At 66.8% G+C, this 57538-nt stretch carries 49 protein-coding genes (2 of these 49 running past the window's edge); 23 read left to right on the top strand and 26 right to left on the bottom strand.

What is annotated here, in order from left to right; genetic code table 11:
• Window positions 1-587 carry the 5' portion of a LysR family transcriptional regulator gene (locus AC5P9F_RS05035; protein ID WP_005411016.1) on the bottom strand. Its footprint begins 298 nt before the window's first position, so the window shows 587 of its 885 coding nt (coding positions 1-587); it begins with the start codon at window positions 585-587; its stop codon lies off the left edge, out of view.
• Between the two features lie 107 nt (window positions 588-694).
• Here AC5P9F_RS05035 and AC5P9F_RS05030 point away from each other — a divergent pair, with 107 nt between their 5' ends.
• Window positions 695-1753, top strand: a complete 1059-nt coding sequence (locus AC5P9F_RS05030) for an NAD(P)-dependent alcohol dehydrogenase (protein ID WP_062605651.1) — start codon at window positions 695-697, stop codon at window positions 1751-1753.
• Between the two features lie 121 nt (window positions 1754-1874).
• Here the strand turns inward: AC5P9F_RS05030 and AC5P9F_RS05025 are convergent, their stop codons facing one another.
• Window positions 1875-3239: a glutamate--cysteine ligase gene (locus AC5P9F_RS05025; protein WP_049450587.1), complete on the bottom strand. Its 1365-nt coding sequence runs from the start codon at window positions 3237-3239 to the stop codon at window positions 1875-1877.
• A gap of 152 nt (window positions 3240-3391) precedes the next feature.
• Here AC5P9F_RS05025 and AC5P9F_RS05020 point away from each other — a divergent pair, with 152 nt between their 5' ends.
• From AC5P9F_RS05020 to AC5P9F_RS05010, 3 genes are all read left to right on the top strand, one after another.
• A complete protein-coding gene (locus tag AC5P9F_RS05020; protein WP_043034022.1) occupies window positions 3392-4096 on the top strand; it encodes a VIT1/CCC1 transporter family protein in 705 nt (234 codons plus the stop codon).
• Window positions 4093-4917 carry a helix-turn-helix transcriptional regulator gene (locus AC5P9F_RS05015; protein WP_043034020.1) on the top strand — a complete coding sequence of 275 codons (825 nt, stop codon included), beginning with the start codon at window positions 4093-4095 and terminating at the stop codon, window positions 4915-4917. The genes AC5P9F_RS05020 and AC5P9F_RS05015 overlap by 4 nt, the downstream gene beginning before the upstream one ends.
• Window positions 4918-5540: 623 nt before the next feature.
• Entirely contained in the window at window positions 5541-6512 is a 972-nt protein-coding gene (locus tag AC5P9F_RS05010) for an MBL fold metallo-hydrolase (protein WP_076739030.1), read from the top strand.
• Window positions 6513-6584: 72 nt separating this feature from the next.
• On the opposite strand, the gene yihA is transcribed toward AC5P9F_RS05010, so the two are convergent.
• Window positions 6585-7187 (bottom strand): ribosome biogenesis GTP-binding protein YihA/YsxC, encoded by a 603-nt coding sequence (gene yihA, locus AC5P9F_RS05005; RefSeq protein ID WP_005411022.1) that lies wholly within the window; start codon window positions 7185-7187, stop codon window positions 6585-6587.
• Between the two features lie 156 nt (window positions 7188-7343).
• Between yihA and AC5P9F_RS05000 the strand changes: the two genes are divergently transcribed.
• The 4 genes from AC5P9F_RS05000 to AC5P9F_RS04985 all read left to right on the top strand — a co-directional run bounded on the left by AC5P9F_RS05000 (window position 7344) and on the right by AC5P9F_RS04985 (window position 10635).
• Window positions 7344-8144 (top strand): c-type cytochrome, encoded by an 801-nt coding sequence (locus AC5P9F_RS05000; RefSeq protein ID WP_005411023.1) that lies wholly within the window; start codon window positions 7344-7346, stop codon window positions 8142-8144.
• Window positions 8145-8250: 106 nt separating this feature from the next.
• Window positions 8251-8901, top strand: coding sequence for a thiol:disulfide interchange protein DsbA/DsbL (locus AC5P9F_RS04995; RefSeq protein WP_005411024.1), 651 nt, complete (start codon window positions 8251-8253; stop codon window positions 8899-8901).
• 106 nt (window positions 8902-9007) lie between these two features.
• The gene (locus tag AC5P9F_RS04990; RefSeq protein ID WP_049396488.1) at window positions 9008-9844 is read left to right on the top strand and encodes a thiol:disulfide interchange protein DsbA/DsbL; all 837 of its coding nucleotides are present in this window, start codon (window positions 9008-9010) and stop codon (window positions 9842-9844) included.
• A gap of 53 nt (window positions 9845-9897) precedes the next feature.
• Window positions 9898-10635, top strand: a complete 738-nt coding sequence (locus tag AC5P9F_RS04985) for an endonuclease/exonuclease/phosphatase family protein (RefSeq protein WP_005411026.1) — start codon at window positions 9898-9900, stop codon at window positions 10633-10635.
• Between the two features lie 111 nt (window positions 10636-10746).
• Here AC5P9F_RS04985 and AC5P9F_RS04980 read toward each other — a convergent pair whose 3' ends face one another.
• Window positions 10747-11616, bottom strand: a complete 870-nt coding sequence (locus AC5P9F_RS04980) for an EamA family transporter (RefSeq protein ID WP_100438132.1) — start codon at window positions 11614-11616, stop codon at window positions 10747-10749.
• Window positions 11617-11688: 72 nt separating this feature from the next.
• Between AC5P9F_RS04980 and AC5P9F_RS04975 the strand changes: the two genes are divergently transcribed.
• The 4 genes from AC5P9F_RS04975 to AC5P9F_RS04960 all read left to right on the top strand — a co-directional run bounded on the left by AC5P9F_RS04975 (window position 11689) and on the right by AC5P9F_RS04960 (window position 15698).
• Complete coding sequence (locus AC5P9F_RS04975) at window positions 11689-12171, top strand: Lrp/AsnC family transcriptional regulator (RefSeq protein WP_274849927.1); 483 nt, start codon at window positions 11689-11691, stop codon at window positions 12169-12171.
• 9 nt (window positions 12172-12180) lie between these two features.
• A complete protein-coding gene (locus AC5P9F_RS04970) occupies window positions 12181-12732 on the top strand; it encodes a M23 family metallopeptidase (protein WP_043034019.1) in 552 nt (183 codons plus the stop codon).
• Between the two features lie 171 nt (window positions 12733-12903).
• Entirely contained in the window at window positions 12904-15063 is a 2160-nt protein-coding gene (gene fhuE / locus AC5P9F_RS04965; RefSeq protein ID WP_111189029.1) for a ferric-rhodotorulic acid/ferric-coprogen receptor FhuE, read from the top strand.
• A 200-nt stretch (window positions 15064-15263) separates the two neighbouring features.
• A complete protein-coding gene (locus AC5P9F_RS04960; protein WP_223846440.1) occupies window positions 15264-15698 on the top strand; it encodes a hypothetical protein in 435 nt (144 codons plus the stop codon).
• A gap of 44 nt (window positions 15699-15742) precedes the next feature.
• Here AC5P9F_RS04960 and AC5P9F_RS04955 read toward each other — a convergent pair whose 3' ends face one another.
• Entirely contained in the window at window positions 15743-18604 is a 2862-nt protein-coding gene (locus AC5P9F_RS04955; RefSeq protein WP_274849928.1) for a TonB-dependent receptor plug domain-containing protein, read from the bottom strand.
• Window positions 18605-19233: 629 nt separating this feature from the next.
• On the opposite strand from AC5P9F_RS04955, the gene AC5P9F_RS04950 reads away from it, so the two are divergent.
• Window positions 19234-20121, top strand: a complete 888-nt coding sequence (locus AC5P9F_RS04950) for a hypothetical protein (RefSeq protein WP_138970171.1) — start codon at window positions 19234-19236, stop codon at window positions 20119-20121.
• A 56-nt stretch (window positions 20122-20177) separates the two neighbouring features.
• Here the strand turns inward: AC5P9F_RS04950 and AC5P9F_RS04945 are convergent, their stop codons facing one another.
• A complete protein-coding gene (locus AC5P9F_RS04945; RefSeq protein WP_024957020.1) occupies window positions 20178-20585 on the bottom strand; it encodes an ExbD/TolR family protein in 408 nt (135 codons plus the stop codon).
• 150 nt (window positions 20586-20735) lie between these two features.
• Between AC5P9F_RS04945 and AC5P9F_RS04940 the strand changes: the two genes are divergently transcribed.
• Window positions 20736-22721 carry a transglycosylase SLT domain-containing protein gene (locus tag AC5P9F_RS04940; protein WP_043034015.1) on the top strand — a complete coding sequence of 662 codons (1986 nt, stop codon included), beginning with the start codon at window positions 20736-20738 and terminating at the stop codon, window positions 22719-22721.
• Window positions 22722-22927: 206 nt separating this feature from the next.
• Window positions 22928-24148 (top strand): multifunctional CCA addition/repair protein, encoded by a 1221-nt coding sequence (locus AC5P9F_RS04935; protein WP_109337677.1) that lies wholly within the window; start codon window positions 22928-22930, stop codon window positions 24146-24148.
• Between the two features lie 79 nt (window positions 24149-24227).
• Here AC5P9F_RS04935 and AC5P9F_RS04930 read toward each other — a convergent pair whose 3' ends face one another.
• From AC5P9F_RS04930 to AC5P9F_RS04920, 3 genes are read right to left on the bottom strand one after another with little or no spacing between them, the layout of a single operon-like run.
• Entirely contained in the window at window positions 24228-24662 is a 435-nt protein-coding gene (locus AC5P9F_RS04930) for an SseB family protein (protein ID WP_005411035.1), read from the bottom strand.
• Window positions 24663-24711: 49 nt separating this feature from the next.
• Entirely contained in the window at window positions 24712-25047 is a 336-nt protein-coding gene (locus tag AC5P9F_RS04925; protein WP_043034012.1) for a hypothetical protein, read from the bottom strand.
• Complete coding sequence (locus AC5P9F_RS04920) at window positions 25044-26087, bottom strand: S41 family peptidase (RefSeq protein ID WP_049396472.1); 1044 nt, start codon at window positions 26085-26087, stop codon at window positions 25044-25046. Before AC5P9F_RS04920 ends, AC5P9F_RS04925 begins: the two co-directional genes overlap by 4 nt.
• Before the next feature lie 411 nt (window positions 26088-26498).
• Between AC5P9F_RS04920 and AC5P9F_RS04915 the strand changes: the two genes are divergently transcribed.
• Window positions 26499-26933, top strand: coding sequence for a hypothetical protein (locus AC5P9F_RS04915; protein WP_062605636.1), 435 nt, complete (start codon window positions 26499-26501; stop codon window positions 26931-26933).
• A gap of 209 nt (window positions 26934-27142) precedes the next feature.
• On the opposite strand, the gene AC5P9F_RS04910 is transcribed toward AC5P9F_RS04915, so the two are convergent.
• The 6 genes from AC5P9F_RS04910 to AC5P9F_RS04885 form a co-directional block, all read right to left on the bottom strand.
• The gene (locus tag AC5P9F_RS04910) at window positions 27143-30172 is read right to left on the bottom strand and encodes an autotransporter family protein (RefSeq protein ID WP_111189028.1); all 3030 of its coding nucleotides are present in this window, start codon (window positions 30170-30172) and stop codon (window positions 27143-27145) included.
• Window positions 30173-30471: 299 nt separating this feature from the next.
• Window positions 30472-31539, bottom strand: coding sequence for an acyltransferase family protein (locus AC5P9F_RS04905; protein ID WP_043034006.1), 1068 nt, complete (start codon window positions 31537-31539; stop codon window positions 30472-30474).
• Entirely contained in the window at window positions 31539-32687 is a 1149-nt protein-coding gene (gene nagA, locus AC5P9F_RS04900; protein ID WP_062605631.1) for an N-acetylglucosamine-6-phosphate deacetylase, read from the bottom strand. The genes AC5P9F_RS04905 and nagA overlap by 1 nt, the downstream gene beginning before the upstream one ends.
• Window positions 32687-33715 carry an SIS domain-containing protein gene (locus tag AC5P9F_RS04895; protein ID WP_049450606.1) on the bottom strand — a complete coding sequence of 343 codons (1029 nt, stop codon included), beginning with the start codon at window positions 33713-33715 and terminating at the stop codon, window positions 32687-32689. Before AC5P9F_RS04895 ends, nagA begins: the two co-directional genes overlap by 1 nt.
• Before the next feature lie 7 nt (window positions 33716-33722).
• Window positions 33723-34790 carry a LacI family DNA-binding transcriptional regulator gene (locus tag AC5P9F_RS04890; protein WP_006391719.1) on the bottom strand — a complete coding sequence of 356 codons (1068 nt, stop codon included), beginning with the start codon at window positions 34788-34790 and terminating at the stop codon, window positions 33723-33725.
• Between the two features lie 39 nt (window positions 34791-34829).
• Entirely contained in the window at window positions 34830-36119 is a 1290-nt protein-coding gene (locus AC5P9F_RS04885; protein WP_109337681.1) for a sugar MFS transporter, read from the bottom strand.
• A gap of 378 nt (window positions 36120-36497) precedes the next feature.
• On the opposite strand from AC5P9F_RS04885, the gene AC5P9F_RS04880 reads away from it, so the two are divergent.
• The 3 genes from AC5P9F_RS04880 (at window position 36498) to AC5P9F_RS04870 (ending at window position 42838) form a co-directional block, all read left to right on the top strand.
• Entirely contained in the window at window positions 36498-37517 is a 1020-nt protein-coding gene (locus AC5P9F_RS04880; RefSeq protein ID WP_024957032.1) for a glucokinase family protein, read from the top strand.
• 143 nt (window positions 37518-37660) lie between these two features.
• Window positions 37661-40369 carry a TonB-dependent receptor gene (locus AC5P9F_RS04875; protein ID WP_005411048.1) on the top strand — a complete coding sequence of 903 codons (2709 nt, stop codon included), beginning with the start codon at window positions 37661-37663 and terminating at the stop codon, window positions 40367-40369.
• A gap of 111 nt (window positions 40370-40480) precedes the next feature.
• Entirely contained in the window at window positions 40481-42838 is a 2358-nt protein-coding gene (locus AC5P9F_RS04870) for a beta-N-acetylhexosaminidase (RefSeq protein WP_109337683.1), read from the top strand.
• 105 nt (window positions 42839-42943) lie between these two features.
• On the opposite strand, the gene AC5P9F_RS04865 is transcribed toward AC5P9F_RS04870, so the two are convergent.
• Window positions 42944-43336, bottom strand: a complete 393-nt coding sequence (locus AC5P9F_RS04865; protein ID WP_109337684.1) for a VanZ family protein — start codon at window positions 43334-43336, stop codon at window positions 42944-42946.
• On the bottom strand, window positions 43333-44517 hold the full coding sequence (locus AC5P9F_RS04860) for a class I SAM-dependent methyltransferase (RefSeq protein WP_005411051.1): 1185 nt from the start codon (window positions 44515-44517) through the stop codon (window positions 43333-43335). The genes AC5P9F_RS04865 and AC5P9F_RS04860 overlap by 4 nt, the downstream gene beginning before the upstream one ends.
• Before the next feature lie 59 nt (window positions 44518-44576).
• Between AC5P9F_RS04860 and AC5P9F_RS04855 the strand changes: the two genes are divergently transcribed.
• On the top strand, window positions 44577-45314 hold the full coding sequence (locus AC5P9F_RS04855) for a pteridine reductase (RefSeq protein ID WP_005411052.1): 738 nt from the start codon (window positions 44577-44579) through the stop codon (window positions 45312-45314).
• A 31-nt stretch (window positions 45315-45345) separates the two neighbouring features.
• Here AC5P9F_RS04855 and folK read toward each other — a convergent pair whose 3' ends face one another.
• Window positions 45346-45831 carry a 2-amino-4-hydroxy-6-hydroxymethyldihydropteridine diphosphokinase gene (gene folK, locus AC5P9F_RS04850; protein WP_012481279.1) on the bottom strand — a complete coding sequence of 162 codons (486 nt, stop codon included), beginning with the start codon at window positions 45829-45831 and terminating at the stop codon, window positions 45346-45348.
• Window positions 45832-45922: 91 nt separating this feature from the next.
• Between folK and AC5P9F_RS04845 the strand changes: the two genes are divergently transcribed.
• Together AC5P9F_RS04845 and AC5P9F_RS04840 are read left to right on the top strand one after the other, a co-directional pair.
• Entirely contained in the window at window positions 45923-46666 is a 744-nt protein-coding gene (locus tag AC5P9F_RS04845; protein WP_005414496.1) for a proteasome-type protease, read from the top strand.
• A gap of 777 nt (window positions 46667-47443) precedes the next feature.
• Window positions 47444-47581 carry a hypothetical protein gene (locus AC5P9F_RS04840; protein WP_168759586.1) on the top strand — a complete coding sequence of 46 codons (138 nt, stop codon included), beginning with the start codon at window positions 47444-47446 and terminating at the stop codon, window positions 47579-47581.
• Window positions 47582-47838: 257 nt separating this feature from the next.
• Here the strand turns inward: AC5P9F_RS04840 and AC5P9F_RS04835 are convergent, their stop codons facing one another.
• The 4 genes from AC5P9F_RS04835 to AC5P9F_RS04820 all read right to left on the bottom strand — a co-directional run bounded on the left by AC5P9F_RS04835 (window position 47839) and on the right by AC5P9F_RS04820 (window position 52227).
• Window positions 47839-49350, bottom strand: a complete 1512-nt coding sequence (locus tag AC5P9F_RS04835; RefSeq protein ID WP_005414498.1) for an ATP-binding protein — start codon at window positions 49348-49350, stop codon at window positions 47839-47841.
• Between the two features lie 4 nt (window positions 49351-49354).
• Window positions 49355-49795 (bottom strand): response regulator, encoded by a 441-nt coding sequence (locus AC5P9F_RS04830; RefSeq protein WP_005411057.1) that lies wholly within the window; start codon window positions 49793-49795, stop codon window positions 49355-49357.
• On the bottom strand, window positions 49792-51609 hold the full coding sequence (locus AC5P9F_RS04825; protein ID WP_005414500.1) for a sensor histidine kinase: 1818 nt from the start codon (window positions 51607-51609) through the stop codon (window positions 49792-49794). The genes AC5P9F_RS04830 and AC5P9F_RS04825 overlap by 4 nt, the downstream gene beginning before the upstream one ends.
• 234 nt (window positions 51610-51843) lie before the next feature.
• Window positions 51844-52227, bottom strand: a complete 384-nt coding sequence (locus AC5P9F_RS04820) for a BON domain-containing protein (protein ID WP_005411059.1) — start codon at window positions 52225-52227, stop codon at window positions 51844-51846.
• 171 nt (window positions 52228-52398) lie between these two features.
• Here AC5P9F_RS04820 and AC5P9F_RS04815 point away from each other — a divergent pair, with 171 nt between their 5' ends.
• The gene (locus AC5P9F_RS04815) at window positions 52399-53442 is read left to right on the top strand and encodes an oxidoreductase (RefSeq protein WP_100438130.1); all 1044 of its coding nucleotides are present in this window, start codon (window positions 52399-52401) and stop codon (window positions 53440-53442) included.
• Window positions 53443-53731: 289 nt separating this feature from the next.
• On the opposite strand, the gene gnd is transcribed toward AC5P9F_RS04815, so the two are convergent.
• The 4 genes from gnd to AC5P9F_RS04795 all read right to left on the bottom strand — a co-directional run.
• Window positions 53732-54637: a phosphogluconate dehydrogenase (NAD(+)-dependent, decarboxylating) gene (gene gnd, locus AC5P9F_RS04810; RefSeq protein WP_005411061.1), complete on the bottom strand. Its 906-nt coding sequence runs from the start codon at window positions 54635-54637 to the stop codon at window positions 53732-53734.
• A 10-nt stretch (window positions 54638-54647) separates the two neighbouring features.
• Window positions 54648-55883: a hypothetical protein gene (locus AC5P9F_RS04805; RefSeq protein ID WP_060381026.1), complete on the bottom strand. Its 1236-nt coding sequence runs from the start codon at window positions 55881-55883 to the stop codon at window positions 54648-54650.
• Window positions 55884-55900: 17 nt separating this feature from the next.
• Window positions 55901-56491, bottom strand: coding sequence for a DUF2242 domain-containing protein (locus AC5P9F_RS04800; RefSeq protein ID WP_024957044.1), 591 nt, complete (start codon window positions 56489-56491; stop codon window positions 55901-55903).
• A gap of 245 nt (window positions 56492-56736) precedes the next feature.
• Window positions 56737-57538, bottom strand: the final stretch of a protein-coding gene (locus tag AC5P9F_RS04795) for a carboxy terminal-processing peptidase (RefSeq protein ID WP_005411064.1). It continues 1376 nt past the right edge of the window; 802 of the gene's 2178 nt are visible here — the last part of the coding sequence; its start codon lies off the right edge, out of view; its stop codon occupies window positions 56737-56739.

Here is a 57538-nt window from a genome sequence, read left to right as displayed (position 1 = left end):
CGGAAGCGGATGCATTCGTGTGTGGCCAGGTCGCGCGGATGCTGTGGCGCCGGGCGCCGCCGCAGGTAGTCCGGCGAGCCGACAATCAAGCCACGCAGCGGTGGGCCCATCGGCACCGCCACCATGTCCTCGGGTACGAACTCGTGCAGGCGCACGCCGGCGTCGTAGCCTTCGGCAACGATATCGACCAGGCCATCGTTCTCGGTCAGCTCCACCCGCACGTCGGGATGGGCGTGCAGGAAGCGCGCCAGCCGTGGCCCCAACTGGGTCGGCACTGCGGCGCGGGTAGCATTGATACGCAGCAGGCCCGCCGGCGCGGCGCGGAACTGGTTCATCTCCTCCAGCGCGTCATTCACCTGGCCCAGCGCGGGCTGCAGGCGTTCCAGCAGGCGCTGCCCGGCCTCGGTCAGGGCCACGCTGCGGGTGGTGCGATGGAACAGGCCCACGCCCAACCGTTCCTCCAGCGCGCGGATGGCATAGCTCACCGCCGAGGTCGACAGCGCCAGCTCGGCGCCGGCACGGCGGAAGCTGCGGTGACGGGCGACCGCCGCGAACGCGGCCAGGTGGGTGAGATTGTCAGTGGCCATGATTGTGCAGTTTCACTTGATGAATCATGCCAATATCCGTGCTTCTTGCGGCTGGGTACGGGGCGTATTGTAAAACGCCTTTCGACAAACCCTGCCAAGGATTCCCCATGTCCCTCGCCCGTGGTTACGCCGCCCACTCCCATACCGACCCGCTGGTGCCCTTCGAGTTCGAACGCCGCGCGGTCGGCCCGGACGATGTGCGCATCGAGATTCTCTACAGCGGCATCTGCCACTCCGACCTGCACCAGGCCCGCGACGACTGGGGTGGCTCGATCTACCCGATGGTGCCGGGCCACGAGATCATCGGCCGGGTGACCGAAGTCGGCAGCAACGTCACCCGCTTCAAGGTCGGCGACCACGCCGGCGTCGGCTGCATGGTCGACTCCTGCCGCCACTGCGATGCCTGCGAGCACGACCTGGAGCAGTACTGCGCAGAGGGCGCGACCTGGACCTACAACGGCCGTGAACGCGAAAGCGGCGCGCCGACCTACGGCGGCTATTCCGACCACGTGGTGGTCGAACAGCGCTTCGTGGTGAAGGTGTCCGACACCCTCGACCTGAAGGCCGCCGCGCCGCTGCTGTGCGCCGGCATCACCACCTGGTCGCCGCTGCGCCACTGGAAGGTCGGCCCGGGCCAGAAGGTCGGCGTGATCGGCCTCGGTGGCCTCGGCCACATGGGCGTGAAGTTCGCCAAGGCACTCGGCGCGCACGTGGTGATGATCACCACCACGCCGGAAAAGGGTGCCGACGCCAAGCGCCTGGGCGCCGATGAGGTGCTGGTCTCGCGCGATGCCGCGCAGATGAAGGCGCACGCGGGCAGCTTCGACTTCCTGCTCAACACCATCCCTGTTGGCCATGACACCAATCCGTACATGGGCCTGCTCAAGCGTGAAGCCACCATGTGCCTGGTCGGCGTGCTGACCGAACTGGACCCGCCGTTGACCGGTGGCAGCGTGATCTTCGGCCGCAAGCACCTGACCGGATCGGCGATTGGAGGCATGGCTGAAACCCAGGAAATGATGGACTTCTGTGCCGAGCACGGCATCGTCAGCGATGTGGAGATGATCGACATCAAGAACGTCAACGAAGCCTGGGAACGCATGACGAAGAACGATGTGCGCTACCGCTTCGTGATCGACATGGCGACGATGAAGGACGCGGCCTGATCCAGGGCAGATGCGAAAAAGAAAAACCCCGGCAATGCCGGGGTTTTTTTCTGGTAGTGCCGGCCGCTGGCCGGCACCCCCGCCTGGCTGCCGGCCAGCGGCCGGCACTACCGCAATCCACTCAGTACGCGAATTCGCGGAACACCGGATCGACGTCGCCGTGCCAGCGGCCATGGAACAGCGCCAGCTTGCGCTCGGCCGGGGTCAGCCCGGATTCGACGATCTCCTGCAGCACGTCCAGGAACTTGCTCTCGTCCTGGCCGTCGGCATTGCGCGCCGCGCGGCGCTTGAGGCCTTCGACGGAAATCTTCACGGCTTCGCGGGCCAGGTCGCGCACCGTGCCATTGCGGAACGGCAGGTTCATCGCATGCTTCGGCACGCCGTCGCGCAGTGCATGGCGCTCGGCCAGGGTGAAGTCACGCACCAGGTCCCACGCAGCGTCCAGCGCAGCGTCGTCGTACAGCAGCCCGACCCAGAACGCCGGCAGCGCACACAGGCGGCTCCACGGACCACCATCGGCGCCGCGCATTTCCAGGTACTTCTTCAGGCGCACTTCCGGGAACGCGGTGGTCATGTGGTCCGACCAGTCGCGCAGCGTCGGCAGCGCGCCCGGCAGCACCGGCAGCCTGGCCTGCATGAAATCGCGGAAGCTCTGCCCGCTGGCGTCGTGGTAGATGCCATCGCGGTAGGAGAAATACATCGGCACGTCGAGCAGGTAATCGACATAGCGCTCGTAACCGAAGCCATCCTCGAACACGAAGTCGAGCATGCCGGTGCGGTCAGCGTCGGTGTCGGTCCAGATGTGCGAGCGGTAGCTCAGGTAGCCGTTGGGCTTGCCTTCGGTGAACGGCGAATCGGCGAACAGCGCGGTGGCGATCGGCTGCAGCGCCAGCGATACGCGGAACTTCTTCACCATGTCCGCTTCGGTCGCGTAGTCCAGGTTCACCTGTACCGTGCAGGTGCGGGTCATCATGTCCAGGCCGAGCGAACCGACCTTGGGCATGTACGAACGCATGATCTTGTAGCGACCCTTGGGCATCCAGGGCATCTCGTCGCGCTTCCACTTCGGCTGGAAGCCCATGCCGAGGAAACCCAGCTGCAGTTCGCCGGCCACCTGCGCCACTTCGTTGAGGTGGGTGCCGGTCTCCACGCAGGTCTGGTGGATGGTCTCCAGCGCCGCACCGGACAGCTCCAGCTGACCGGCCGGTTCCAGCGTCACCGAGGCGCCATCGCGCAGCAGGGCGATCGTGTTGCCGTTCTCCTGCACCGGCTCCCAGCCGAAGCGGACCAGGCCGTTGAGCAGCGCTTCGATGCCGCGCTCGCCTTCGAAGGTCGGCGGGCGCAGGTCATCCAGGCGGAACCCGAACTTCTCGTGCTCGGTGCCGATGCGCCACTGCGCGCGGGGCTTCTCGCCGGAGGCGATCACCTCCACCAGCTGCGAGCGGTCGGTAATGGGGGTATCGGCGACGTGGCTGGGGCTCGACAAGGGAAAGGCTCGCTGGACGGTGGCGGGGGATGTGGGGCTCGCGGCCTTCCATCGCAAGGGCGCACTATAGCGTGGCACCCCGTTGCGTCATGCGACGGTGACGGGTTTCAGCATCCTACCGACGCCCTCTTGACCCTCGTACACTCAGAGCCATGAGCCGCCATTCACGACACCCCGAACTGCATCGCTCCGAGCGCGTCGGCTGGCTGCGAGCCGCCGTGCTGGGCGCCAACGATGGCATCGTCTCGGTGGCTGGCCTGGTGGTCGGCGTGGCCGCCAGCGGCGCCTCGGCTGCGACCATCCTGGCCACCGGCGTGGCGGGTACCGTGGCCGGCGCGATGTCGATGGCGGCGGGCGAATATGTCTCGGTGCAGACCCAGGCCGACACCGAAGCGGCCGACCTGGCAATGGAAAAGCGCGAGCTGCGCGACGATCCGCACAGCGAACTGGAGGAGCTGGCCGCGATCTACCGCCACCGCGGCCTGGAGCCTGCGCTGGCGCGGCAGGTTGCCGAACAGCTTACCGCCCACGATGCGCTGGGTGCCCACGCCCGCGACGAACTGGGCATCACCGATACCCTGCGCGCCCGTCCGCTGCAGGCAGCGCTGGCCTCGGCCGGTGCGTTCACCTGCGGTGCGGCGCTGCCAGTGATGACCGCCCTGCTGGCGCCGGTCGACAAGGTCGCACTGATGACCACGGCCAGTACCCTGCTCGGCCTGTGTCTGACCGGCGCGGTGGCAGCCCAGGCCGGCGGCGCCCCGCCGGTACGCGGCGCGATCCGGGTGATGTTCTGGGGTGCACTGGCAATGGCCGCCGCTGCAGGCGTCGGTCGCCTGTTCGGCGCCCCGGTGACATGACCGGCATGCTGCCGCCAGTTACCGCACTGCTGGCCGAGATGGCCAGTCTGGCCGGCTGCGCACGCGCCGAAGGTTATGCGTGCATCACCGCGCGGCGCGAACATGGCGCCAGCTCGGTGGAGATTCCGCAACCGCAGTTCGCGATCCTGCTGGAAGGCCGCAAGCAGGTGCGTACCGCGCACCAGTCGCTGGAGTTCATCCCCGGCGACATCCTGCTGCTGACCCAGCGCTGCCGCATCGATGTAGTCAACACCCCCGACCCACGCAGTGGCCGCTACCTCAGCGCCATCGTGCCGCTGTGTGCCGAAGTGCTGGCGGCCGCTCGCACGCTGTGGAGCGAGGAGCTTCCCGCGCCAGGCCAGGTGATGGCGCGACTGCCGTTGATCGATCATGGCGCGGTGCTGCGCCAGTGGCGGCAATCGCTGCAGGACGGTCGTTACAGCGAAGCGCGGCTGGCCCTGGCCTCGCTGGTACTGACCTTGTGCCGGCAGGGCCACGGCAACCTGCTGCTGCCGCAGGCACCGAGCCTGGGCGAACAGATCCGCGACCGCATCGCCGCCGAACCAGCACGCGACTGGCAATCGCGCGATGTGGAAGAACAGTTCGCGTTGAGCGGCGCGACACTGCGCCGCCGTCTTGCCGCCGAGGACACCAGCCTGCGCCAGCTGCTCACCGAGGCACGGCTGGCGCATGGCATGCAGCTGCTCTACACCACGGACCTGCCGTTGAAGACCGTGGCAGCGCGCGCGGGCTACCGGTCTGCGGCGAGTTTCAGCAAGCGCTTCGCCGAGCAGTACGGGCTGGCTCCCACAGACATTTGAGGGGGTTCGGCAGGGCTTGCAGCCCTGCACCTGCAGAGGCAACGGCAACAGCGAAAGCAACAGCAACAGCGGCTATCCGTGGGAGGGCGGGACGGTGTGGGTGGGCAGGACACGCCGTAAACCCATCCATGGGGGCTCGATGGCGCCATCCATGGCGCCAACGGTCCTGCCCACCCACACCGCCCCACCTCTGACAGATCTTCGCGACTGTTGGTAGGTGTCGACCTTGGTCGACACATCTGTCAGATATCGAATGAAACTCTGGGGTCAGATCCGTTTTCCTGCGGAAAACGGATCTGACCCCACGAGCTGACAGATCGCGGAAAACTGTCCAAGGCGGGGTGGGTCCGGTTGCGGGAGTGTCCGCGGCATGGATGCCGCGGCCAAGCCCCCATGGACGGGTTTACGGCGTCTCCCGCAACCGGACCCACCCCGCCATCCCACAGGAAACCAGTTTTTGACGTTGCTTTGGCTGCGGCCGTTGCCTCTGCGGGTGCAGGGCGCAGCCCTGCAGACAACACCCCTTCCCTGAGCATTCCGCGCAGTGGTTTGAGCGCCGTGCACACGCCGGCCACGGCACGCTATGCGGCAACGGAACCGCCCGTCATCCACCGAGAACCACCATGACCCTGCGTCCCCTGCCGCTGCGCGGCGCCCTGCTGCTGGCCCTGTCGTCCCTGCCGCTGGCCGCGCTGGCCGAGGCCACTTCGCCCGCCCCCACCCAGCAGGTGCCCGGCGTCTATCACCAGCGCGTCGGTGCGCTGCAGGTCACCGCCCTGTTCGACGGCGTGGTCGCGCTGGGCCGGCAGGAAGTGGTGGACGTGCCGCCGACGCTGGTCAGCCGCCTGCTGGAAGGCCGTTACGTGCCGGAAGACAAGAAGGGCCTGCAGACCGCGATCAATGCGTTCCTGATCCGCCAGGGCAACCACCTGACCCTGGTCGACACCGGCACCGCGCAGTGCTTTGGCCCCGGCCTGGGCCAGGTGCTGGGCAATCTGCGCGCCTCCGGCGTCGACCCGGCCGAGGTGGATGAGGTGCTGCTGACCCACGCCCATCCGGACCACCTGTGCGGCGTACTCGACGCGCAGGGCAAGCCGGCCTATCCCAATGCCACGGTGTGGCTGTCCAAGGCCGATGCCGATTACTGGCTCAACCCGGCCAGCGAGGGCACCGCGCCAAAGGGCGTGCGCTTCGCCTTCCCGCTGGCACGCAATGCGGTCGCGCCATACCAGGCCAGCGGCCACCTGCGCACCTTCAGCCCCGGCGACGCCCTGCCCGGCGGCGCGGTGGCGATGGACACCCATGGCCATACGCCCGGCCATGTCTCTTACCGGTTCGACAGCCAGGGCCAGTCACTGCTGGTATGGGGTGATGTGCTGCACTTCCATGCGGTGCAGTTCGCGCACCCGGAGGCGGCATTCGAGGCCGATTCGGACCGCACAGCGGCCATCGCCAGCCGTCGCGGGCTGCTGCAGCAGGCCACCGCCAACGGCTGGTGGGTGGCCGGTGCGCACCTGCCCTTCCCAGGCCTGGGCCATGTGCGTGGCGAGGGCAAGGCCTATGCGTGGGTGCCGGCGGAGTATTCGCCGTTGTGAGGGTGTGCCGACCAAGGTCGGCACCCACCGATCGGGTAGCGCCCGGCTGCCAGCCGGGCGACCGGAAATGCCTTATTCCAGCCCCAGCCAGCCGCCGATCACGCCGCGGGCTTCGTCCACGCCGGTACGGTCTTCGCCGGAGAACACCTGCACGCTGACGCTGTCGCCGTAGGCCGATTGCAGTTCCTTGCGCACCTTCTGCAGGGACTGCATCTGCTGGCTGCGGCTGAGCTTGTCGGCCTTGGTCAGGAGGGCGTGCGCCGGCAGGCCGCGCTGCACGGCGTAGGACAGCATCTGCCGGTCGTAGTCCTTCAGCGGATGGCGGATGTCCATCACCACCACCAGCCCCTTCAGGGCTTCGCGGGTGCGGAAATACTTGTCGATGAAGGCCTGCCAGTGCGCCTGCAGGTCCAGCGGCACCTTTGCATAGCCATAACCTGGCAGGTCGACCAGATGCGCTTCCGGGGTGACCTGGAAGAACACCAGCTGCTGGGTACGGCCAGGGGTCTTGGAGACACGGGCCAGGGCGTTCTGGCGGGTCAGCGCGTTCAGCGCACTGGACTTGCCGGCGTTGGAGCGGCCGGCGAAGGCCACTTCGGCCCCTTCGTCGGGCGGCAATTGCCGCACGTTGTGGGCCGAAAGGTGGTAACGGGCGCGTTCGATGAGCAATGACATGTGCCTAGGATCGCATGTTGCGGCGCCGCGCGCCCGTGCCGGCGGCCCCTGCGGGCATTTTGCTGCACTGCTGCGTTGACCGTGCGCGGAAACGGCGTTGATAATCCGGGCGATGCCGGCGGCCACCGCCCGGCCCGGTCCATACGGAGCTTCAGCATGCGCCACGCTCGCGTTCTTGCCGTATCCGCCCTTGCCACTGCTGTAGTCGTTGCCGCTGCTGCGTTCGCGCAGACCACGTTGACCCCGCTGCCCGACAACGGGCCGATCAACACCGCCTCGCTGGAGGTGGATTTCAGCAAGACCCACTGGGGCGATGCCAAGGCCGGCCAGACCAAGGCCTCGGCCTGCGCGGCCTGCCATGGCGCCGACGGCAATTCCACGGTGGAGATGTACCCGTCCATCGCCGGCCAGAGCGAACGCTACGTCGCCCAGCAGATGGCCCTGATCGCCAATGGGCAGCGCAGCTCCGGTGCGGCGGTGGCGATGGTGCCGTTCGTGCAGAATCTCACCCCGCAGGACATGCGCGACATCGGCGCGTTCTTCGCCACGCAGAAGGCCACCGCCGGCATCGCCGATGACACGGCAGTCACCGACGGCCCGTACAAGGGCATGAAGTTCTACGAGATCGGCCAGCAGCTGTACCGTGGCGGCGACGCCAAGCGCGGCCTGCCGGCCTGCATGGCGTGCCACGGCCCCAGCGGTGCCGGTAATCCGGGTCCGGCCTATCCGCACATCGGTGGTCAGCACGCCAGCTATGTCGCGCGCCGCCTGCAGGAATACCAGGCCGGCCAGACCAACGAGACCGACAAGGCCCACTTCCAGATCATGGCGACAGTCGCGCAGAAGCTGAGCGAGCAGGAGGTGCAGGCGCTGTCGAGCTACCTGCAGGGCCTGCACAACAAGGCCGACGATGTGGCCACTGCCCCCCCGTCGGCGCAACCGGCTGCCGCCCCCTGACCACCACTGGTCGGCCCGGGCCGCCACCACGGCCCGCGCCTGCGGTATGTTTCCTTCACGCCGGCGACCGCGCCGGCGTTGCTTTTTTCAACGGAGATGCGTGTCGATGAGGTTGATTTCCCGCCTGCTGTTGTCCGTGCTGGTGCTGCTGCCGCTGGCAGCCTGCGCCGCTACCCCCGCCAATGCCCCGCTGGTCGAGGGCAAAGACTACGAGCGCATCGCCCAGCCGGGCCCGTTCCAGCCGCTGGCCGGCAAGATCGAGGTGGTCGAGGTCTTCGGCTACACCTGCCCGCATTGCGCCCACTTCGAACCGCAGCTGGAAGCCTGGGCGGCCAAGCTGCCGGCCGACGTGCGCTTCACCCCGGTCCCGGCTGCCTTCGGTGGCGCCTGGGATGCCTGGGCACTGGCCTACTACGCCGCCGACGAGGTCGGCGTGGCCAAGCGCAGCCACGCTGCCGTGTTCAAGGCCCTGCACGAGCAGGGATCGCTGCCGATGCAGAACGTCTCGGCCGATGAGCTAGCCACCTTCTACAAGGCGTATGGCGTGACCCCGGACCGTTACCTCCAGGCCCTGCGCGGCGACGCCGTACAGAAGAAGGTCGATGCCGCGCGCGCGTTCGCCCAGCGCACCAGGATCCCGGGGACCCCGGCGCTGATCATCAACGGCCAGTACCTGGTGCGTGGCAACAGCTTCGACGACCAGCTGCGCATCGCCTCGGCGCTGATCGCCCAGGCCCGCGCTGCCCGCGGCCGCTGAACCAACACACACCACCGACACGGCGCTGTCGCCGCCGCATGTCATCATTTCCCTCTGGCCGGCGCCTGGCGCCGGCCCCACCATTCCAGATGCTGGAGACGTTTCCATGAAGATCCGTTACGCCCTCGCCCTCGCAGCGCTGCTGCCGATCCTGGCTGCCTGCAAGGCTGATGACGGCAGCACCAACACCACTGCGGCCCCGGCCGAACCGGCTGCAGCACCGGCAGCCACCACCGAACCGGCTGCTGCGCCGGCGGCGGGCAGCGAAGGCGCCGCGCCGGCTGCCCCTGAAGGCGAGAAGGCCCCGGCCGAAACTGCTCCGGCCACCGCACCGGCCCCGACCACCGCCGCACTGACCGGCCCGGCCCCGGTGGAAGGTGCCGACTACCAGGTGATCCCGAACGGCCAGCCGTTCCAGCCGGCCACCGGCAAGATCGAAGTGACCGAGATCTTCGGCTACGTCTGCCCGGCCTGCGCCGCATTCCAGCCGCTGGTCGGCCCGTGGAAGGCCGGCCTGCCGAGCGACGTGAACTTCGTCTACGTGCCGGCCATGTTCGGCGGCACCTGGGATGACTACGCCCGTGCCTTCTACGCCGCGCAGACCCTGGGCGTGCAGGAGAAGACCCACGAAGCGCTGTACGCCGCCATCCACTCGCAGAAGACCCTGAAGGGCGAGCGCGGCCGTGATTCGGTCGAAGACATCGCCAAGTTCTACGGTGCCTACGGCGTGGATCCGAAGCAGTTCGCCGCCACCATGGGCAGCTTCGCGGTGAATGCCAAGACCAACTCGGCCAAGCAGTTCGCGCAGCGCAGCCAGATCAGCGGCACCCCATCGATCATCGTCAACGGCAAGTACCTGGTGAAGGGCAAGAGCTTCCCGGACATGCTGCGCATCGCCGACCACCTGATCGCCCGCGAACGCGGTGCGGCCCAGGCTCACTGATCCAAGAGAAGCGTTTCCCGGCCGTGAATTCCCCCCGTACACGGACCCTGCGCTTGCTGACGGCCAACATCCAGGCCGGCTCAAGTACCCGCCGCTACAGCGACTATGTGACCCGCAGCTGGTCACATGCGCTGCCGGCGGGTCGCAAGCGCAGCAGCCTTGACGCGATCGCCACCTTGGCGCGCGACCATGACATCGTCGGCCTGCAGGAGGCCGACCCGGGCAGCCTGCGCTCGGGCTTCACCAACCAGACCCACTATTTGGCCCAGCGCGCCGGCTTCAATTACTGGAGCCACCAGCCGAACCGGCGCATGGGTGGGGTCGCCTCCAGCGCCAACGGCCTGTTGAGCAAGCTGGAACCGGTTGAAGTGCAGGATCACGCCCTGCCCGGCCGCATCGGCGGGCGCGGCGTGCTGCTGGCCAAGTTCGGCGATGGCGCCGATGGCCTGGCGGTGGCTGTGGCCCATCTGTCGCTGGGCGCGGGATCGCGGATGTCGCAGCTGGGCTTCATCGCCGAGCTGTTGTCCGACCACCCCAACGCGGTGCTGATGGGCGACTTCAACTGCCTGGCCGAGCGCCCGGAAATGCAGGTGCTGTACCAGAAGACCCGGCTGCAGCCCCCGGGCTGCATCGTGCCCACCTTCCCCAGCTGGCGCCCGGACCGCGCCATCGACCACATCCTGGTCAGCAGCGGCCTGCAGACCCGCACCGTGGAAGCCGTACCGGCCGCGTTCTCCGATCACCTCGCCCTGGCGATGCAGATCGACGTCCCGGCCGACGCCCTGCGCTGACTCGCCGTTACGGTAGGTGCGGACCGTTGGTCCGCACGCTCTGCGCCGGGCGCCGCCCGGCGCCCCCTAAATCGGGGCATAAACGACTTAATCCCCTCCGTCCCCTTTTTTTCAGGCGGTGACGGGTGCCTTCAACCGCCGCGCGGTCATCGTGCTGCCCACCGAGGCCAACACCGTGCAGCCGATCGCCAGCCACTGCAGCCCGTGCAGGTGCTCGTGCAGCAACAGCATCGCCCACAGCGCGGCCACCGCCGGCTCCATGCTGATCAGGATGCCAAAGGTCTCCTTCGGCAGGCGCTTGAGCGCCATCATTTCCAGCGACATCGGGATCGCGCTGGACACCAGTGCCACCAGCAGGCCCGCCGCGAGGATCTTCGGATCGAGCAGCGCGGCACCGGCATGCACCACGCCCACCGGCACCACCACCAGTGACGCCGCCAGCAGCCCCAGCGAGACCGAGTGCCCAGCATGCAGATGACCGGCACGCTTGCCGAACACGATGTACAGGCCCCAGCAGGCCGCCGCGCCCATCGCGTACAGCACACCGGCCGGGTCCAGCGCCGGGCCACCACCGATCGGCAGCAGCAACAGCAGCCCCACCGCCGCGCAGCCCACCCAGAGGAAATCGATCGGACGTCGTGATGACAGCATCGCCACCGTCAGCGGCCCGGTGAACTCGATGGCCACCGCGATGCCGAAGGGAATGGTGCGCAGGGCCATGTAGAACAGCAGGTTCATCAGGCCCAGGGTGAGCCCGTAGCGCAGGATGGTGATGGCATCCGGGCGGCTGGTCTTCCAGCGCCATGGCCGCCAGAACAGCAGCAGCAAGAGCGCTGAAAAGCCCACGCGCAGCGCGCTCGTGCCCTGCGCACCGATCAGCGGGAACAGGTGTTTTGCGTAGGAGGTGCCGATGGCCAGCGAGGTGACCGAGCCGAGCACCGCCAGCGCCGGCAACATCGGCGCGAGTCGTGAGGTCTGCATGCGCAAAGTCTATTGCGCCGGCGCCGAGCACTTGGCTCAATTGACAGCCTGTTCGTGCAACTTCTGCTCGCCATGGCCATCGCTCCCGTGCTCGACAGCTTCGACCGCGCCATCCTCGACCTCCTGCAGCGGAATAACACCCTGCCGCAGCGCGAAATCGCCGAGGCCGTGCACCTGTCCACGCCGGCCGTGCAACGCCGCATCAAGCGCCTGCAGGACAGTGGCGTGATCGCCGCCAACGTGGCGGTCGTCGCCGCAGCCAGGATCGGTCGGCCGCTGACCATCATCGTCGAGGTGCGCGTGGTCAGCGAGCAGCGCGACCGCGTGGCGCCGTTCAGGCGCCGCGTGCAGGACGACCCGGCGGTACAGCAGTGCTACTCCATCACCGGCGATGGCGATTTCCTGCTGTTGCTTTCGGCGGCGTCGATGGAAGAGTACGAGGCCATCACCGAGCGGTTGTTCGGCGGCGATGACAACATCGAGCGCTTCCGCACCTCGGTGGCGCTGGGCACGTTGAAGCGGAGTTTCGAGGTCCCGCTGACACCGGTTCTGTAGCGTCGAGCCATGAATACACCGTCCTCCCACGCCCACCGCCTTCGCCGCTGGTTGCTGCGTGGCCTGTGGCTGGCCATTGCGCTCGTCGCGGCGATGACGCTGTGGAACAGCCCATGGGCGGTCGCACCGAAGATGCTGTGGGCGCTCTCGCGGATGCCGCCGGCCACGCAACTACCGGTGCCGGTGGACGGCGTGCGGCCACGCCAGATCGCCGATACCTTCGGCGCGCCACGTGGCCGTGACCGCTCCCACGCCGGCATCGACATCTTCGCCAAACGCGGCACCCCAGTGCGCAGCGCCACGGCCGGTGTCGTCGCGGATGTCAGCGAACGCGGGCTCGGCGGGCGTCAGGTCTGGGTGATCGGGCCTGGGCGCGAACGCTACTACTACGCGCATCTGGAGGACTGGGCCGACGGCCTGGCACGCGGCCAGGTGGTGCAACCCGGCGATCTGCTCGGCCATGTCGGCGACAGCGGCAACGCCAAGGGCACGCCGCCGCACCTGCACTGGGGCGTCTACGGCACCGACGGCGCGCGAAACCCACTGCCATTGCTGCGCTGACTGCCACTGCACACCCGCAGACCGACCTGTTCATGATTTGTAAATAGGAATAGTTCGTATTACCATTTCTTTCGTTTCCGGTGGTGCCAGGACGGCCTGCCCGTCCGTTTCCCACCCGTAGCGCCTCGCCTCTGGATGCCGGCCGAGCGCGCGTGCTCGTCCAGGACCCCCATGACCCGTTCCGTCTTCCGTACGCCGCAGCCACAACGGCTGTCCGTTGCCGTGCTCGCCGTTCTCTGCGCCGTGGCCCCGGCCGCCTTCGCCGAAACCGCCGCCGATCCGACCAACCTCGACAAGGTGGTGGTGAAGGGTGAACGCGCCGAAGGCTATTCGGTGCGCCGCACCTCGGCCGGTACCCGCTTCGACCTGGCCCCGCGCGAGATCCCGCAGTCGATCAGCATCATCAGCCACCAGCGCATCGAAGATCAGAACCTCGACGACATCATCGACGTGCTGGCCAACACCACCGGCGTGACCAGCACCCAGTCCGACAGCGAACGCACCGAGTTCTACGCGCGCGGTTTCTACATCGATGCCTACCAGTTCGATGGCCTGCCGACGCAGATGGTGCAGAACTGGAGCTACGGTGATTCCGGCCTGGACCTGGCGCTGTACGACCGCGTGGAAGTGGTGCGTGGTGCCACCGGCCTGCTCAGTGGTGCCGGCAATCCGTCCGCGTCGGTGAACCTGATCCGCAAGCATGCCGACAGCGCCGAACTGACCGGCAGCGTCTCGGTGAACGTCGGTAGCTGGGGCCGCACCCGCACCACGGTGGACGTGGGCAGTGCGCTGAACGCCAGCGGCACCGTGCGCGGCCGCGTGATTGGCAGCTACCTGGACACCGACGGCCAGATGGATCGCTACAACCAGCGCAAGACGCTGGGCTATGCGGTCATCGACGCCGACCTGACCCCGGACACCCAGCTGAGCGTGGGCTACGACTACCAGCAGAAGCGCGCCAACGGCGCGACCTGGGGCGGCTTCCCGATGCTGTACTCCGATGGCTCGCGCACCGGCTATGACGAATCGTTCAACGCCAGCCCGAACTGGACCTACTGGGACACCACCAGCAAGCGCGCGTTCGCCACCCTGCAGCACGCCTTCAGCAATGGCTGGAAGTTCAAGGTCGGTGCCACGCACGATGAGACCAAGGCCGACGACAAGCTGTTCTACCCGGCATACAACGACTGGACCACGGGCGCATCGAACTTCGACAGAACCAACGGCACGGGCATCTCGCCTTCCGCGGGTTTCTACAACACTGAGCGCAAGGTCACCGGTGTTGATGGCTACGTTGACGGTCCGTTCCAGCTGTTCGGCCGCGAGCACCAGTTCATGGCCGGACTGAGCTACAACAAGCGCGACTATGCCAACTACGGCGACTACCAGGTCGGTGGCGCCGGCAAGACCTGGGACCCGTTCACCAGCTACCTGCACTGGACCGGCAACATCAGCGAGCCGAACTGGAACCCGCTGGCACTGGCCAGCCAGGGCACCATCACCCAGAAGGCCGGTTACGCCGCCGCACGCCTGTCACTGGCCGATCCGTTGAAGCTGATCATCGGCGCCCGCTACACCGACTGGAAGAGCGAAGGCGAAGGCGCCGACCGCGCACACAAGGTCACCACGCCGTATGCAGGGCTGGTGTTCGACATCAACGATACGTACTCGACCTACGCCAGCTACACCGAGATCTTCCAGCCGCAGACGCTGAAGGATCGCGACGGCAGCTATCTCGATCCGGTCGATGGCAAGAGCTACGAGGTGGGCGTCAAGAGGGCATGGTTCGACAACCGCCTGAATGCCTCGCTGGCGCTTTTCCGCATCGAACAGGACAACGTCGGCCAAGCCACCGGCGAGCCGGTGCAGGGCAGCCCGAACGAGTTCGCCTATCGCGCCGCACGCGGCACCGTCAGCCGTGGCTTCGAGTTCGAGGTGAACGGTGAACTGGCACCGGGCTGGAATGCCACCTTCGGCGCCTCGCGCTACGTGGCCAAGGACATCAACGACGCCGACATCAACACCAACCTGCCGCAGACCGCCCTGAAGCTTTTCACCAGCTACACCCCGCAGTCGCTGCAGGAACTGACCGTCGGTGGCGGTGCCAACTGGCAGAACCGCATCTACTACGCGGTGCCTGCCTACGGCCGCATCGAGCAGAGTGGCTATGCACTGGTCAGCGCCTTCGTGCGCTACCGCATCTCGCCGGAGTTCAGCGTGCAGGCCAACCTCAACAACCTGCTGGCCAAGAAGTACCTGTCGCAGATCAACGGCTACGGTGCGTATGGCGATGGCCGCAACGGCTCGCTGACGTTCACCTGGTCGTTCTGATCCAACCGGCTTTGTAGCGTCGAGCCATGCCCGACTCGGCCACAGAGGGCAGTCGAGCACGGCTCGACTCTACAACGGGGACGCTCAGCGCCCTCGTTGCGGCGGCGCCCCGGCAGGTGTAGCGTCGCGGACACGGTGGCCTGCAGCTTCGACCCGTGCCATCCGGACACCTTGCGCCTCCCCTTCAAGGACGACCGGCCATGCGCACCCGCACGAAACTCGGTCTCTCGCTCATGGCCCTGTTCTCGTCGCCACCGCTGATGATCGGCACCGGCAACGGCTACTTCATCCTGCTTCTGCTGATCGGCCTGCCCGCCGCCATCCTGTCCTGGTTCGATCTGGGCCGTGAACTGCGTGCCATCCCCAGCCCCACCCGTACCGAGCGAGCGCTCGGCCTGGCAATGGGCGTTCCGCAGGTGCTGTTCGGGCTGTTGTGTGCGGTCATAGGCCTGCTGTTGGTTGCCTGGATCCTTTACAACCTGCTGATCGAGCACCAATCGCAGTTCCGCATCCCGTCACTGCCCGCCTTCGCGGCTGGGCCGATGATGATCGTGGTCGGGCTGGGTTGGGCGCGCACAGCCTTCCGCCGCGCGGCCCTTGAGCAGGACGCCCCGGAACAGGACATTCCGGATTGATGCCTGATGACCGGTGCCGGGAAATGCCCGGCACCGGTCCCTCATCAGAACCGCAGATCCGCGCGCAGGTACCAGTAGCGGCCACGCGGGATGTCGTAGGTCGAAGCGTCGTAGCCGTTCAACGAGCACGACAGGCAGATCGGCGGATCCTTGTCGAACACGTTGTTCAGGCCGGCCGTCAGCTGCAGCCCCTTCATCCAGTCGATCTTGTAGCCCACCTGCATGTCGTGGAAGGTGGTGGCCGACAGCGTGTTGGTGCCCGCTGCCTGGTTGCTGCACACCGGGAAGGCCGCGGCATCGCCACAGTTCTCGGTCAGCTCGGAAATGTGCCGCACCGTCCAGTTGGCGCTCCAGCGGTCCATCGTCCAGCCGATGCTGGCATTGCTGGTCCACTCCGGAATCGAGCTGTCGGCCACTTCCACGCCCGGCTTCTGCGGCTGCTTCTGCCCGGCCGCGCCGGTGGCCTCGTAACGGCCGACGAAGGTGTTCTTCCACGCCAGCTTGAACTGGCCGATGGAGGTCTGCGGCAGGGTCCAGAACAGATCCACGTCCCAGCCGTCGGTCTTGATCGAACCCAGGTTGGTCAGGCGGTTGTTGAAGCTGCTGACCGCACCGGTGCTGGCACGGGTGATGCCATCGCAGTAGATCGGGTCCAGCGTATCCACGCACAGGTCCAGCTGGGTCTGCGCGTTGATCGCCTGGATCGCACCATCGATGGCGTGGCGGTAGAAGGTCACTTCCACGTCGAAGCGCTCCGACCACGACGCATTGTTGCCGAACCATGGGCTCCACACGAAGCCGGCGCTGAAGCTGCGCGAGCGTTCCGGCTCCAGCTCACGGTTGCCGCCGGTGGTCACCGAGATCTGCGAGTTGGCCTGCTGGAAGCCGGCCGGCACGCCCAGCGCGGCACAGTTGGCGGCGCTGCCACGCGGCGGAGTGCCGCCCAGACCCACCGAGCACGGGTCGAACAGCTGCAGGTCGGCACGCGCCGCCGAGCCGTACAGTTCACCGATCGACGGTGCGCGGAAGCCCTCGGCGTAGGTGGTGCGCAGCACGAAGTCATCGGTCACCTGCCAGCGCAGGCCGTACTTGGGCGTGAATTCACCACCAAAGGTGGAGTAGTCCGAATAGCGGCCGGCCAGGCTCAGGTCCAGCTTCTTGCCGAACGAGGAATCGGCGAAGATCGGCACGCTCAACTCCAGGTAGGCCTCGTTGACGTCGTAGGAACCGGAGGTCGGCTGCGACGGCACGCCGTTGTAGTGGCCGATCACTGTCAGCGGATCGGGCTGGTAGGAGCCCTTGTACTTGCGGTACTCGAAGCCGGTGGCGAAGGATACCGGACCGGCCGGCAGCGAGAACAGCTCGCTGGACAGGTTGGCGGTGAACAGGCTCAGTTGGTTCTGGCTGCGGTCGCGCACCACCGGCTGGATCCACTTCAGCATGTCCGGGGTGATCGAACCGACGCCGCCGAAGATGTTCAACGGCACGCAGCCCGGCGTGGCCGCACAGACGGACGGATCGCCCAGCGCCATGTTCACCTTGTAGATGTCATAGCTGCCGTAGTTGGTCTGTTCGGCCTTGTTCTTGCTGTACATGCCGTTGACATCCCAGTACCAGCTGCGGTCGGCGGCATGGAAGTCACCGACCAGGCCGGTGGCGAAGTAAGTGGTGTCCACTTTCTGCTTGAACACGCGCGCACCGCCTTCCACCGGGCGACGACCGATCAGGCTCATGTTGTCACCGGAAACCAGATCGAAGCCGAACGGGTTGTACGGATTCAGGCGCGAGACCACGATGTTGTCGGCCAGCGGATTGCCGGTCGCGCCATCGGGGCCGAAGAACAGCGGCTCCGGGCCGGCCTGGTTGGTCGACTCACGACGGTTGCCCAGTGCCTTGACGTACCACTGCACGTTGTCGGTGATGTCGAAGCGGAACTGACCGAACAGGCCTTTGCGCTCCGACGGCGTCAGCACCATGTTGTATTCGGCGAAGTTGAAGCGGTCGGCGGTGGTGAAGCAGTGGTAGTCATCCGTGCGGCTGCAGCCGGCGCTGCCGTCGTAGCGCGGATTGCTCACGCCGGTATTGGGCACGATGTTCTGCACCGCACCGGTGTTCGGGTCGGTGAACATGAAACGGCCCTGCGGAATGCCACCGCTGCCGAACGCCAGGCCGGTGCCGGGAATCGGGAAGCGCGACTGCTCGCGGTCCTTGGCGAATACCGGATCCTGCTTGGTCCAGCTGGCGCCCAGGAACAGGCTGAAGCGGTCGCCACTCTTGCCCCAGGCCAGGTCCACGCCCTTCTGCGTGCCGTCGCCCTTGCTGTACTCGCCGTAGTTCAGCGTCACCTGCCCACCATCGAAGTCACGGCGGGTGATGATGTTGACCACGCCGGCAATGGCATCGGAGCCGTACAGCGACGACGCGCCATCTTCCAGCACCTCGATGCGCTCGACGATGGCCAGCGGAATGGTATTGAGATCGGTAGCCGAGCCGACGCCGGAGGCGGACGACTCATTGACCCAGCGGATGCCATCGACCAGCACCAGCACGCGCTTGGCCCCCAGGTGGCGCAGATCGACCTGCGCCGAGCCGGCACCCACGCCACTGCCATCGGGCGGGAAACCGAAGTTGCCGGACGAGTTGAACTTGGCGTTGAGCGCCGAACCGGAACCGGTGAGCTGCTGCAGCACTTCGCCGATCGAGGTCAGGCCGGTGCGTTCGATGTCACCGCGCGTCAATGTCTGGATCGGCACCTGGCCTTCGACTTCAGCGCGCTTGATGCGGGTACCGGTCACTTCCACCGCATCGAGGTTGGTGGTGGATTGCGCAGCGGCACCCAACGGTGCCAGGGCCGTCACGCACAGCGCAACGGCAACCGCCAACGGGCGGTGATGCAGGTGAATCATTCGCTCTCTCTCCAAAGGAATGTCGGGACATGGACTGCCGCGCTCCCCCCTGCGTGGCGGCAGCGTCTCCTTTGTAAACAAGTGGTAAAAATCACGGCGTGATGATCGACACTATTTCACGCGGAATTGACGCAATTGCAGGCCGATTACGTCAGATAGCTGCAGGTTATGACCGGACGATACTGTTCGCTGCGAACGTCGTTAATGCCAGGTGCGACAGCCGTTTCCCGGCTTTCCCGCAATTGGACAAGTGCTCTTGCCGATCCGTCCAACGACAATGCGCCTTCGCCATCGGCAGCATGATGATCGCCGTTGCCATCGGTTGACGGTGTCGATCAGATCGCTTTCTAGCTGGAACTCATACCAAGATGGTGAGTAACCCGTAGGGAGGAGCTCTTGCAATGATGGACTGCAGATCGCCGGGATCACCGTGCGAACGTGAGGCACTCAATGTCTGCTCTTTCGGATCCTGCCATCTCGATGACAGAGCTACATGCATCGACTAGCTTGAACCTACGGAGCAAATTCAGACAACATTTAGGAACAGTTTGAAAACTGCTCGTCAAACGGATTTTCGGGGCCGACCAAGGTGAGACTGAGAACCCCAGTCATTCTCATGAGGCTCAATTGTGAAAACAATCACCGTCATGATCCATGTCGCGATTGTCACGGCATTGCTTCTGTCCCCGGCAAGCGAATCGAGAGCGGGGGGCCTGATTGAATGCAACAACTGTGCATCTCCCAAGGATGCAGCCCTGATGTCAGGCTCCGGGTTGGCGGTTGTAATGGACTTCGAAAAAGCCCGACTGAGCGCCTTCGAAGTTGAATATGATCGCGAGATCAGAAAGTGGCGCGCACTTTCGACACCGGTTCCCGCACAGATTCAAATGGCCTTCCTACGAATTCTGGATGCGACGTCAGCCTTTCGAGCGTCACCTGAAGAGGCCCACGCGATGGCAGGAGGCGGATCAGTAGTCGTGCTGCATCCAGACAACCCCGGAAACACCAATGGAGTGAGGTTTCCCGAGTCTTACAAGTCCTCCAATACCTTCGACATCGTCGCCTCAGCCACACTGAGAACCAGACTTGGCCAGTATCTAGCCACAGAACTGGCAGGAGCCAATACGGGAAGCCCAACCTGGAACAGCATTGCGCTCTCGATTCAACAAGCGGCCCTGAACTGGGCAGGTCTCAAAGGTGGCGGATCCATAGCAATAATGATCACATGGCGTGACGGGTCAAAGACGCTTTATCGAGTAACACCCGACAACGTGGCCGAAGCCAAGTATCAGAAGGGCGAAAGTCGCGACAGCACAGGCAACAAGGTTCCTGACGAATCCATCGCCGACCCGATCTCCGCCCCTTCGTACGCCGGACAATACTATTTCGGCCAGCATCGTGACCTGGACAACTGGGTCAGATCCGCACAGATGTATGGAGTCCCCGTCCAGCGCGGAAGCAGCAGCCGCATCTCGTGCAGTTGGGATGGTCGCACAGTCTACTGCCAGCAATACTGACACCCACATCCGCCGCTCATGTCGCAATCTCCCCATGAGCGGCGGTTTAGATAGCCCTACCGCACGAACGCAATGCGCTCCATACCGGTGGCCTCGGCAGCGGCCAGAATCCGCGCCATGCCTTCGTACTCGGCCGCCGGATCGGTGGCGATGCGCAGCTCCGGCAGGTTGCCGGCATGTTCGCCCACCTGTGCCTGCAGGCGCACCTGCAGATCGCCAATGGCCATCGGCTGGCCATTCCAGCTGAGCTGGTTGCCAGCGTCCAGGCTCAGCTCGATCGGCGGTGGCGGTTCGGGGCGATCGATCGTGCGATCGGTGGCCTGTGGCAGCTGCACGGCAATCGGCCGGGCCACGATCGGCGCGGTCACGATGAAGATGATCAACAGCACCAGCATCACATCCACCAGTGGCGTGACATTGATGTCCGCCAGCGGGCCGCTTCTTCCTGCGCTACTGAACGCCATGTGCCGCTCCGTGCAGCCGGGCCGTTCGCCCAAGGCCGACAGTACGTCGCCTTCCGTCACCTGCGGCAGTGCCTGTACGGGTTCGTTCAGCTGTCGTTGCCGACGCCCGGCGTGCACGCAATGCGAAACTGAATTCAGCCAGCCCCCGCTATGCTGGGCGCCATGACCCGACGCTCTTCGACCGCCCTGTCCCTGCTGCCCTTGGCCACCTCGCTGCTGATCGGCTGCGCCAATGCCCAGTCCCTCGACACCCAGAACGCGCAGCTGAAGGCCGCGATCGCTGCCGCCGAACGCGGCCAGTTCGATCCCGGCCAGGCCGCCGCACTCAGCCGCCATCCGGCTTACGGCTGGCTGGAGTACGCCAACCTGCGCCGCAACATCGACACCGTCGATACCGCGCAGGCCCAGGCCTTCCTCAAGCGCTATGACGGCCAGGCCGTGGCCAACACGTTCCGCAGCGTGTGGTTGCCCTCGGTCGCACGCCGCCAGGACTGGCCCACCCTGCTCGCCAACTGGGCGCCCACCGACAACGCAGGCCTGCGCTGTGCGCAGCTGACCGCGCGCCAGGTGACGGGCAAGGTCGATCCGCAGTGGATCAGCGAGGCACAGGACCTGTGGCGCAAGAACGGCAAGTCGCTGCCGGACGGCTGCGACGCGGTATTCGCAGTGCTGCAGGCACAGGGCGGACTGAGTGACGCATTGCGCTGGGAACGCATCGATGCCGCCGCCGACGCCCAGCAGCCGGCCGTGATGCGCAGCGCCGCACGTGGCCTGCCTGCCACCGACCTGGCGCTGGCCAACAATTACGCCGCCTTTGTCGACAAGCCCAATGCCAGCGCATTGAACTGGCCGCGCAACGAGCGCAGCCGGCGCATCGCCACCGACGGCCTGGCCAAGCTGGCCAAGGCCGACCCGGCCGCCACCGAACAGCAGTTGCCGCAGTACGCCCAGGCGCTCGGCCTGAGTGCCGAGCAGCAGGGCCAGGTGCTGTACCAGATCGCGCTGTGGACGGTGGCTTCCTACCTGCCCGATTCGGCACGCCGCCTCAACGCAGTGCCGGAATCGGCGTATGACGAACGCCTGCACGAATGGCGCGTGCGCGAGGCGATGTCGCGCGGTGACTGGCCGGCGGCACTGACCGCGATCCGCAAGATGAGCAGCAAGCAGCGCAGCGACCCGCGCTGGCGCTACTTCGAAGGCCGCATGCTGGAGAAGACCGGCCAGTCCCAGCAGGCGCAGCCGCTGTTCCGCGAGGCCGCGCGCGCACCGACCTTCCACGGCTTCCTGGCTGCCGACAAGCTGCAGCAGGGCTACACCCTGTGCCCCTGGAGGCCGAATGACAGCGCGCAGGCACAGGCGGTGATCGCGCGTGACCCGGCCATCCAGCGCGCGATGGCGCTGTACCAGATCGACCGCACCGGCTGGGCCGTGGCCGAATGGAACAGCGCGCTGTCGCGCTTCGATGACACCCAGCGCCGCCTCGCGGTACGCGTCGCGCAGGACAACGGCTGGTTCGACCGCGCCGTGTTCGCGCTCGGCAAGCAGCCGCAGGAACAGCGCCTGTACGACCTGCGCTTCCCGCTGCACCACGACGCCACCATCCGCCGCGAATCGGCACGCAACGCGATCGATCCGGCCTGGGTGGCGGCGGAAATCCGCGCCGAGAGCACGTTCACCCCGCGTGCGCGCTCGCCTGCAAACGCCATGGGCCTGATGCAGGTGCTGCCGGCCACCGGTGCCGGTGTGGCCAAGTCGATCGGCCTGACCGGCTACGGCGGCGCCGACAGCCTGTACGACCCGGACACCAACATCGCCATCGGCACCGCCTATCTGCGCCAGCTGATGAACAAGTACGACGGCCTGCCGTACGTGACCATCGCCGCCTACAACGCCGGCCCGACCCCGACCGCGCGCTGGCAGAGCCAGCGCCCGGGCTTTGACCCGGACCTGTGGATCGAAACCATCAGCTACAAGGAAACCCGCGAGTACGTGGCGCGCGTGCTGGCCTTCAGCGTGATCTATGACTGGCGCCTCAACGGCGATGCGCTGCCGCTGAGCGACCGCCTGATGGGCCGCCTGGTGGACAAGCGCAAGAACTTCAGCTGCGCCGCCAACGCCGAGCAGGGCGGGGATTGATCGCACTGCGGTAGTGCCGGCCGCTGGTCGGCATTCCCCGGTATCCACGCCCTGGGGAGTGAAACGATGAGCCTGCTGGCCTGGATCAGGCTGGCCGCTGTATCGGTAGTGCCGGCCGCTGGCCGGCAGCTTCGGGGTGACTGCGGTTGCCGGCCAGCGGCCGGCACCACCGGTGCATCTGCGCCGGGCATGCGATGATTCCAGCCATGAAGATCTATCTTGTCGGCGGCGCCGTACGTGACCGCCTGCTGCAGCGCCCCGCCGGCGACCACGACTGGGTGGTCGTTGGCGCCACGCCCGCGCAGATGGAAGCGCAGGGCTACACCGCGGTCGGCCGCGATTTCCCGGTATTCCTGCATCCAAAGACCGGTGAGGAGTACGCACTGGCGCGCACCGAACGCAAATCCGGCCGCGGCTATCGCGGCTTTGTGGTCGATGCCGACCCGGGAGTGACGCTGGAAGAAGACCTGCAGCGCCGCGACTTCACCATCAATGCGATTGCCTGCGACGAAGACAGCGGGGCGCTGGTCGATCCTTACGGCGGCGTGCGTGATATCGAGCAGCGCGTGCTGCGCCATGTCGGCCCTGCGTTCGTGGAAGATCCGTTGCGCGTGCTGCGCGCGGCGCGCTTCATGGCGCGCTTCGCGCCGCTGGGCTTCACCGTTGCGCCGGAAACGATGGATCTGATGCGCGAGATCGCCGCCAGTGGCGAACTGGACGCGCTGGTGCCGGAACGCGTCTGGCAGGAACTGCGCAAGGCGCTGGTCAGTGAGCGGCCCTCCGCCTTCCTGCGCACGCTGCACGATGCACATGCACTGGGCCCGATCCTGCCCGAGCTGGAAGCGCTGTATGGCGTGCCGCAGCGTGCCGAATTCCACCCGGAAGTCGATACCGGCATCCACCAGGAAATGGTCAGCGACATGGCGGCGAAGCTGGCCCCCGGCGATGACCTGGTCGGCTTTGCCGCGCTTACCCACGATCTCGGCAAGGGCCTGACCCCGCCGGAGGAGTGGCCGCGCCACATCATGCACGAACAGCGCGGCATCCAACCGCTGAAGGCACTGTGCGCGCGGTTGAAGATTCCTGCCGAACACCAGCAGCTGGCTGAAGCGGTGTGCCGCGAGCATTTGAACGTGCACCGCATCGATGAACTGCGCGATGCCACCGTGCTGGAACTGCTGGGCCGCTGTGATGCGCTGCGCCGGCCGGAGCGTGTGGCCCGCATCGCACTGTGCTGCGAGGCCGACAAACGCGGCCGGCTCGGCTTCGAGGACGCCGACTACCCGCAGGGCGAAACGCTCAAGCGCCTGCACCAGGCGGCACTGTCAGTACAGGCGCGGGACCTTGATACCACCAATCTGAAGGGCCCGGCCATCGGTGAAGCGTTGGCCAAGGCGCGCGTAAAAGCCATCGCCGCCGCCCGCTGATCCGCAACCGCCGTGGCGGCCGCGCACCGACTCCCATGGGTAGTGCCGGCCGCTGGCCGGCAACCCTATATCGCTGGCTTCAATGCGCCATCCCGCGGGTGATCGCCGCGGCGCGCTGCTTCAGCTGGGCCACGGCATCGGGAATCATCTCCATGCCCACGTCCAGGCCGGGGTTCAGCACCAGGCCGACGCCGTCGCCGATCCCGGCCAGCAGCGCGTGCACCGCGATCGGCATGGCATGCGCGAACTGCGGCAGCTGCTCGTGCCACAGGCCCGCGCGCTCGGGCGCGGTGAACACCGCGAACATCGGCTCGCCGCTCTCGCTGGTCAGCACCAGCGGCGAGATGCTCTCGTCCCAGGCACCGTCTTCGCCGATGGCCTTGTCCAGCAGCACGAACGCCGTCGAGGTCAGCAGGCCATCGAGGAACTGCGATGCGGTCAGCGTGCCGTCCTGGGCCTGCAGAAGGCGCACCTCGAGGTCGTTGAGGGGTTCGAACGGGGTGTCGTGGTCCATGGTCGGTTCCGGTACGTGGTTGCAGGGCAGACTTTAACAGGCCCGCTCCTCAACCGAGGAATCCGTGCCGCCACAGCCAGCCCAGCGCGGCCAGCCCGGCCACGCCGACCAGCATCAACGGCAGGCCGAAGCGGTGCCGCCACGGGATCGGCACCCCGCCCAGCTGCTGGTCCATGGTCTCGGTATCCAGCACCCAGCCGTGCCCGCACCGGGTGCAGGCCAGCTCGTAGCGGCGCTGGTAGGTGAGGCCAAACAGCAGGTCGATGCGCGCCATTTTGTAGCGCAGTTGCGGGGCGAACTCGGTTTCCGTCTGGCAGCGCAGGCAATGGTGGGCTTCGGTTGGGCCGACCACCACCACCCGCTCCTGCTGGCCGATCAGGATCATGGATCAGCGGCCTGGCAGGCGGGTTGGGCCAGCAGCCAGGCTTCGGCGGCGGCCAAAGTGGCGGCATCACCCTCGATATGCTGGTCGGGCTCGATCTTCAAGCCATCACCACGATCATTGCGGTCGCGCATCACGGTGGTGGTCAGCAGCAGGCGACTGCCATCGGCAAGCGTCTGCACGACATTGCCAGTGGAGACACCCGCAGTGGGCTGACCGAAACTCCGCGTCTGCGGACGACCACGCCACGCCAGCACCGAGGCCTCGCCCGAACTGCCGGTGCGCGGCCCGAACAGCACCGCCACCGGCGCGCCGGGCTGCCGCAGCACATAGCCGGACTGGCCGAAGTCCAGCACCGACTTGCCTGCACGCTGCACGGCGGTCGCGGTCAACGTCCAGCGCTCCGGCCCCTGTGCAGTTTCGAACGACCCCACATCTTCGTTGTTCACTACCGAGGTGCGCAGCAGCGGTGCCATGCCCAGCAGCATCGGCCACATGTTGCCACCGCTGTTGTCACGCAGGTCGACGATCCAGCCACAGCGCGCGCCGTCGTCCTTGCTGCGGATGACCTGCTGCCACCGCGCGGCACGCTGGATGTCCTGGCGGAACTTTTCCTGCGGCGTCGCGCCCGGCGTGGAGGCATAGCCCTCGATGACCACCCAGCCGATGCGCATATCCACCGCATCGGCCGCCTTGGCCCGGTCCACGGCGGCGGCGCCGGCCTGCTGCGCGCGCGCAAGGGATTCGCTCTGGCGCTGGGTCGTCGTCCATCCGCCATGATTGCCCGTGCTGACCGCAATGGCTTCGCGCAGAACGGCCAGCCGTTGCGCCGGGTCGCCCTGCGCCGATTGCAGGCGTACGCGGGTGGCGGCCCAGTCCACCCGATCGCGATACAGCGCCTGGCGTTCAAGCAGATTGAGGATCTCGGCCTGGGCCTCCGGCGAGGGCACCTCGACCGCGCCTGGCGTATCGGCCATGGCGCCGGTCGCCAGCAACACGAGCATCAGCGCGCCGATGCGACGCACTCCCTTGCGAACCTGCATGTGACGTTTCCTTGTCGTTGAGGCAGGCGCACAGCATAGCCCGCAGGTGATGGCTTTCGCCATGCGCGAACTGTCGTATCTGGCCCCGCCGCGGGTTGCAGCAAGACAGCGTGCACGCGATCAGTAAATTGCAACTTTGCCCATGTCATTGCCACGTAGAACGCGAGAAGGTTGCCTCCGTCGGCGCCTCCTGCGCTGGCCGGGATTGGCGTCCTGAATCAAACATCGAAACGATCGAGTTGCCGCCTCAGCGGCAATCGCGACAATGCACCGGCTTGCCCATGGCGGGCGGTGCGTGGGGATCCTCGTGATCCGTCGGCTTTTTTTCGTTTCGATTTTGACCGGCACGCCAACCCGCACCGCCCGCCACCTTGCACGCCGCAGGTGGCCTTGCCTCGTGAGGTTGCCGCCATGAACACGCCCCACCCCACCTATCCACGCCTGCAGGCATTGCTCGGCGCTGCACTGCCCGGCCTGCAGCTGCCCACTACCGCCGCCGAAGCGTTGGAAGATGCACTCGCCGAAGCCAACGAACAGGCGCCGCCCTCCGCATTCTTCGCGCGGTTGCGCGGCATCGCTCACAGCCACGCAGCCGACGGCCAGGCGTGGCGCGAGCGGCAACTCAGCGAGGGGCGCGGTCGGGAACTGGCCGAGGCGACGCGTTGCCTGGCGGCGTTGTCTGCGTGCGGCGGGGTACTGCTGGCTGCACAGTCTGCGCGCGAGACGGACGATGCGCAGGCGCAGTGTCCGCCGCAGGTGGAGGAAGGCCTGCTGCATGCAATGGTGGTGTTGGCCGATCATGCCGGCGCGCTGGTGGAAACGGATGCGTGCGCACCGCTGCTGTAGAGCCGAGCCGTTGCTGGGCTGCGCGGAGGTCATGGCATCGGTGGGATTCGTGCCGACCAAGGTCGGCACCTACCAGAGCAGGTCATGGCAGTGGAAAGCATCGTGCCGACCAAGGTCGGCACCCACCAGAGCGGATCATGGCGTCGATTGGCCCTGTGTCGACCAAGGCCGACACCCACCAGAGCGGGTCATGACACCCGTACCGCGCGCTACCAGTCCGCGCGCAGGCCGATGTTGCCTTCGATGATGCGGCGCTTCTCGTTGCGGTCGCCACCCAGTTCACGGGTGTAGTCGGCCACCGCGTACGCGCTGATGGTGCGGTTGAAGCGCCCTACCGCGCCGACACCGGCTTCGAGTGCACGCGAGCGCTGCGAATTGAAGATCACGTCATCGTCGAAGCGGATACGGTCTTCGCCGGAACGGCCGTGCCAGTAGTTGAGCTTGAAGTACGGCTGCCAGCCGTTGTCGGCCAGCTGATAGTCGCCGGCAAGGCGCAGGCCGACGCGGCCGGTCCAGGCGTTGTCGTTGTCGAAGCGTACGCTCGACACCGCATCGCGGCGGTCGTCCAGCGAGGTGCGTTGCCAGATCACCTGCACCTGCGGTTCCAGCCACCATGCGGACTGACCGAAGTGCAGCAGCGGTTTGCCCGCCTCCACCGACACGCTGGTGCCATCACCCTTGATCCCGAAGCCGAGCCCGCGCGAGGAACGCACGCGGCCGTCGTAGCGGCTCTGCATCGCCACGGCGTCGATGTAGCCGCCACTGCTGTCGGTGAAGGTCCAGTACAGGCCCACGTGCTTGTCGTCCAGGCGGTTCTGGCCTACCTGCACGTTCTCCCAGCCCAGTGCCAGGCCGGTGGTCTTGCCCTGCGCGCGGGTGCGGCCGACGAACACGCCGATCTGGTTGCGGTGGTTGTCAGAAGCAGCAGCCCACACGTCGAGGCCGGCCTGCAGGCCCATCACATCGCCATCGAAGCCGGGCTGCGAATCGCCCTTCCAGTGGATCTCGCTGCTCTGCCCCACCAGACGGCCCCAGGCGGTGCGGAACGCACCCTGGCTGTACAGCAGGCGCTGCTCGCCCTGCCGCTCGTGGAAGGTACCCAGGCTGGCCAGCGAGGTCTCGCGCAGCAGCGGCGGCACCACGGCATAGGCAGCAGTCTCCACGCGGTACAGCGGCACCACCGCGCCTTCGGCGGGGCGTGCGCCCGGCGTCGGCGGCGCACCGGTTCCGGGCAGCGCACCGCCGGCCACCGGCACGTCCGGTACCGCTGGATCACTGGGCGGCGCCACAGGCGCCGGTTCCGGTGGCGGCGGCGGTGGTGCGGTCTCGCCGGCTGTCAGGTCTGGATCGGGGGCGCCTTCGGGCGGCGGCGGCGGTGCCGGGGTGATCGGTGGCGGTGGTGCGACAGGTGGCGTCGGCGGCGGCGGCACGCCATTGATACCGCTCCCGTTTGGCGCTGGTGCCGGGCCGGCCACCAGGGTCGAGCGCAGGTACCAGTTCTCGCTGGTACCGGCACTGACACCACCCTTGAACAGGAAGTACTCGTAGGCGCCAGCCGCCACCGGCGCGAACAGCGAGAACGCACCCGGCGCGGTGCGGCCACCATTCAAGGCCTGCACCACCAGGATGCCATCGGCCAACGTGGCAGCGCCGCTGCCGCCGGCATTGAGCACGCCGATGCCGGTCGTGCCGGTGACGGCACCACCATCGATCACCAGGCGGTCGCTGGTTGAATTATCCGCCCCCAGAACGGTGCGCAGGTACAGACCACCACCGTCACCGCGGTAGTTGCCACGCACGGTGAACACGTCGCCGGCGCCAGTACCGGTCAGGTCGATGCGCCCGGCATTGACCATCTCCACCAGTGCACCACTGTTGAACGGACGGATGGCATGGCCGCCACTGCCTGCATAGACGGTGCTGGTGTCATCCACCGTGAGCGTTCCGGTGCCGGTACTGCTGTCACCCAGCACCAGATCGCCATCAAAGGTCAGCTCGGTGCTGTTGGCCAGGCTGATCGCCTCCCAGTTCTGGAAGCGGCCCACGCCCGTGGTCTTGACGTTGTTGAAGTTGAGCTGGTCGATGCCACTGCCGCCGTCGAACAGCGGCACCGCACCGAGGTTGCCCTGGTTGAGGCTGCTGAGGTTGGCCACGTCGTTGTCCGGCCCCATGTCGATCGCGCCGTAGACGATGCCACCGCCACTCCAGTTGAAGGTGTCGCTGCCGGTACTGAGCAGCACCTGCCCGCGCACGGTGCCGTCGGTGATGGTCACGCTGTCGTTGCCGCCACTGACACTGATGTTGCCGCCGATGTAGGCCGTGCCCGAGATGATGATGGTATCGGTGTCGAAGCCGGTCACCACGTTGCCGTCCACCGTACCGCCAGACTGGTCCCACAGGTTCTTGTCCAGCTTCATGTTGACGCGGCCGATGCGGCCAGCGGTCATCCAGGCCTGGTCGCCATCTTCGAACGCGCCGATGATGCGGCCACCGCTCATGCGGAAGGTATCGATGTTGTCGCCCTGCTGCAGCGCGCCTATCGTGCCGCCACTCATGATGAAATCATCGCGGCCACTGCCCTGCGCCACCACGCCGGTGACGGCGCCGCCGGTGACGGTCATCTGGTCATCGCCGCCGCCCTGGTCGACGCTGTCGATCGTGCCATCGCTGAGCAGCAGCACATCGTTTCCATCGCCCTGCAGGATGCCGCCGCTGATGCTGCCGCTCTGCATCTCGAGGCGATCATTGCCCGCATCGAACTGTACGCCGGTGCGCCCGCTGATCGTTCCTCGATTGACCAGCACGCTGTCGCCCGCACCGACGAACTGCAGGGCGGTGTTGTTGCCGGTGCTGATGCTGCCGGTGTTGTCGACGCGGCTGCCACCCCCAAGCTGCACGGTTACACCGCCGACCGAACTGATCGCGCCCTGGTTTGACAGCAGGTGACCACCGGCGCCGACCAGCGCGATGGCCGATCCACCACCACTCTGCTGCAGCTGTGCACCGGCGGCGACATTGACGGTGATGCCGGCCGCACCATTTGCGGTAACGGGAGTGGTCTGCGGATTCGGCGCGTTGGTATCACAGGTGACCGTCTGGCCGGCAGTCGGTGCCGGGCTGTTGCAGCCGGCCCAGGCAACGCTGGCGGTCGTCAGAAGCAGGGAGGGAACGGCGAGGGCCTGCAACACGGAAACAGCAAGGCGGCGCGGACGGAACGCACGCGGAACGGCACGGTACATGGGGCACTCCTGGGCGGGCAATCAGGAACTGCGTATGTGCGGCACGGCGCTTGCAGTCTGCCGTGTGGTGAACCATTTCGATAGGTGAACTTGCGTGCGGGAAATCACAGTTCAGATGTGAAATCGCCCAGCCCTCACGCCGATGTGATGTGGCTGAAATCGTTCATTTTTTCCGGCATCCGGAATCACGCGCAAAGCATCCATGCATGGCGTGGATCTACTGATCCTGGATCGCCAATCGATTCGCTCATGGCACCTGGTAAATCTACGTCATGCCTGGATGCCGTTGGCGGATGGGGTCAGATCTTCAGGTAGATCTTCCGCTTATCCAGCCACCACGCCACGCCCCACCACAGTGCGACGAACACCAGCGCCTGCAGCATCGACGCCAGCTCCAGCGCCTGCGGCATCGCGGTGGCCAGCTGCTGCCAGATCCACCCCCAGATCCCGGTGGCCATCAGCACCACCGACATCACCGATGCCCCCAGGTACGCGGTGATCGCATTGACCCCGAAGCGCCGGCCGAGTGCCGGCCAACCCTTCTGGTCGATCAGCACGTGGCCCAGCCACAGCGCCAGCGCGGCCAGGCCGCCGGTCCACAGCACGTAGCTGGGCGTCCACAGCTGCTTGTTCAACGGCAGAACCACGGCCAGCAGCAGGCCCAGCACAGCGGTCGCCATGCCCAGCCCTGCCAATGCCGCCGAACGCCCGTTGCGCAGCAGGCCACCGGCAAGCAGGCCGAGCACGGTACTGGCCAGCGCCCCCAGCGTGCTCAGCAATCCTTCCGGGTCATGGCCCAGTCCGGTATCGGCATGCCACTGGTAGATCCACGGTGCGAACAGCGCGGTATCCAGGCGGCTGGCCGGGTTGGTCCACGGCGCCAGGTCGCCGATGCCCAGCAGCAACACGGTGTACCCCACCAGCAGCGCGATCAAAGCGCCCACCTGCACGCGTGGTCGCGCGTAGACCGCCAGTACGCCCACCAACGCCGCACACACCGCGATGCGTTGCAGCACGCCCCAGATGCGGAAGTGATGCGTATCCAGTGCCCACCAGATCAGCAGGTGCAGCAGCGCACCGGCCATCAGGATGCGCAGCGCGCGCTCCAGCACGCCGCGCGCCAACGCGGGTCGCGCCGCCGCATCCTGCGCGCGCGGTGCCACGCTGAAGGCCATCGACACGCCCACCAGGAACAGGAAGAACGGGAACACCAGGTCGGTGGGCGTGCAGCCATGCCATTCCGAGTGACGCAGCGGCGCGAACACCGCACTCCAGTCGCCCGGATTGTTGACCAGCAGCATCGCCGCCACGGTGATGCCGCGCAGGGCATCGATCGAGCCCAGCCGGCGTGGCGGCGAACTGTTCATCAGGCGGCCTCGTACTGTCCGGCAATCCAGGTACCACGCACCTGCAGGGCGTCGTCCAGCAGCACCAGGTCGGCCTGGTACCCCTCGGCGATGTGGCCCAGGCGATCATCGACATTGAGGAACTGCGCTGGGTACGTCGATGCCATGCGCGCCGCTTCGGCCAGCGGCTGGCCAAGCAGCTGCACGGTGTTGCGCACCGCGGTGGCCATGTCCAGCGCCGAGCCGGCCAGCGAACCGGCAGCATTGCGCACCACGCCGTCGACGGCGGTAATGGTTTCGCCGTACAGCACGTAGCTGGGATCGTCGGCACCGACCGGCGGCATCGCATCGGTCACCAGCAGCAGGCGGCCTCGCGGCTTGGCCGCCAGCGCCACGCGCAGGCTGGCGGGGTGCACGTGAACGCCATCAACGATGATGCCGATCCAGCTGTCGCGGTCCTCCAATGCGGCGCCCACCGCACCGGGCTCACGGCCCTGCAGCGGCGACATCGCGTTGTACAGGTGGGTGAAGCCACGCACACCGGCATCCAGGCCGGCACGGATCTCTTCGTAGGTACCTGCGGTGTGCCCGGCGGCAACGATCACGCCACGCTCGACCAGCGCACGGATGGTCTCCAGCGGCACGCGCTCCGGCGCCAGCGTCAGCACGGTCACACCGTTGTCCAGCGATGCCGCCAGCGCGATTTCTCCCTCGTCCGGCACGCGGAACTTGCTGGCATCGTGCGTGCCCTTGCGCGCCGGTGCGATGTACGGGCCTTCCAGGTGGATGCCGATCACGCCTGGTACACCCTGCGTGATCGCCTCGCGCATCGCAGCGATCGCTTCGCGCATCACTGCCACGTCATCACTGATCAGGGTCGGCAGCATCGCCGTGGTGCCGAAACGGCGGTGCGCCTGCGCGATGGTGCGCAGTGCCGCCACGTCCGGCGTGTTGTTGAACAGTGCACCACCGCCACCATTGACCTGCACATCGATGAAGCCGGGCAGCAGCCAGCCGCCACCCAGGTCCACCTGCTCGGCGGCATGGCCGAGCTGCGGTGCGGCGTCGGGCAACAGCGCGCTGATGCGACCGTTCTCGATCACCAGCGCCAGATCATCACGGAAGTCGTCGCCCGCCAGGATGCGGGCATTGCGCAGGACGGTCGCCATTACACGGTCTCCGTCACCTTGTTCAGGTGCGGCGGCAGGTCCGGGTTGAAGCCACGACGCAGCGCCAGCGCATTGATCGCGCGGTAGAAGCTCTGCACGGTCAGCAGCGGTGCGCACAGCGGGTGCGGCGCAGCAGCCACCGGCAGGTTGCCGCCAGCACCGGCCATCCATACCTGTGCGCCACGCGCGGTGAATTCCTCGACGACGGCACGGGTGCCGGCGCCGGTTTCATCCGGCTGGGCAAAGGCCAGCACCGGGAAGCCGCGGTCGACCAGCGCCATCGGGCCGTGCTTCACTTCAGCCGAGCTGTAGGCTTCGGCATGCAGGCTGCAGGTTTCCTTGAACTTCAGCGCCGCTTCCTGCGCCGCCCCCAGGCCCAGGCCACGGCCGAGCACGAACAGGTTGGTGGCCTCGACCAGGCCTTCGGTCACCGCGCTCCAGTCGCACTGCCACGCCTCACGCAACGCGTCGGGCAGCAGGTCCAGCGCAGCGCGCAGGCTGCTGTCCTGCTTCCAGTACGCGGCCAGCTGCAGCAGCGCGGCCAGCGACGCCAGGTAGCTCTTGGTCGCCGCCACGCTCTTTTCGGCACCCGCGTGGAGCGGAATGACCGTATCGGCCAGCTGCGCCAGCGGTGAATCCTCGACGTTGACCAGCGCGATCACGCGCGCACCGGCCGCCTTGGCGGCCTCGGCGTTGCGCAGCAGGTCCGGGCTCTTGCCCGACTGCGAGATGACGATGAACAGTGCGCCGCGCAGCTGCAATGGTGCGGCGTAGACCGACCCCACCGATGGCGAGGCCGACGCGACCACCAGGCCCAGCTGGGTTTCCAGCAGATACTTGCCATAGGTGGCGGCGTGGTCGGAGCTGCCGCGTGCACAGGTGACCACGAACGGCGGCGGTTCAGCACGCAGGCTGGCGGCCAGGGTTTCCATGGTGGCGTGGTTGCGCGAGAACTGGCGCGCGACCACGTCGGCCGCTTCAGCGGCCTCGGCGAACATCAGGGTGGACGTGGGGTCTGACAGCGACATGGCAGGCTCAGGCAGGATCGGAAGGAAGGGGGCGTGCGCCGGCGGGGCGCATCGGCGCGGTCGAACCACGCACCACCAGCTGCGGCACGAAGCCCTGGTTGTGCAGCGGCGCCGGCGCATCGTCGTAGGCATCGCTGCGCAGTTGCGCGATCAGCAGGCGCGCGGCGTGGCGGGCGATGTCCTCGGTGGCCTGCTTGGCGGTGGTCAGCGGCGGCCACGACTGGCGCGAGAACGGGCTGTCCTCGAACCCGGCAATGGACAGGTCGTAGGGCACGTTCATGCCGGCCGACTTGGCGGCGGCCAGTACGCCGGCGGCGATTTCGTCGTTGGAACCGAAGATGGCGGTAGGTGGCTCGCGCAGCGCCAGCAGGCGGCGCGCACCGCGGAAACCGTCATCGAAGGTGTAGTCGCCCTGCACCACCAGATGCTTGTCCACGGTCATGCCGTAGTCCTTCAGCGCGGCTTCGTAACCGGCATAGCGTTCGCCAGAGGAGCGGTGCGAGATGCCGCCCCAGAGGAAGCCGATGCGCTGGTGACCCAGCTGGATCAGGTGCTCGGTGATCTCATAGGCCGCTTCGCGATCGTCGACGAATACGCAGGCGCCATCGGCCGGGTCTTCGGTGGCAGCGATGATGCGCACCAGCTTGATGCCGCGCGCGGTCAGCGCCTGGATCAGGTCGCGGCGCTCGGACATCGGTGCGGTCAGCACCAGCCCGGCCAGCCGCGAACGCTGCACCCAGTCGGCCAGCTCATCGGCCAACAGCGGCGAGCTGGAGTCGCAGGGATGGATCTGCAGGCCGAAACCGGTCTCGCGGCATGCGGCCAGCACGCCGTTCTGCACACCGATGATGTGGTACGGGTTCGGGTTGTCGTAGACCAGCCCGATCACGAAGGTGGTGCCGCTGCGCAGGTTGCGCGCGGACGGATCGGGCTCGTAATCGAGTTCGGCGATGGCACGCAGCACCCGCGCACGGGTGGCCTGCATCACCGAGGGCTCGTTGTTGATCACCCGCGAGACCGTCTTCAGCGAGACCTTGGCCTTCTCCGCAACGTCCTTGATGGTCGCTCTGCGCATGGGTTTTCCCTGGGGTTGGCTGCCGTCCATCATCGCCGATCAGGCCTTGTCCTGCGGCAGGCCGGCGCGATGCCCGACCACCGAATAGAACAGGATGTACAGGTAGCAGGGCACCATCAGCAGCACGAACACCAGCTGGAAGTCGATGTGCTGCTTGAGCACGGCGAACAGCTGCGGAATGATCGCGCCACCGGCAATGCCCATCACCAGCAGCGCCGAACCGGTCTCGGTGAAGCGGCCCAGGCCACGGATCGCCAGCGGGAAGATCGCCGGCCACATCATGGCGTTGGCAAAACCCAGCAGGGCCACGAAAGCCACCGACACGTAGCCGTGGGTGGCCCAGGCGCCAAGACAGAACACCACGCCCAGCACCGCCGAAATGGTCAGGTAGCGCGACTGCGAGACAACCTTGGGGATCAGCAGCAGGCCGACCACGTAACCGACCAGCATTGCGCCCAAGGTAAGCGAGGTGAACATCTTGGTCTGGTCCAGTGGCAGGTCGAAGCCGTGGCCGTAGGTACCGATGGCATCGCCGGCCATCACCTCCACGCCCACGTACACGAACAGGCACAGCACGCCCAGCCACAGGTGCGGAAACTGGAAGATGCTGCGCCGTTCGGCGGCACCGGCCGCAACCGGCGTGGCATTGGCTTCGGACGACTTGATTTCCGGCAGCGGCGAGAACAGCACGGCCACCGCCAGCAGCACCAGCAGGCCGGCCATGGCCAGGTACGGGGTGTGGATCTTGGCGGCAAACTCGTTCAGCAGCGCGGCCTTTGTGACCGCATCTGCCGCCTGCACCTGCGCATCGAGGTCACCGATGCCGTGCAGCACCAGCGTGCCGATCAGCACCGGCGCCAGCATGCCGGCGATCTTGTTGCAGATGCCCATCAGCGCAATGCGGCGTGCCGCCGTCTCGATCGGGCCGAGGATGGAGATGTAGGGGTTGATCGCGGTCTGCAGCAGGGCCAGGCCACTGCCGATCACGAACAGGCCGCCGAGCGCGCCCGGATACCAGCGCTGGGTGGCGAATTCGCCGAACAACGCGGCACCACCGGCCATCACCAGCAGGCTCAGGCTCAGGCCCTTCTTCATGCCGGTGCGGCGCAGGATCCACGATGACGGCAGGGCCAGGAAGAAGTAGGACAGGTAGAACACCATCAGCACCAGGAAGGCGCCGACCTCGCTGAGTTCGAAGGCGAGCTTGACGAAGGTGATCAGCGGGCCGTTGAGCCAGGTGAAGAAGCCGATCAGGAAGAACAGCACGCCGACGATGGCGATGGAGGTGGCCACGTTCGGGCGCACGCTTGCAGCGGAGACGGCGGACATCGGGAAGGGCTCCTGCGGCGACGGCCGCAGCACGCGGCGTCGGAGAGTGGCTGGGAACAACGTTGTCACATTCTTTCGATGGACAACCGAGGTTTGTCAACTTCCCCGCGAGGCCGCGTGAACCTCGTGCTGCACTGCGCAACCCGATGGCAGCGGGTCGTGCTGAATGCGCCGCAGCCCTTGAGCCCCGTGCAGCAACGGTTCCAGCGTGAAACCCATGCTCACGCCATGTAAACGTTTACTGCACGCCGCATTCGTTGCGACGCAGCAACGAAAGTATCACGAACTCGTTGACATCGTTGTCAGCGCGGTTACAGACTCCGCCCCAATCGCCGCCCTCGAACCTTGGGGACGGCCCCACCTGCAGCAGGAGCCCGCGTGACCGCCAGCCACCCCGCCCCGGCCCATGTCCTGTCCCGAATCGCGCCCTCGTTCCTGGCCGCCGACGTCGGTGGCACCCATGTGCGCGTGGCCCGGGTCCAGGCCAGCGGTGATGCCGCCCATCCGGTGCAGGTGCTGGAGTACCGCAAGTACCGCAACGCCGACCATGCAGGCCTCAGCGCGATCCTGTCCGACTTCCTCGGCGAAGGCCCGCGGCCCACGCACTGCGTGGTCGCCAGTGCCGGCTACGCCCGCGAGGACGGCACGGTGATCACCGCCAACCTGCCGTGGCCGCTGTCGGCGCGCCAGGTGGAAGCCGACGTCGGCCTGCAGCGGGTATTCATCGTCAACGACTTCGAAGCCGTGGCCTATGCCGCTGCGCAGGTTGACGCCAGTGGCGTGCTGCACCTGTGCGGACCGGAAACCGCCGCCCGCGGCCCGACCCTGGTGGTCGGCCCCGGTACCGGCCTCGGCGCCGCGCTGTGGATCCCCACCGCGCACGGCCCGGTGGTGCTCCCGACCGAAGCCGGCCAGCCGACCCTGGCCGCCAGCACCGAACTGGAAATGGCCATCGTCCGCCACATGCAGCGCGACCGCGCGCATGTGTCGATCGAACATGCGATCTCCGGCCCGGGCCTGATGAACCTGTACCGCGCGGTGTGCGCACTGCAGGGCCAGGCGCCGACCCTGGCCAGCCCCGACGCGGTCACCGCTGCGGCCATGGCCGACAGCGATGCACATGCGCGCCAGGCGCTGGATGTGTTCTGCGGCCTGCTCGGCAGCACCATCGGCGACATGGCGCTGTTCTACGGCGCCCATGGTGGCGTCTACCTGGCCGGCGGCATCCTGCCGCAGATCCGCGAATACCTGCACGCCAGCACCTTCGTCGAACGCTACCTGCAGAAGGGGCCGATGGGCGAAGCGCTGGCACGCATCCCGGTGAAGGTCGTCGAGCACGGCCAGCTGGGCGTGGTCGGCGCTGCCAGCTGGTACCTGCAGCAGCAGTCGGCCGCCTGACACCGCAACAGGCTTCAACGCAATCGCAGCACGCAGTACGTGGCACGCCAACGCACGGGACTTCGCCGCCGCCCCGCGCATGTCATCGCAACCGTAATCGAACACCGCCGCCGGCATCCAATCGAGTGATGAGGAGAGACATCATGAACACCCGCAAGACCCTGCTTTCGGCCGCCATCGTCAGCTGCATCGCCTTCAGTGCACATGCGCAGCAGGCCGCCCAGACCGCCACCGACCTGGATACCGTGCAGGTCACCGGCATCCGTGGGTCGATGGAAAAATCGCTGGACACCAAGCGCGAAGCCAATGCGCGCGTGGAAGTGGTCACCGCCGAAGACGTGGGCAAGCTGCCCGCGCACAACGTCGCCGACACCCTGCAGCGCCTGCCGGGCGTGAACATCAGCTCGTCCAGCGCCGACGAAGGCGGCTTCGACGAAGCCGACCGCGTCAGCCTGCGTGGTACCAGCCCGAGCCTGACCCAGACCCTGATCAACGGCCACACCGTCGGCACCGCCGACTGGTTCGTGCTCAGCCAGGGCAACAACGTCGGCCGCAGCGTGAGCTACTCGTTGCTGCCGTCGGAACTGGTGCGCTCGGTGGAAGTGAACAAGTCCTCGCAGGCCAAGCTGCAGGACGGCGGCACCACCGGTACCGTCAACATCCTCACCCGCAAGCCGCTGGAATTCTCCAAGCAGCTCACTGCGGAAGGCTCCATCGGCATGGTGCGTTCGGACCAGGCCAAGTCCAACGACCCGCAGCTGTCGGCACTGTTCAACTACAAGAACGACGAAGGCAACTTCGGCGTGATGGTGCAGGCCTTCAGCCAGAAGCGCGAGCTGCGCCGCGAAGCGCAGGAAATCCCGGGCGGTTTCTTCCAGATCGATCCGAATGGCACCGTGGCCAAGTCCAACCCGGACCTGGCCGGCGTATACGCGCCGGGCCTGCTCGGCTCGACCCTGTTCGAACAGACCCGCGAGCGCAAGGGCGGCCTGGTGTCGCTGCAGTTCAAGCCGATGGACAACCTGACCCTGGGCCTGGAAGGCTTCAGCTCGGAACTGAAGGCGAACAACTACAACCGCAACTTCATGCTGTGGGGTGGCCGCATCCTCAATGACCGCACCGTTGAAGATGCCAATGGCAACAAGATCCTGATTCCGGGCCAGGCCCCGAATCCGGGTTACGTCATCAAGGATGGCGTGCTGTCCAACGCCACCTTCGCCGGCCAGGCCGACCGCGACTACGCGGTGTACGACATGATCTACCGCGAGTCGAAGGCCAAGACCAACTACATCACCTTCGATGCCGACTGGCAGATCAGCGACAACCTGGGCATGAAATTCCAGGCTGGCAGCACCAAGGGCACCGGCGAAACGCCGCGCCAGTACATCGCCGAAGTCAACCTGGCCCGTGGTGGCGGCGCCACCTGGGCAACCCACGGCAACGGCTCGCCGATCGACTGGAACGTCGGGGGCAACATCGGCCCGAGCGGCGTGACCGACTTCGGCACCTGGGGCAACCAGCAGGTCACCGCGATCGACAAGGAAAAGTGGGCCACGCTCGATTTCAACCAGTACTTCGCCGACGCTGGCGTACTGAACTCGATTGATTTCGGCGCCCGCTTCGGCGACCACAAGCGCGAGGCCAAGTCGCCGGAAGGCGCAACCCCGGGCGCGATCTGGAATGCGCTGAAGAACGGCGCCACTGCCAACTTCCCCGGTGGCTTCGCCAACGGCATCGGTGGCAGCTTCCCGCGTGACCTGTGGTACTTCACCCCGGGCGCACTGAAGGAAGCAGTGACCAACAACTCCACCTGGCTGTCCGGCAATGACGGCCCGACCGGCCGCCACAACTACGGCGCCGAGTGGAAGGTGTCCGAGAAGAACTTTGCTGCCTACGTACAGGGCAACTTCAGCGGCGACCGCTGGAGCGGCAACGTCGGCCTGCGCTACGTCAACATCAAGCAGGATATCGATACCTACGCCGCCGCCACCGGCTCGACCGTGCCGGACGTGAGCAGCCTGTTCGGCGCGTGGACCCGCGAAGCTTTCGAGAACAAGCACAACCGTGTGCTGCCGAGCGCCAACTTCAAGTACGACCTGCGTGACGACCTGGTGCTGCGCGTGGCCGCATCGCAGACCCAGACCCTGCCGGACTTCTCGGCACTGGGTGCCTCGTCGTACGGTTCGGACCTGAACCGGACCGGCGGTGGCGGCAATCCGAAGTTGAAGCCGGTGGTGTCGACCAACTTCGACGCCAACCTGGAGTGGTATTTCATGCCGCGCGGCATGTTGTCGATCGGTGCCTACTCGATGCGCCTGAAGGACTACGTCGCCTTCAGCACCGAGAAGGAAATGCTGTTCAGCGAGCTGACCAACCGTCTCGAGGAATACAACATCTCCCGCCCGCGCAATGCCGACGGCAAGGTGCGCGGTATCGAAGTGGCCTATGAGCAGCCGATCGGCGAGTACTTCGGTGTCAATGCCAACTACACCTACGCCGATGGCAGCACCGACCACACCTGGGCCGATGGCAGCGACAACCTGCTGGGTACTTCGAAGAACACCTACAACGTCGGTGCCTACTTCGAGAACGATACCTTCGGTGCACGCGTCAGCTACACCCGCCGTTCGTCGTTCCTGATCGGCCTGTCCGGCGCCAACCCGTACTACCAGGATGACTTCGGCACCCTGTCGGCGTCGCTGAGCTACAAGGCCACCGACTGGCTGAGCATCAGCTTCGATGCGCTCAACCTCAACAACCCGACCTACAAGTACTACCAGACCGCGGCCATCCCGACCTCGTTCTACAGCAACGGTCGCCAGTACTACCTCAACTTCCGCTTCAAGTACTGATCCAGCGGCGGCAACATCGCCGAGTCGTGCACGCACGCCGGGCCTGGGTCATTCCGGGCCCGGCGTTTTTCATGTATAGCGTTCATCGCACCGTTCCAAGGAGTCGTACCGATGGTCAAGCCTTCCCGCGCCCGGATGCGCAGCGCAGTGCTGCTGGGCAGCCTGCTCGCCCTGTTGCCGGCACTGCCGGCACTTGCCGCCGACCCCACACCCGCCACTGAAGCACCCGGCCCCCTGCTGCGCGCCGACAGCCTGATGCTGATTCCCGCCCCGGCCAGCGTGCAGCGCGGCCAGGGCAGCGGCATCACCGTCCGCGCCGACACCGTGCTGCAGGCCGAAGGCGAAGCCGCGCAGCGCGTCGCCAGCCAGTTCGCCGATCTGCTGGCCCGCAGCGGTGGTCCGCGCCTTGCACCAGCCAGGGGCAAGGCGGCAGGCACGTCGAGCAGCATCCGCTTCCAGATCGTGCCCACCTTCCGCGACAGCGGCGAAAGCTACACGCTGGAGAGCACCGCGCAGGGCGTGCTGATCCAGGCCGGCAACGAAACCGGCCTGTTCTACGGCGCGACCACCCTCGCCCAGCTCGCCACCGGCGGCAGCAATGGCGTGCTGCCGGCGGTGCAGATCCAGGACGCGCCGCGCTTCAGCTGGCGCGGTTTCATGCTCGATTCCGCACGTCACTTCCAGAGCCTGGACGAGATCAAGCGCGTGCTCGACGCGATGGCCGCGCACAAGCTCAACACCTTCCACTGGCACCTCACCGACGACCAGGGCTGGCGCATGGAGATCAAGCGCTACCCGAAGCTGACCGACGTGGGCAGCTGCCGCCTGCCGGCCGGCGACGGTGGCATCGATCCGGTCACTGGCAAGGAGCATCCGTATTGCGGCTTCTACACGCAGGACCAGATCCGCGAAGTGATTGCCTATGCGGCGAAGCTGCATATCCAGGTGATTCCGGAAATCGATGTGCCGGGCCACGCGACTGCCGCGATTGCTGCGTATCCGGAGCTGGGCACCATCGATACGCCGTTGAAACCGATCAGTGAATGGGGCGTGTTCCCCAACCTGTTCAACACTGAAGACAGCACCGTCACCTTCCTCGAGAACGTGCTGGAAGAAGTGATCGACCTGTTCCCGGCCAAGTACGTGCACGTCGGTGGCGACGAAGCAGTGAAGGACCAGTGGGAAGCGTCGAAGCAGGTGCAGCAGCGCATGCGTGCGCTGGGCATCAAGGATGAAATGGCCATGCAGAGCCACATCATCAAGCGCCTGGAGACCTTCCTGGAGGAGCACGACCGGCGCCTGATCGGCTGGGATGAGATCCTCGAAGGCGGGCTGCCACCGCAGGCCACGGTGATGTCCTGGCAGGGCACCGAAGGCGGACTGGCTGCGGCCAGCGCCGGCCATGACGTGATCATGTCGCCGGTCGGCTACCTCTATCTGGACTACCTGCAGACGGCCTCGCCGAACGAACCGCCCGGCCGCCCGACCCAGGTCAACCTCGGCAAGCTGTACAACTTCGAGCCGGTGCCGGCCGAGCTGGCCGCTGACAAGCGCGGGCACATCCTCGGCCTGCAGGCCAACATGTTCACCGAGCACACGCGCAGCTACGCACGCCTGCAGCACAACCTGTTCCCACGCCTGGCCGCCGTGGCCGAGACCGGCTGGAGCACGCCGGAACATCGCGATTTCCGCGATTTCCTCGCGCGCCTGCCGTCCCAGCTGCAGCGCTACCGTGCCTGGGGCCTGGCCTATGCGCAGACTCCGTTCGAAGTGGGCGTGGACTACACCGACAATCGCGCGGACAACACGGTGACGGTGTCGCTGGCCAATCCGCTGGGCTATGAAGTGCGCTACAGCACCGATGGCCAGCCGGTGAGCGCGCAGTCACCGCTGTACCAGCAGCCGCTGACCGGAAAACTGCCAACCACCGTGCAGGCTGCCGCGTTCTACCAGGGCCAGATGCTGGCGGCGAAACCGACCATTGCCACCTTCACCGCACAGTCGCTGCTCAGCCGCCGCAGCGATGAGCTGCTCAGCTGCGTGGGCAAGAAGGGCCTGGTGCTGCGCCTGGAAGACGATGGCCCACGCGAAGGCAACCGTGCGGTGTTCAACGTGGACATCTTCCAGCCGTGCTGGCGCTGGCCGCAGGCGCAGTTGGACGGCATTGGCAGCCTGGAAGTCCGCGCGGGGCGTATTCCGTACTACTTCCAGCTTGCCCACGATGAACCCAAGCGTCGCTTCGAGAAGGCCAAGCGCGCGCACGGCGAGATGCAGGTGCGTCGTGGCGACTGCAGCGGCAAGGTGCTCGCGGAAGTGCCGTTGCCGGCCAAGCCGGATGCCGATGGCTTCGTGACGCTGAAGGCAACGCTGCCGAAGGGCACGCAGGGCAGCGGTGACCTGTGCATCAACTTCACCGGCGACACGCGCCCGGCGATGTGGGTGCTGGATGAGGTGACCCTGGGGAAATGACGGCAGGCCTGTCCGGGTGGGTGCCGGCCTTGGTCGGCACCTCGGGCAGAGCATCCACGCATGGCGTGGATCTACGGGTAGGTGCCAACCTGGGTTGGCACGCCTTTACCCGCGCCAGCGCAGCAGCAGGTCGCGCAGCGGGGTCAGCGCGGTGGTCATGCCGGCGAGCACACCGATCGTGTTGGCGATGGCATCCATCGGGTCGGCCATGCGGTTGCTGGTCAGCGCACCCTGGGCAAATTCGATGCCGATGCCCATCAGCACCAGGCCCACGCCCACCCACAGCAGCGGGCGGCCCCGACGGAACAGCTGCACCGCGCTGCCGGCCAGGATGAAATAGGCGAGGAAGTGCTCGCCCTTGTCGCTGTTTTCCGGCAACGGAATCGGCGGCGGTGGAATCAGGCAGACCACGATCACCAGCAGTACTGCCGCCGCCCACAGCCCGGCCCACAACCGCGGCCGCCGCAGCGGCTTGATCGCCGGCAACACCTCGCTCACAGGCGCCAGCTCAGGTCACCCAGCTCGAAGGCCGGTTCGAAGTCGACGCCACGCTGCAGGCCGATGGCCTGGAAGCGCTCGCCCATCTCGGTCGGCAGGGTCAGCTTCTTCACCTGGTCGCGCAGCTGGATGCGGCCGACCTCATCGGTGCGTTCCTCGGCCAGCAGCAGCACCTGGTCCAGGCCGTTGCCGAGCAGGAAGCTGGCCTGGCTGCAGTAGCCGGCCAGCTCGAATCCGCCGTGCATGCCGGCCTCGGCCATCGCGGTGAAATCCACCGACGCGGTGATGTCCTGCAACCCCGGCCAGCGGTGCACGTCGTTGTGCACATGGTGGCGGTAGAACGCACGCACGGTGCCATCGTCGCGGTCGTGCTGGTAGAACTCGCCGCGGCTGTAGCCGTAGTCGACAAACAGCATCGCACCACGCTGCATGCCACCGGCCACCGCCTGCAGCCAGTACGGCAGCTGCGGCAGCACTTCGGAACGGTAGCCCTCGGCGAAAGGCTTTTCCAGGTAGCGCTCGATATGGCGCACCGCACCGTTGAGCAGGATGTCGGCCGGCTGCGCGCCACGGATGAAGTTGCCCTCGGCGTCCAGCTCGACGGTTTCCTCGTAGACCTCGCCATCCCGGATCAGGAAGCGCGGGGTCGGCAGCGCGTCGATCACCTCGTTGGCGAACACCACCCCTTCCCAGTCCTCCTCGAACGGGCGGTCGACCCAGTCCACGCGCGCGGCCAGCTCGGCCGGCAGGTTCTGCTGCAGGCGCTGCTGCTGGCGCTCGCGCAGGTCGGCACTGGGTTCCAGGATGGCGTAGCGCGACGGCAGCGCATCCAGCTCGGCCAGGCGCAGCAGCACCGCCTCGGCAAAGGCGCCGGTACCGCCGCCCAGTTCCAGCATCCGCGCCTGCGCCCCCAGCTGTGCAAATACCGGCGCCAGCGCATTGGCCACGCTGCCGGCGAACAGGCTGCCGAGCTCGGGCGCGGTGGTGAAGTCGCCACTGCCACCGAACTTGCTGGCGCCGGCGCTGTAATAGCCCCAGCCGGGGGTATACAGGCAGAGCTCCATGAAGCGCGAGAACGGCATCGCCCCGCCCTGCGCAAGGATCTCGGCGCGCAGGGCGGCCGCCAGCTGGTCGCTATGGGCCAGGGCATCGGCTTCGGGCAGGGGGAAGGTGGGCTGCATGGCGTCTTCGAATGCGGTGACAATGGTGCACAGGATAGCCGAGCCTTGGAGGACCCTCGATGAGCGATACCCACCCCGTGGTCCTGATCACCGGCAGCGCGCGCCGGATCGGTGCGGCCATCGCCCGCCAGTTCCACGCCTGTGGCTGGTCGGTGGTGCTGCACGCCAATACCTCCAGCGCCGAGCTGCAGCAGGCCGCGTTCGATTTCGACAATGTGCGCCCGGGCAGCGTGCTGGCCCTGCAGGCCGACCTGCGTGACGCCGACGCCCTGGCCGACCTGGTGGAACAGGCCGTCACCCACTTCGGCCGACTGGACGCGCTGGTCAACAACGCCTCCAACTTCTTCCCCACCCCGCTCGGCCAGGTCACCGCCGAGGCGATGGACGAGCTGTACGCGGTCAACGCGCGCGCGCCACTGCTGCTGTCACAGGCGGCGGCGCCCTACCTGCGCCGCCAGCAGGGCTGCATCGTCAACCTGACCGACCTGCACGGCACCGACCCGATGCGCGACCACATCGCCTACACCATGGCCAAGGCTGCGCTGGAGATGGCCACCCGCGCGCTGGCATTGGAGCTGGCGCCGAAGGTGCGTGTGAATGCGGTGGCCCCGGGTGCGATCCTGTGGCCGGAGCAGGGCAAGGACGATTTCGCCCGCGAGGCGTTGCTGGCGCGCACGCCGCTGGCACGGATCGGCACGGTCGAGGAGATCGCCGAAGCGGTCTACTGGCTGGTGGCCGAAGCCAGCTTCGTCACCGGCCACACCCTGCGCGTGGATGGTGGGCGCACGGTCAGTTGAGGTAGTGCCGGCCGCTGGCCGGCAACCGCCGTCATTCCAGGTCCACCACCTCGAACGCTTCGCCAAACTGCGCGTGCGCCCGCCACAGCGTGGCCAGGTCCTGCCCGCTGACCGGGTCGATGAAGCCCGGCGCGATGTCCGCCAGCGGCTTCAGCACGAAGGCATGCTTCAGTTCCGGGCGCGGAATGCGCAGGTGGCCGGGGCCTTCCACCACCAGGTCGCCGTAGAACACCACGTCGATGTCCAGGGTCCGGTCGGAGAAGCGCGGCCCACTGCGATCGCGGCCATGCGCGTCTTCCAGCGCATGCAGCCAGTCGTCCAGTTCCTGCAGCGGCAGATCGGTCTCGATCGCCACCGCATTGTTGAGGAAGGCCGGGCCATCGAAGCCGACCGCGGCAGTACGGTAGGCGGGTGACACCTGCAGTGCGCCAAAGCGCTCGCGCAGGGCCGTCACCGCGGCGTGGAGGTAGCGGCGGGGCTGGACGTTGCTGCCCAGGCTCAGGAGCACGGTGGTCATGCGGTTCAGGTGACGGCACTTGGGGGGCGTGGACATGCCGTCGTCACGGCGGCCTGCCTACAATCCGGGACGCACATGATAGGGCACCGACATGACCTATTGCGTTGGAATCGAGGTGGACGAAGGCCTGGTCTTCGCTGCCGACACCCGGACCAATGCCTCGCTGGACGATGTGCGCGTGCACCGCAAGCTGCACGTGTTCGAGTACCCCGGCCAGGCAGCCTACGTGCTGATGGCGGCTGGCAACCTGGCCACCACCCAGCTGCTGGTGTCACGCCTGGGGCGCGACGCCGGTGAACGGCGCACGCCCAACCTGCGCGACATGACCCATCTGTTCGAAGCTGCCGAGTACGTCGGCCAGCTGCTGGTGGACAGCCAGGTGCACAGCAGCCACAGCGAGCACGGCCATGACGGGGTCAACACCCAGGCGACGCTGATTTTCGGTGGCCAGATCGCTGGCGAGCGGCCCGGGCTGTACATGATCTATCCGCTCGGCAACGCCATCGCCGCTTCGCCGGAGACGCCCTATCTTCAGATCGGTGAGTCCAAGTACGGCAAGCCCATCCTGGACCGCATCCTCAGCCCGGCCACACGCCTGGAGGACGCGGCGCGCACGGCAATCGTGTCGCTGGATTCGACCATTCGCTCCAATCTGTCGGTAGGCCTGCCGATCGACCTGGCGCTGCTGCGTGACGGTGAACTGCGCATCGGACAGCAGCTGCGGCTCGGCGCGGATTCAACGTTGTATGCGGACATCCACCAGAACTGGTCACGGCGCCTGGAACAGGCGGTGGACGCCCTGCCGCGGTTCCCCTGGGAGACCCTGGACCGGTAGTGCCGGCCGCTGGCCGGCAACCGCATTGATTCCACCACACTGGGATGCCGGCCAGCGGCCGGCACTACCGGGGCATCAGCCCAGCGCCTCGGCCCCCGCGCGGAAGACCTGCTGCATCTGCAGCGGCTGGAACAGGCGGTGGACGCCCTGCCATGCTTCCCCTTGGGAAACCGTGGACCGGTAGTGCCGGCCGCTGGCCGGAAACCGCATTGATCCCGCCACACGGGGATGCCGGCCAGCGGCCGGCACTACCGGGGCATCAGCCCAGCGCTTCGGCCACCGCGCGGAAGACCTGCTGCATCTGCAGCGGCTGGAACAGGCGGTGGACGCCCTTCCACGCTTCCCCTGGGAGACCCTGGACCGGTAGTGCCGGCCGCTGGCCGGCAACCGCATTGATCCCGCCCCACAGGGATGCCGGCCAGCGGCCGGCACTACCGGGGCATCAGCCCTGCGCTTCGGCTACGGCGCGGAAGACCAGCTGCATCTGCTGCGGCTGGAACAGGCGGTGGACGCCCTGCCACGCTTCCCCTGGGAAACTGCCGAACGGTAGTGCCGGCCGCTGGCCGGCAACCGCGTTGATTCCACCACACAGGCATACCGGCCAGCGGCCGGCACTACCGGGGCATCAACCCAGTGCTTCGGCCACGGCGCGGAAGACCTGCTGCATCTGCAGCGGCTGGAACAGGCGGTGGACGCCCTGCCACGCTTCCCCTGGGAAACTGCCGAACGGTAGTGCCGGCCGCTGGCCGGCAACCGCGTTGATTCCACCACACTGGGATGCCGGCCAGCGGCCGGCACTACCTGGCATCAGCCCTGCGCTTCGGCTACGGCGCGGAAGACCAGCTGCATCTGCTGCGGCTGGAACAGGCGGTGGACGCCCTGCCACGCTTCCCCTGGGAGACCCTGGACCGGTAGTGCCGGCCGCTGGCCGGCAACCGCATTGATCCCGCCCCACAGGGATGCCGGCCAGCGGCCGGCACTACCGGGGCATCAGCCCTACGCTTCGGCTACGGCGCGGAAGACCTGCTGCATCTGCAGCGGCTGGAACAGGCGGTGGACGCCCTGCCGCGGTTCCCCTGGGAAACTGCCGAACGGTAGTGCCGGCCGCTGGCCGGCAACCGCATTGATTCCACCACACTGGGATGCCGGCCAGCGGCCGGCACTACCTGGCATCAGCCCAGCGCTTCGGCCACGGCGCGGAAGACCTGCTGCATCTGCAGCGGCTTGTGCAGCACATGCACCTCTACGCCGTCCGGGAAGGCATCGGCCGCGACCGGCACTGCCGGGTCTTCCAGTACCAGTGCCGGGCCGCGATAGCCCAACGTCGCCATCTCACCCAGCAGCTGGCTGGCCGGCAGCAGCTTGGAGCCGGCATCGGCAATCACCAGCGCGGGCATCGCCTCCTGCTGCATCCAGCGCAGCGCTGCCGGGCCATCGGAAGCCAACTGCAGCTGGTAGCCCTGGCTGGACAGCGCATTGCCCAGCAGCGATAGGCGCGTGGCTTCGCCATCGACCACCAGGATCGATTGGCCGCTGCCCAAGGCCACCAGCTGTTCGATCGGCTCGCTGCCATCGATGGCCTCGTGCATCGGCAGGCGCAGTTCGAAGCAGGTGCCCTGCCCCGGCTGGCTGCTGACGTGAATGCTGCCGCCGGCACCTTCGACGATACGCTTGCAGGAAATCAGCCCCAGGCCAGTGCCGTCGGCCTTGGTGGTGAAGAACGGATTGAACAGGTGCGACAGCGTGTCCGCATCCATGCCGATGCCTTCGTCGGCGACCCGTATGTGCATCCAGTCCACGCCATCGCGATGGCCGGCATGGCTGGCAGTCAGGCTCAGGCGACCACCGTTGGGCATCGCCTGTATCGCGTTGAGCGCCAGGTTCAGCATCACCTGCTGCAGTTCGGTGTAGTTGGCGTCGACCACCAGGCCTTCGTCCTGCACCTGCAATTCCAGGCGCACCGCATCAGGCACGTTGCTGCGCAACAGCAGTGCCACCGCATCGAACAGGCCATCGATCTCGATGCGCTCGCTCGGCTTGCGCGAACCGCGCACGAACGACAGCATCGATTCGGCCATCTCATGGCCACGGCGGCCGCACTCGGCGATGACATCGGCCAGGTGGTGCAGCTGCGGATCGTCGGTACGCGCCTTGAGCAGGTCCGGCATGATCAGCAACGGCTGCAGGATGTTGCGCAGGTCGTGGCTGAGCCCGGCTGCGAGCAGCGACAGGCTTTCCAGGCGCTGTGCGCGCATCAGCTCGGTTTCCACCCGTGCGCGCTCGATCGCGCTGCGTGCATCGCGGATCGCACGTGCCACCGCCGACGGCAGGCGCGCCGGCTGGTGCTTGATGATGTAGTCATTGGCGCCCTTCTGCAGCGCCGCCACCGCATTCTCCTCACCCATGGTGCCGGAGACGAAGATGAAGGGTATTTCCGGCGAGGTCTCGCGCACGATGCGCAGCGCATCATCACCGGAAAACCCCGGCATGCTCAGGTCGGACAGCACGATGTCCGGCTGGAACGCGGCCAGTGCCTGGCGCAGTTCGGCCTCGCTCTCGACACGCTCGAAGCGGGCCTCCAGGCCCGCATCGAGCATCTGTTCGGACATCAGCTCGGCATCTTCCGGTGAGTCCTCCACCAGCAGGATGCGCAGCGCCCCCAGGGCGGGACCGGTCAAGGGCATGGGCTCACTCGAGTTCCGGTGCCTGGTTGATCAACGCCCAGAACTTGCCCAGCGTCTGTACGGCGCCGAAGAACTGGTCCACGTCCACTGGCTTGACCACATAGGCATTCACGCCCATGTCCCAGCTCCGGGCCAGATCGCTTTCCTCGCGCGAGGACGACAGGATCACCACCGGCAGGCGCTTGAGCTCTTCGTGTTCGCGGATCTGCCGCAGCACTTCCAGGCCATCCATGCGCGGCATCTTGATGTCCAGCAGCAGCACCGCCGGCAGGCCTTCCTCGCGGTTGGCGAAGGCACCACGGCGCAACAGGTAGTCCATCACTTCCACGCCATCCTCGACGTGCACGATGGGGTTGGCCAGACGCGCCTCTTCCAGGGCGTCGATCGCCATTTCGGCGTCGGCCGGGCTGTCTTCGGCGAGAAGAATGGTGCGCAAAGTGGTCATGCAGAAGGCCCTTGTTTGTCCGCATCGATCGCGGGAGGCAGGTAGAAGTGGAAGGTGGCGCCGACGTCCGGTTCAGCCTCGGCCCAGATACGGCCGCCATGACGGGTGAGCACGCGGCGCACGCTGGCCAGGCCGATGCCGGTACCCGGGTAGTCGCTGGCCTTGTGCAGGCGCTGGAACACGCCGAACAGTTTGCCGGCATAAGCCATGTCAAAGCCTGCACCATTGTCGCTGACCGTGAACTGATGACCGCCGTCAGGCTGCGGCTGGTAGTCCACGCGAATCTTCGCCGGTTCGCGGTTGCCCGAGTACTTCACCGCGTTGCCGAGCAGGTTCAGCCAGACCTGGCGGATCATGTTCTCATCGCCGACCACGATCGGCAGCGGCGCGATGCTCCACTCCACCTGATGCACATGGCCACTGTTCTCCGCCTCGGCCTGCAGGTTGGAATCGAGCATGGCGCGGGTATCGGCCACCAGCGACTGCATGTCCACCGCCTGCTGGCGCATCGCCGCGCGGCCCAGGCGCGAGTAGACCAGCAGGTCATCGATCAGCGCCGCCATGCGCCGGGCCGAACTGGAGATCACGTCCAGGTAATGACGGCTCTTGTCATCGGCAGCGTCGCCCAGGTGGCGCGACAGCTTGTCGGAGAATCCAGCGACGTGGCGCAGCGGTGCGCGCAGGTCGTGCGAGACCGAGTAGCTGAAGGCTTCCAGTTCCCTGTTGACCTCGGACACCTGCGCGACCTTGCCTTCCAGCTGGCGGTTGAGCTCTTCAACGCGCAGCTGGACTGCGCGTTGCATGGTGACATCGCTGACCGTCAGCAGCACCACTTCATCATCGGTATCGGGCAGCGGCATGCGCCGTGCGTTCAGCAGCATGTAGCGCGCCATGCCGTCGGCGGTGCGCTGTTCGTGCTCGAAATCCCACAGCTCGCGGCCGCGCAGCAGCACGTCGGACAGGCGTTGGCGCACGACGGCGTCCTTCCAGGCACCGTCGCCGACGCCTTCCAGCAGCAGGCCATCGGCGCGTTCGTCCTGCAGCCCGTACAGCTCGGCGAAGGCGGGGTTATGCAACTGCACGCGCAGGTCGCGGTCGAGCAGCACGATGGGTTCGCGCACGGTCTGCAACACCGATGCCGCGCGTGCCGCCGAGCGCAGCGATTGGCGTTCGGCGTGCAGGCGCCGCCCGATCTGCCGCTGCAGGAGCCAAAGCACCAGGCCGAGCAGTCCCAGCTGGATCACCAGCGAACTCCAAGACACCAGCTCGGTCTGCTTGCGCTGGCGCGCCGCCTGCTCGGCCCGCAGTGTCAACAGTTGCTGTTCGCTGGCCTGGAGTTCTTCCACCAGGCCACGGATCGGATAGCGCGTGCTCAGGTCCTTCACCAGCTCGCGTTGATCGCTGTTGGGTTCAGATCTGGCCAGCTCGCGGGCAAGCGCCATCCGTCCTTCCAGCATCGATTCGATACGGCCGATGCGGATCAGCTGGTCGGGGTTGTCGCGGGTCATCCGCCCCAGTTCGGCCAAGCGACCGGGAATGTCGTTGGCTGCGGCCATGCGCTCACGCAGCCCGGGTGCGTCCACGCCCTTGGACAGCGTCAATGCGGCCGATTCGACGTCGCGCACATCAGCCTGGAGCTGCTGCAGGGCCACGCCCACCGCCTGGGTATGGTTGACCCAGGCCATTGCCTGCTCGTTGTCCTGCTGCAGTTTGCGCAGGGTCAACCACGGCACCACGATGATCGCTGCGGCCGCCAGCGCCAGGGCCGGCAACCGCCAGCGGTCCCAGATGTCGTCACTGAAAACCAGCGCCATAGTTCCTCTTCAGCACGGCCGCAGGGCGTCGGCCGGACCCTGTCCGGCTGCGGCGGAACCGGCAATATAGCGCAGGCGGTCACAACGCAGGGGTTTCCCCCCTGGTTGGCTGAACAGGTTCGCAGTCCTCAGACCTGTAGAGCCGGGCCATGCTCGGCTGCCTTGGAGTTCCAGCCGAACATGGCCGCGGCCCTACAGCTCAACGGGCGCCCCGCGAGGGGGCGCCCATCAGGTTCAGCGCTTGGCGGCAGCGCTGACCTTCAATGCGGCTGCATCAACGCGGGTCACGCCCTTGATGCCCTTGGCGGTGGTGACGGCCTTGTCCTTCTCGGCCTGGCTCGCTACGGCACCGCTCAGGCTGACCACGCCGTTCACGGTTTCCACCTTGATTTCGGTACCCGGAACGTTGCTGCTGGCGAGCAGGTCGGCCTTCACCTTGGTGGTGATCCAGGTATCGGTCACCGGCTCGTTGGAATCGTGGCGATCAGCATGGGTCGCCGGGTGCGCGCTGGTCGGCGGGCTCTTCGCGGCCGGATCCTTGGCGAATGCGGCCGAGGAGGACAGCGCCAGGCCCAGCGTCAGGGCGGAGGCAATCAGCGTGCGGGTCGTATTGCTCATCGTGTCGTACTCCTTCGGAATGTGCTGCCAGTCTGGACAACCCGGCGTAGAGCAGGCGTGGGGTTGCGGTCATGCCGCTGTGAATCGGGCTATCTGCAACGACAACCGTTCAGCTTTGGCCCGTGAGCCCGCGTCGTTTACCCTGCCCTTCCCCACTGCCGGAGCTCTGTCATGCGCCCCGACCTGCAACTGGCCCTGATCGGCTACGGCCTCGCCGGCCGTGTCTTCCACGCACCGCTGATCCAGCACACACCCGGCCTGGTGCTGCACAGCATCGTCAGTTCGCAGCGAGACACGTTGCTGCGCGCGTTCAGTGACGTGCACGTGCGTGCCACGCCGCAGGAGGTGTTCGACGACCCGGCGGTGGATGCCGTAGTGATCGCCACGCCCAATGAACAGCACGCGCCGCTGGCGATCGCAGCGCTGGCCGCCGGCAAGCACGTGCTGGTCGACAAGCCGTTCGCGCTGGATGTCGCTGAAGCCGAAGCCGTTCTGGCTGCGGCACGCGATGCCGGACGCATCGCCACCGTCTTCCAGAACCGGCGCTTCGATGCCGACTTCCTCACGCTGCAGGCGCTGCTTGCGGACGGGACACTGGGCGACATCGCCGAGTGCCATGTGCATTTCGATCGCTATCGCCCGCAGGTGCGTGACCGCTGGCGCGAGCAGGACGGTCCCGGCAGTGGCCTGTGGTACGACCTGGGCCCGCACCTGCTGGACCAGATGCTGGTGCTGTTCGGCTGGCCCGAAGCGATCGATGCTGATCTGGCCGTGCAGCGCGATGGCGGCAGCGCCATCGATTACTTCCACGCCGTGCTGCACTACCCGCGGCATCGCGCGATCGTGCATTCCGGTTCCCTGGTGGCAGCTCCCACGCCGCATTTCAGCGTGCATGGCAGCAAGGCCAGTTGGATCAAGCACGGCCTGGATGTACAGGAAGCGCAGCTGCGCCGCGGTGTGGCGCCCGGTGCGCCCGGCTGGGGCATCGACCCGCGGCATGGCGAGCTGGTGCGCTGTGATGCCGAGGACAACGTGCAGCGCAGCACCGTCGACAATCTGCCCGGTGACTACCGTCGGTTGTATGCGCAGTTCGCCGCGGCCATGCATGGCGACGGCGAAGCCACGGTCGATCCGGTGCAGGCGCTGCAGCTGATGCGGCTGCTGCAGGCAGGCATGGACAGTGCGCGCGAAGGGCGGCGGATCGCGTTGGGGTGATCGGCAGGGCTGCGCCCTGCACCCGTGGTAGTGCCGGCCGCTGGCCGGCAACCTCAACAGCAACGGCAAAAACCGGCAATCCGTGAGATGGCAGGATGGGTCCGGTTGCGGGAGCCGGACCCACCCCGCCTTCGACAGAGTCCCGCGCCCGACGGTAGGTGTCGACCTTGGTCGACACATCGACGTGGAAGCCATCGGAGACGGCTTTTGCAGAGTCGAGCCATGCTCGACTGCCTGCATGGGGTCAGAGCCCTTTCCTGCGGAAAGGGATCCGACCCCGGCTTCGTGCTTACGATTTCTTGATCGCGTGGCCGCCGAACTCGTTGCGCATCGCCGACAGCAGGCGGTCGGTGAACGAATTGGATTCGCGCGAGCGCAGGCGTTCCAGAAGCGACAAGGTGATCACCGGTGCCGGCACATCGAGCGCGATCGCTTCGGCCACGGTCCAGCGGCCTTCACCGGAATCCTCCACGTACGGGGCAATGCCATCAAGCGAAGGATTGCGCTTGAGGGCTTCGGTGCTCAGGTCCAGCAGCCACGAACGCACCACGCTGCCGTGGCGCCAGACTTCGGCCACCTGGGCCAGGTCCAGTTCCATTTCCTGCTTGCGCTCCATCAGCGCGAAGCCCTCCGCGTAGGCCTGCATCATTCCGTACTCGATGCCGTTGTGGACCATCTTGGTGAAGTGGCCAGCGCCGGACGGGCCGACACGACCCCAGCCACGGTCTTCGGCCGGTGCCAGCGTGCGCAGCAGCGGTGCGATCTGCTCCACCACCGCCGCTTCACCACCGACCATCAGGCTGTAGCCTTCCTGCAGGCCCCACACGCCACCGCTGGTGCCGCAGTCGACGTAGCCCAGGTCGTCTTCGGCCAGCGCCTTGGCGCGACGGATCGAGTCCTGGTAGTTGGAGTTGCCGCCGTCGATGACGATGTCACCCTCGGCCAGGTGCGGAGTCAGCTGACCCAGGGTCTGGTCGACGGTTTCGCCGGCCGGCACCATCAGCCACACCACGCGCGGCACCGGCAGCGCGGCCACCGCGGCGGCCAGCGAATCGACCACCTCCAGGCCGGCCTCGGCGGCGCGCTGGCGGGCACCTTCGCCCGGGTCGTAGCCGACGACGCGGTGGCCGCCGCGATGCAGGCGCTGGGCCATGTTGGCGCCCATGCGGCCGAGGCCGATCATTGCAATATCCATTGTTTCACCTTCAGTTGGGGTCTAGGGTCAGGCTGCCTGGCCTGCCGGTAGCCGCGCAGTGGCGCAGCTGCGCCTCGCGCCAACGCCGGTAGAGCGTGGTATGCAGATTGTGCACCGCCAGGTCGATCGAAAAGGGGGTTCGCGGGTTGCGGTCAAGCAGGCGGGCGATGTGGTAGCCGATGGGACGTATACCGCGCGGATGCACATAGATCACGAACTGCTGGTAGAACGGATCGTCCAGCAGGCGGTCCATGCGTGCCAGCGTGGCGTGGTAGCGCGGTTCCAGCCGTGCACGAAGGTCCGGGTCGCGCTCGAACAACAGGCGTTCGAAGTAGCGCCGGCCGATACGCGGGATGTCCTGCGCCAGCGCCCACAGCTCGGCATTGCGCTGGTCGTACCAGGCAAGGCCGCCGTGCGCGGCCAACGCCTGCGCGGCCTCCTCGCCCACCGACACCACCACGAAGTTTTCGGCCTGGTTGCTCAGGTCGTCCAGCATGCCCTTGTCGTACACATGTTCGATGAAACCAGGCACACCGACGAAGGCCTGGCGGCCCATCGCCGAGGTGCGCACCGCCTTGCCATCGGCGAAGTAGTCACCGGCGTGTGCGCCAAGCAGGATGCTGTCGGTATCGTGCAGCGCGAGGAACGTACCGATCGACAGTTCTTCTGCGGAGAATCCAGCGTCGAAGGCCGCATCGCCATACAGCTCGCGCTGTGTGGCCAGTTGTGCGACCTGGCGACCGACTCCACATTCGGCGCGTACATTGCCGCTGTAGAACGCCTGCAGCGCCTGGCTGTTGCCCTTGATGGGCACGAAACCACGGCCGAAGCTTCGCGTGCGCTGCCAGCCTTGCGCGTGTGCTCCGTGCAGGCCGAAGCCGATCCAACCGAGCTGCAGGCCAGAGAAGCGGAATCCTGCATTGCCCTGCAGTGCAGCAGCGGCACGTTGCGTGGCTGCACCCAGCTGGAAGGCGTAGGCGCAAACCGTAGCCGGATCGTCCAGCACCTGCTGCAGCAACGCCTTGCGCGCTGCAGCGGGCATGTCCGCCGGCCATTGCACGCGCAGATCGCCTGCCGCCTGAGCGTCCGGCAGCGACGCGCGCGTGCACACAGGGCCACCATGCACCTGCGGTGTACCGATCGCGCGTGTTTCGAAGTGCCACCCCAGGCGCTGCAGCAGGCCTTGGGTACAGTCCAGCGGCGTGGCTGCCGCGCCCAGCGCCGGCAGCAGCAGGGCCACGCCCATCCATCTGCCGCGCACGTTCAATCCTGGTCCGTGCTCGCCGGTGCGGGCTCCGGGGTTGTGACCACGGGCGGAACGGGCTTGCCTGCCTCCGCCGGAAGGTACTGTTGCAGGCGCTGGAAGAAGCGACGATAGAACTCAGCATCGGTAACCGTGCTGCTGGCCACTTTCACCAGCGAGTCGTCATTGCTGCCGAACGGCAGCGATACAGATCCGAGCGCACCGACGCCAACACTGGCCGAGGTCGGACTCTTCTTCAACGCATAGCGATCCTGCACGGCACTGACGAATACCAGTGTCTGGCTCCCGCGCGGTGCACAGGAAATACGCAGCACCAGCTGCTCGTGATCGTCCTCGCGCGGCTGGAAGTTCTTGTTGCCTTCCACCTGCGCCGCGTCGGAACGGGCGATGGCATAGCCCTGGCTGAGCAGGGTGCGCCGTGCGGCCTCGCAGGCGTCACCGGGACGGCCATCAACGGTGCGCGAGAAGGTGTCGCCGGAATCAAAGGATTCGCGAAGCAACGTACTGTCAGCAGCGCGGCCACCACAGGCCGACAGGATCAGGGCGCTGGCGAGCGCCACGGCAACACTGGAAAGACGGGAGGCCCGCATGGGTACTCCTGCGAGGACGGTACCGCCAAGGGTAGTCCTGCGGCCGTGTGCGGCAGGTCGAAAGTACGCCCGCCAGCCCCCGCCGTTGCTGCCGGTTCATGCACGGAAAAGGGGACGGAGGGGATTAAGTCGTTTGTGGCACTTCGCCCCGCCACGCATGGCACGGCGTTACCGTGAACGAGGTCCCCCAAACGAAAAAAGGGCCGGCAATGCCGGCCCCTCGGGTATCACATGCCGTCGCCGGCTCAGTCCGCCCAGCGGCCGGCACCGGTGGACTGCGGCAGCACCTGCGCAGACAGCGGGCGGTCGTTGGCCAGCAGGTTCACCGCGTCGGCCAGGATCGAGGCTGACTCGCGCAGCAGCGGGTCCGGGCGCTTTTCGGCAGCCTTCTCGCGCGCGGCATCCTTGACGATGTCGCGCTCGTTGCCGGTCAGGCCGTCATCGCTGCTGTCATCGGCCAGCGGGTCCAGGGCCAGGCCCAGCTCCTTGCGCTGCACCTGGCGCTCCTTGCGCTGGGTATCCTGGCGCTCGCGCTCAGCGCGACGGGTCGCCTCGTTGAGCGAGATGTACTTCTTCGCCGCTTCGGTGCGGAACTGCTGCACGTCCTCGTTCCACCACTGGAACTCCTTGTCGGTGGCGATGCGCGCATCGTGACGGGTTTCCAGCTTCGGCAGCAACGGCGCGAAGTTGCCGTACTGGGTGTGCGGCACGGCGGCGATGCGGGTCCACGGCAGTGCGTTGTCGTAGGTGCTCTCGCCGAACTCGGTGGCATCGACGCTGGCCGGGAACGCCAGGTCCGGCACCACGCCCTTGTGCTGGGTGCTGCTGCCGCTGATGCGGAAGAACTGGGCAATGGTCAGCTTGACCTGGCCGAAGCGCTGGGTCTCGCCGCTCGGCCAGCGGTCAAGGTCGACGATGTTCTGTACGGTGCCCTTGCCGAAGCTGGTTTCACCGATTACCAGGCCACGACCGTAGTCCTGGATGGCACCGGCGAAGATCTCCGAGGCCGAGGCCGAACCACGGTTGATCAGCACCGCCAGCGGGCCG

Source organism: Stenotrophomonas sp. YJH_SMC_4, assembly GCF_059371575.1.
Note: the sequence above shows the minus strand (reverse complement) of the source record. Positions and strands in the feature narration are given on the sequence as shown.

Bases quoted from the DNA above. Each gene is read 5' to 3' on its own strand.
- AC5P9F_RS04905 (WP_043034006.1), bottom strand. From the start codon at position 31,539: ATGAACAGTTCGCCGCCACGCCGGCTGGGCTCGATCGATGCCCTGCGC.
- AC5P9F_RS05030 (WP_062605651.1), top strand. From the start codon at position 695: ATGTCCCTCGCCCGTGGTTACGCCGCCCACTCCCATACCGACCCGCTG.
- nagA (WP_062605631.1), bottom strand. From the start codon at position 32,687: ATGGCGACCGTCCTGCGCAATGCCCGCATCCTGGCGGGCGACGACTTC.
- AC5P9F_RS04945 (WP_024957020.1), bottom strand. From the start codon at position 20,585: ATGGCGTTCAGTAGCGCAGGAAGAAGCGGCCCGCTGGCGGACATCAAT.
- AC5P9F_RS04845 (WP_005414496.1), top strand. From the start codon at position 45,923: ATGACCTATTGCGTTGGAATCGAGGTGGACGAAGGCCTGGTCTTCGCT.
- AC5P9F_RS04855 (WP_005411052.1), top strand. From the start codon at position 44,577: ATGAGCGATACCCACCCCGTGGTCCTGATCACCGGCAGCGCGCGCCGG.
- AC5P9F_RS04805 (WP_060381026.1), bottom strand. From the start codon at position 55,883: ATGGGCGTGGCCCTGCTGCTGCCGGCGCTGGGCGCGGCAGCCACGCCG.
- AC5P9F_RS04840 (WP_168759586.1), top strand. From the start codon at position 47,444: ATGCCGGCCAGCGGCCGGCACTACCTGGCATCAGCCCTGCGCTTCGGC.
- AC5P9F_RS04920 (WP_049396472.1), bottom strand. From the start codon at position 26,087: ATGCAGGTTCGCAAGGGAGTGCGTCGCATCGGCGCGCTGATGCTCGTG.
- AC5P9F_RS04835 (WP_005414498.1), bottom strand. From the start codon at position 49,350: ATGCCCTTGACCGGTCCCGCCCTGGGGGCGCTGCGCATCCTGCTGGTG.
- AC5P9F_RS04800 (WP_024957044.1), bottom strand. From the start codon at position 56,491: ATGCGGGCCTCCCGTCTTTCCAGTGTTGCCGTGGCGCTCGCCAGCGCC.
- AC5P9F_RS04935 (WP_109337677.1), top strand. From the start codon at position 22,928: ATGAAGATCTATCTTGTCGGCGGCGCCGTACGTGACCGCCTGCTGCAG.
- AC5P9F_RS04990 (WP_049396488.1), top strand. From the start codon at position 9,008: ATGAAGATCCGTTACGCCCTCGCCCTCGCAGCGCTGCTGCCGATCCTG.
- AC5P9F_RS04860 (WP_005411051.1), bottom strand. From the start codon at position 44,517: ATGCAGCCCACCTTCCCCCTGCCCGAAGCCGATGCCCTGGCCCATAGC.
- AC5P9F_RS04895 (WP_049450606.1), bottom strand. From the start codon at position 33,715: ATGTCGCTGTCAGACCCCACGTCCACCCTGATGTTCGCCGAGGCCGCT.
- AC5P9F_RS04890 (WP_006391719.1), bottom strand. From the start codon at position 34,790: ATGCGCAGAGCGACCATCAAGGACGTTGCGGAGAAGGCCAAGGTCTCG.
- AC5P9F_RS04980 (WP_100438132.1), bottom strand. From the start codon at position 11,616: ATGCAGACCTCACGACTCGCGCCGATGTTGCCGGCGCTGGCGGTGCTC.
- AC5P9F_RS04960 (WP_223846440.1), top strand. From the start codon at position 15,264: ATGCGCACCCGCACGAAACTCGGTCTCTCGCTCATGGCCCTGTTCTCG.
- AC5P9F_RS04825 (WP_005414500.1), bottom strand. From the start codon at position 51,609: ATGGCGCTGGTTTTCAGTGACGACATCTGGGACCGCTGGCGGTTGCCG.
- AC5P9F_RS04915 (WP_062605636.1), top strand. From the start codon at position 26,499: ATGAACACGCCCCACCCCACCTATCCACGCCTGCAGGCATTGCTCGGC.
- fhuE (WP_111189029.1), top strand. From the start codon at position 12,904: ATGACCCGTTCCGTCTTCCGTACGCCGCAGCCACAACGGCTGTCCGTT.
- AC5P9F_RS04875 (WP_005411048.1), top strand. From the start codon at position 37,661: ATGAACACCCGCAAGACCCTGCTTTCGGCCGCCATCGTCAGCTGCATC.
- AC5P9F_RS05015 (WP_043034020.1), top strand. From the start codon at position 4,093: ATGACCGGCATGCTGCCGCCAGTTACCGCACTGCTGGCCGAGATGGCC.
- AC5P9F_RS04930 (WP_005411035.1), bottom strand. From the start codon at position 24,662: ATGGACCACGACACCCCGTTCGAACCCCTCAACGACCTCGAGGTGCGC.
- AC5P9F_RS04975 (WP_274849927.1), top strand. From the start codon at position 11,689: ATGGCCATCGCTCCCGTGCTCGACAGCTTCGACCGCGCCATCCTCGAC.
- AC5P9F_RS05020 (WP_043034022.1), top strand. From the start codon at position 3,392: ATGAGCCGCCATTCACGACACCCCGAACTGCATCGCTCCGAGCGCGTC.
- AC5P9F_RS05010 (WP_076739030.1), top strand. From the start codon at position 5,541: ATGACCCTGCGTCCCCTGCCGCTGCGCGGCGCCCTGCTGCTGGCCCTG.
- AC5P9F_RS04925 (WP_043034012.1), bottom strand. From the start codon at position 25,047: ATGATCCTGATCGGCCAGCAGGAGCGGGTGGTGGTGGTCGGCCCAACC.
- AC5P9F_RS04910 (WP_111189028.1), bottom strand. From the start codon at position 30,172: ATGTACCGTGCCGTTCCGCGTGCGTTCCGTCCGCGCCGCCTTGCTGTT.
- AC5P9F_RS04870 (WP_109337683.1), top strand. From the start codon at position 40,481: ATGGTCAAGCCTTCCCGCGCCCGGATGCGCAGCGCAGTGCTGCTGGGC.
- yihA (WP_005411022.1), bottom strand. From the start codon at position 7,187: ATGTCATTGCTCATCGAACGCGCCCGTTACCACCTTTCGGCCCACAAC.
- folK (WP_012481279.1), bottom strand. From the start codon at position 45,831: ATGACCACCGTGCTCCTGAGCCTGGGCAGCAACGTCCAGCCCCGCCGC.
- AC5P9F_RS04995 (WP_005411024.1), top strand. From the start codon at position 8,251: ATGAGGTTGATTTCCCGCCTGCTGTTGTCCGTGCTGGTGCTGCTGCCG.
- AC5P9F_RS04815 (WP_100438130.1), top strand. From the start codon at position 52,399: ATGCGCCCCGACCTGCAACTGGCCCTGATCGGCTACGGCCTCGCCGGC.
- AC5P9F_RS04885 (WP_109337681.1), bottom strand. From the start codon at position 36,119: ATGTCCGCCGTCTCCGCTGCAAGCGTGCGCCCGAACGTGGCCACCTCC.
- AC5P9F_RS05000 (WP_005411023.1), top strand. From the start codon at position 7,344: ATGCGCCACGCTCGCGTTCTTGCCGTATCCGCCCTTGCCACTGCTGTA.
- AC5P9F_RS04955 (WP_274849928.1), bottom strand. From the start codon at position 18,604: ATGATTCACCTGCATCACCGCCCGTTGGCGGTTGCCGTTGCGCTGTGC.
- AC5P9F_RS04820 (WP_005411059.1), bottom strand. From the start codon at position 52,227: ATGAGCAATACGACCCGCACGCTGATTGCCTCCGCCCTGACGCTGGGC.
- AC5P9F_RS04970 (WP_043034019.1), top strand. From the start codon at position 12,181: ATGAATACACCGTCCTCCCACGCCCACCGCCTTCGCCGCTGGTTGCTG.
- gnd (WP_005411061.1), bottom strand. From the start codon at position 54,637: ATGGATATTGCAATGATCGGCCTCGGCCGCATGGGCGCCAACATGGCC.
- AC5P9F_RS04830 (WP_005411057.1), bottom strand. From the start codon at position 49,795: ATGACCACTTTGCGCACCATTCTTCTCGCCGAAGACAGCCCGGCCGAC.
- AC5P9F_RS04940 (WP_043034015.1), top strand. From the start codon at position 20,736: ATGCTGGGCGCCATGACCCGACGCTCTTCGACCGCCCTGTCCCTGCTG.